This is a genomic window from Peptoanaerobacter stomatis, assembly GCF_000238115.1.
GTDB classification, from domain to species: domain Bacteria; phylum Bacillota; class Clostridia; order Peptostreptococcales; family Filifactoraceae; genus Peptoanaerobacter; species Peptoanaerobacter stomatis.
Map to the genome: position 1 here is coordinate 288053 of NZ_JH414546.1, position 49371 is coordinate 337423.

Sequence of the window (49371 nt, forward strand, 5' to 3'; positions counted from 1 at the left end):
AATATCATAAGTGCACTCTTTCCTTTCAAATACCCCATAAATGATGATATACTTATCTTAGGCGGTATGCTCACCAACATATGAATATGATCTGGCATCAAGTGCCCTTCTATAATCTCTACTCCTTTATAGCTGCATAGCTGCTTAATAATATCTCTAATATCTATTTTGTATTGATTATAGATTATTTTTCGTCTATACTTTGGTGTGAAGACGATATGATATTTGCACATCCATTTTGTATGTGCAAGTGAATATTCTTTCTTTGCCATAATTACCTTTCCTTTCTACAATATAGCCTGAACAACTCTATTGTACACGGAAAGGTAATTTTTGTATAACATCCGACGCGCACCCGCATAGCGGGTGGTTAATTGTTTCGCCCATTTACATTTTTCGGTTCAGAGAAAAACTCCAATGGGCGAAACAGGCTAAAGTCATTAATTTTATAAAAAATACCCTAAAATTATAAGTTTTAAGGTATTTTTTATCTTTTTAATTTATTTATTTTTCATATCTTTTTCAACATTTTTTTTGATAATCAAATACTTTCAATGTATTTAATCTCAAATCTTCTTTTTCTTGTGGTGATTTTTTGAAGTCATAATTATAAACTGCACTTTCCCAGCTACCATACATAGGATTAGGGAATATTATATATTTTTCTCCGAACTTATCTGCTATACCTTTAAGCTTTTCATCTCTTTGCTCTAATGTAAGCCCTTCAAATTCTTCAAAGTCAACTATATTGTCACCAAAAAGCATTATAAGGTTATATTCTTTTGCAACTTTTTGTCTTCTTGCCTCTTTGCTCTTATCATCTTTTGATTTAAGTAATACGTGTTTTTCATCTGCACAAGGCAAGCCCTTGTCTTCAAGGTTTTTTATTGTAGCTTTTAATTGATCAGTTTTTCTATCTGATATATAAAATACTTCAACACCTTTTGATTTTGCATAATTTAGAAACTCTTTTGCTCCAGCAACAGGATCTGCCTTTGCTTCATCTACCCATTCTTTCCAACCTTCCGGATACATCTTCATAGCATAAGCAAAATATGCCTGCTGAGGTGAATTATCCAATACTGTTTCATCAATATCAAGTGCTATCGCATAAGTTTTATCGCTCTTTTCTTTAATTTTTGCGTCAAGCACGGTTTTAGCCACATTATATCCTTGATGATATAATGCTTTTGCCTCTACTGATGATTGATACCACAAAGTCCCCATAAGATTTTCTCTGCTTAGAGTTTCGTTTGTTACTGTCGGTTTTTCGCTTGTTACAACAGTTTTTTCATTTTTTACTTCCGTTTTTGTATCAGCCATTGCGTACATAGGCATAACCATTGTAAACGCAAGTGCCATAGGTAAAATTTGTTTTTTAAAATTCATAAAAGAACCTCCTTAAAATGAAATTTTTAATAATGTTTTATGTATAAAAACTGTTTATACTTAATTTTAAAACTTTTTATGTAAAATTACAAGATTTTATATAAAATATATAATCGCAATTTATGACATATGTCCTTGATTTTATAAAAATTCATAAAAATATAATATTCATTAAAAAAAGATACCTATATAAAATAGATACCTTTTTATTTTATTAAAAATCATCAATTGTAATTAATATATAATGTAATTAGTCTAATATTTTTGATACAACGCCTGAACCTACTGTTCTTCCACCTTCTCTTATGGCAAATCTCATTCCTTCTTCCATAGCTACCGGTGTTATAAGCTCAACAGTTATTGTTACGTTATCTCCAGGCATTACCATTTCTACTCCTTCAGGTAATTGGATATCTCCTGTAACATCTGTTGTTCTGAAATAGAATTGAGGTCTGTAACCTTTGAAGAATGGAGTATGTCTACCACCTTCATCTTTTTTAAGAACGTATATTTCGCCTGAGAATTTCTTTTTTGGATGAATAGTACCCGGTTTTGCTAAAACTTGTCCTCTTTCTATTTCATCTCTGTTTACACCTCTTAAAAGTGCTCCTATGTTATCTCCTGCTTGAGCTTGGTCAAGTAGTTTTCTGAACATTTCTATTCCTGTTACTACTACTTTTCTTGATTCGTCTTGTAGACCTACTATTTCTACTTCGTCTTGTACTTTTAGTACTCCACGTTCTACTTTACCTGTTGCAACTGTTCCTCTACCTGTTATTGTAAATACGTCTTCTACAGGCATTAAGAATGGTTTATCTGTATCTCTTACAGGTTCTTCTATATATTCGTCTATTTTTTCAAATAGTTCTACTATTTTGTCTCCCCATTCGCTTGAAGGATCTTCTAAGGCTTTAAGAGCTGAACCTCTTACTATTGGAGTATCATCTCCAGGGAATTCATATTCATTTAGAAGTTCTCTTACTTCCATTTCAACCAATTCCAATAATTCTTCGTCATCTACCATATCGCATTTGTTCAAGAATACTACTATTTTAGGCACACCAACTTGTCTTGATAGAAGTATATGTTCTCTTGTTTGAGGCATAGGACCGTCTGCTGCAGAGCAAACAAGTATTGCACCGTCCATTTGTGCAGCTCCTGTTATCATGTTCTTTACATAGTCGGCGTGTCCCGGGCAGTCAACGTGAGCGTAGTGTCTGTTTGGAGTTTCATATTCAACGTGAGCTGTTGATATTGTGATTCCTCTTTCTCTTTCTTCAGGAGCTTTATCTATATTGTCAAATGCAACAGCTTCTCCTGTACCGTATCTTTCATGTAACGTTTTTGTTATTGCTGCTGTTAATGTAGTCTTACCATGGTCAACGTGACCTATTGTTCCAATATTAACGTGTGGTTTTGTTCTTTCAAATTTTGCTTTAGCCATTGTTATTCTCCTTTTTTAATTTTTATTTTTAATTTTTTATATTTTCAAAATTATTTTCCTTTTTCGGTTATCTTAGCTGCTATAGATGCCGGTACTTCTTCATAGTGGTCAAATATCATTGTATGTGTTGCTCTACCTTGTGTTGTGGAACGAAGATCGGTTGTATATCCGAACATTTCTGAAAGCGGAACATATGCAGATATTGCTTGAGCTCCACCTACTCTTGCCTCCATACCTTCTATTCTTCCTCTTCTTGAGTTAAGGTCACCCATAACATCACCCATATAATCTTCAGGTGTTATTACTTCTACCTTGAATACAGGCTCCAATATAACAGGGTCAGCTTTTCTCATACCGTCTTTAAATGCCATTGATGCTGCAACTTTAAATGCCATTTCAGATGAATCGACTTCGTGGTAAGAACCATCATAAAGCTCTACTTTTACGTCAACAACAGGATATCCTGCAACAACACCTGACTGCATAGCACCTTGTATACCTGCATCTACCGGTCCTATATATTCCTTTGGAATAGCTCCACCGACTATAGCATTTACAAATTCATACCCTTTACCAGGTTCTTGAGGTGTCATTCTTATCTTAACGTGACCGTATTGTCCTCTACCGCCTGATTGTTTAGCATATTTGTTTTCTATATCAACAGCTTTTCTGATTGTTTCTCTATAAGCAACTTGAGGTGCACCTACATTGGCCTCTACCTTAAATTCTCTCAGCAATCTGTCTACTATTATTTCAAGGTGCAACTCTCCCATACCTGAGATTATTGTTTGTCCTGTTTCTTCATCAGTTCTGACTCTGAATGTAGGATCTTCTTCAGAAAGTCTTGCAAGTGCTGTACCCATTTTCTCCTGAGCAGCCTTTGATTTAGGCTCTATCGCTACTGATATAACCGGCTCAGGGAATTCCATAGATTCAAGCACTATCGGTGCCGACGGATCACAAAGCGTATCTCCTGTTGTAGTATCTTTAAGACCTACAGCCGCAGCTATATCTCCTGCATAAACTTCTGTTATTTCTTTTCTTGTATTGGCGTGCATTTGCAGTATACGACCTATTCTTTCTTTTTTGTTCTTAGTTGAGTTCAAAACATAAGAACCTGAGTTCAATATTCCTGAATAAACTCTAAAGAAAGCCAATTTACCTACAAACGGATCCGCCATTATTTTAAATGCCAACGCTGAAAACGGCTCTTCATCAGATGAATGTCTTTCTGCTTCTTCTCCGTTTGGAAGAACTCCTTTTATAGCTTCTATATCTGTCGGAGCAGGCATATAGTCAACTACTGCATCCAAAAGTAATTGAACCCCCTTGTTTCTGTATGAAGTTCCACAGAAAACAGGATTTATAGTAGTGTTAATTACTGCTTTTCTAAGAGCTGCTTTTAACTCATCTATAGTTATTTCTTCACCTTCAAGGTATTTCATCATCAATTCTTCATCAGTTTCAGAAATTGATTCTATCATTTTTTCTCTATATTCTTCAGCTTTTTCTTTATATTCAGCCGGTATTTCAGTTATTTCTATATCTTTGCCTTGATCATCTTTGTATATGATAGCTTTCATTTCAAGAAGATCTATCATCCCTTTAAATGAATCTTCGGCTCCTATCGGTATTTGCATAGGCACAGCATTTGAACCAAGTCTGTCTTTCATCATTCCTACAACTCTATAAAAGTCCGCGCCTGTAATATCCATCTTGTTTACATATGCTATTCTTGGAACTTTATAGTTGTCCGCTTGACGCCATACATTTTCTGATTGAGGCTCAACTCCGCCTTTTGCACAAAATACTGCAACCGCTCCGTCAAGTACTCTAAGTGAACGCTCAACTTCAACAGTGAAGTCAACGTGTCCCGGAGTATCTATTATGTTTATTCTATTATCTTTCCAATGAGCTGTTGTAGCAGCAGAAGTAATTGTTATACCTCTTTCTTTTTCCTGCTCCATCCAGTCCATTTGAGACGCACCCTCATGAGTTTCTCCAAGCTTATGAGTTATACCTGTATAATAAAGTATTCTTTCGGTAGTTGTAGTTTTACCGGCATCTATATGAGCCATTATACCAATATTTCTGGTTCTTTCTAAAGGATATTCTCTACCCACTGATTCTCTCCTTCCAATCTCTACTTTAGAGTTAATTACCAACGATAATGTGCGAATGCTCTGTTTGCTTCTGCCATTTTATGAGTGTCTTCTCTCTTTTTAACAGATGCACCTGTATTGTTTGCTGCATCCATTATTTCTTTAGCAAGTTTTTCAGTCATTCCTTTTTCGCCTCTTAGTCTTGAATATCTTACAAGCCATCTAAGTCCAAGAGTTTCCCTTCTGTCAGCTCTTACTTCTATAGGTACTTGGTAGTTAGCTCCACCGACTCTTCTTGCTTTTACTTCAAGAACCGGCATTATATTGCTCATGGCTTTTTCAAAAACCTCTAAAGGATCTTGGTCGGTTCTTTCTTTTATTAAATCAAATGCTCCGTATACTATTCTTTGAGATGTACCTTTCTTTCCGTCAAGCATTACTTTGTTTATAAGTTTCGTTACAACTCTGCTTGAATAAATAGGATCAGGTAAGACTTCTCTTTTTGATATTTTCCCTTTTCTTGGCATTAACTTCCCTCCTTAATAATAATTAATTCATCGGTACTCGACACTGAAACTTATGCCGCTTGCCTTTTATATCTATTATTTATAAAAAGCGTGGACATCTGTTTGGTAAACACGGGGTGTCTACTTCTTAGCTTCTTTAGGTTTCTTTGTACCGTATTTTGATCTTGCCTGTCTTCTTTTTTCTACTCCTGCTGTATCAAGAGTACCTCTTATGATGTGGTATCTAACCCCCGGTAAGTCTTTCACTCTACCGCCTCTTATAAGCACAACGCTATGCTCTTGAAGATTGTGTCCTTCACCCGGAATATACGCTGAAACTTCCATAGAGTTTGTAAGTCTTACTCTGGCAACTTTTCTAAGCGCTGAGTTAGGTTTTTTCGGTGTAACTGTCTTTACAGATGTGCAAACTCCTCTTTTTTGTGGAGCTGATATATCTGTAGGTTTTTTTCTTAGTGAATTAAATCCTTTTTGTAGTGCCGGAGAAGTTGATTTCTTTTCAACTTTTTCTCTACCACTTCTTATTAATTGGCTAATAGTTGGCATTATAGCACCTCCTTTATTTTTAATGTTTGCCAACAGCTATGTCCATAGCTTGAATGTATATTTTACATACCTTACAATTATATCACTTCAAATTACAAGCGTCAATATATTTTTTATTTTCTGATACTTTATTTTACAACTTTTAAGATTAACACCTCTTAACTATCAAGTTTTGCAAACATTTTATCTATTTATATTTATCAATTTTTTAAGCTGTTTTCAAATTTTTGCAAATCTTCATTTTTCCCTATTAATAATATTGCTGTATTTTTTTCTAATATCTCATTTGGATTAGGAACTATATTAAGCTCATCATCTTTTTTTGTTGCAACTACATTTAGCAGATATCTCTTTCTGATTTCAAGTTGTGCCAAGGTTTTTCCAACCCAGATTTCAGGAATTCCTATCTCTACTATTGTATAATTAGGATCTAAATCTATCTTATCGAGTATATTTTCCGATACGAGATTATTAGCTATTTTAATACCCATTTCTTTTTCCGGCGTTATAACTTTATTTGCTCCTATCTTATAAAGTATCTTTTCTTGTATTTCACTTCCTGCTTTACATAATATATATCCGACTCCCAATTCTTTTACTGCGAGAGTTGTTATAACTGACGCTTCTATATCTGAACCTATTCCCACTATTACAACATCGCAATTAGCTACCCCTATTTCTCTAAGCACATTTTCTTCAAAACTGCTTACAGTAACAGCTTTTGTAACATAATCAGCTATACTTTGAGTAACTTCTTCGCTATAATCTATCGCAAGCACATCATATCCGAGTTTGTATAATGTCTTTGCAACAGACGAGCCGAATCTTCCACAGCCTATAACTGCAAAACTCTTCATAATCCATACTCCTTTCAAATATGACTATCCTACCGCTATATCTTCTTTCGGATATATATATTTTTTTTGCCCCAAATCTGTTATAAATGTATATAAAACTGTAAGCGAGCCTACTCTTCCCGAAAACATTATTATCATAAGCACTATTTTTGCAACAGCATTCAATTTTGTAGTTATGCCGAGAGTAAGACCTACAGTTCCATATGCCGATGTAACTTCATACAATATAGTCAAAAAATCAAACTGAGGATTTGTAAGCGATATTATCATCGTGCCTGTAAAAACCAGAAAAAATCCTATCACAAGTATTACAAGCGCCTTGTTCAATACATTATATGATATTCTTCTTCCAAATGCCTCTATATTTTCTCTTTCTTTTATAAGAGATATTACTGATATTAATATAATAGCAAATGTAGTGGTCTTTAAACCTCCTGCGGTTGATGCCGGAGAGCCTCCTATAAACATCAATATTATAGTCAAAAATTTGCTGCTGTCTCTCATAGCATTTATATCTATCGTGTTAAATCCTGCTGTTCGTGGACTTACTATTTGAAATAACGAAACCAGCACTTTCTCCCATAATTTCATTTCGCCTATTGTTTGAGGGTTATTCATCTCAATCAGAAAAAATATTATTGAAGGTATTAATATGAGCAATAATGTGGTTATTATAACGATTTTTGTATGTAATGCAAATTTGTCGAAGTTCTTTTTATCTTTTATATCCAAAATAGTCGAAAAACCCAAACCTCCAAATATTATAAGAAACATTATTGTAAAATTTACGATTATATTATTATAATAATTTGTAAGCGATGAAAAATTTCCCATAATATCAAACCCTGCATTACAAAATGCTGATATTGAATGAAATATTGAGTATGCAATTCCTTTTAGCATACCCATTTCAGGGATGAACACAAACGAAAGAAAAAACATCCCCATCAATTCTATAATAAAAGATATTATAACGATATTTTTGCTCAATCGTATAACTCCGGATATTTTTCCCGAATTAAGCGATTCTTGTATTACCAGTCTTTCAGAAAAAGAAATTTTTTTACCCATAAATTTGATTCCCATAGTAGCTATGGTCATAAATCCGAGTCCGCCTATCTGAATAAGTATTATTATTACAGTTTTACCGAACAATGACCAATATGTTCCTGTGTCTACTGCAATAAGTCCGGTTACACAAACTGCCGATATAGACGTGAACATTGCATTTAACAGACCGACAGATTCGTTATTTGCACTTGATATGGGCAAATTAAGTATAAGACCTCCTATTACCGCTATGAGCAAAAAGCCTCCTGCAAGTATTTGGCTTTGAGAAAGTTTTCTATATATCACGGACATCATACTTTTCTCCCCTAAAAAAACAATAAGGTTTCCGACATCTGTTTAAAATACCGAAAACCTTAAAAATTTATTTTCCTAATGCTTGTTTTGAAACTTTTACCAATGCTTCAAATCCGCTTGGATCTTTTATAGCCATTTCTGACAACATTTTTCTGTTTATATCTATGTTTGACAATTTAAGTCCATGCATAAAGTTAGAATAACTCAAACCGTATTGTCTTGTTCCGGCATTTATTCTTGCTATCCATAGCGCTCTAAAGTTTCTCTTCTTTTGTTTTCTTCCTATATATGAATAAGCAAGTGCTTTCATAACAAACTGATTAGCTGTTCTGAAAAGTTTCGATCTGGCTCCTCTGAATCCTTTAGCTAATTTTAGAATCTTTTTATGTTTTTTCTTAGCATTTACTGCTTTTTTTACTCTTGCCATTGTTAATCCTCCTTAGTTTTTATTTATATGGTAGTAATTGAGAAATTCTTGCTGTATCTCCACTTGACACAATGGCAGCTTTTCTGAAGTTTCTTTTTCTCTTTTGTGATTTTTTAGTTAATATATGTGATTTGAACGCTTTAAATCTTTTAAGTTTTCCAGTGCCGGTAACTTTTATTCTTTTTGCGGCACCTCTGTGAGTTTTCATCTTTGGCATTTTTCTTTTCCTCCAAATTATTTTTATTTTTTATATTAAATAATCAAATAGATTATATTATTTGAATATCTAATTTTTTAAGCAATACTTAATACAACCCAAAAATATAAATTTTAAATTAACATAGTTATTTTTTTACGGGATCTATCATTAAAACCATAGTGTTACCCTCAAGACGCGGTTTATTTTCTCCTGCTGTTCCATGGTCTTTTATAATTTCCATAAATTTCTCTATGACCTGAACTCCCATCTCCTTGTGCCCAAGCTCTCTACCTCTAAACCTTACAGCAACTTTCACCTTATCTCCGGCTGCCAAAAACTTCATCGCCATATTGGCTTTAGTTTCCAAATCATGTTTTTCTATTACAGGTCTTAATCTTACCTCTTTCATAGATATGACTTTTTGTTTTTCTTGGACTCTTTTTCTTTTTTGGCAATTTCATATTTATACTTACCATAGTCCATTATTTTGCACACAGGTGGATTTGAATTAGGTGATATTTTCACCAAATCAAGATTTTTGCTTGAAGCCAAATTCTGAGCGTCCTTCGCTGACATTATTCCGAGCTGTTCTCCCTCTTCACCGATAAGTCTTATTTCTTTATCACGAATTTGCTCATTTATTTGTTGCTCTTTAATAATCATACACCTCCATTTAGGGTAATTTTTACAATAAAAAAAACGGATAGAATACTATCCGCTCACACTGCTGATTTAATGATAAATCAATACTATGTAATAATGAATCGTCAAAACTACATTCATATCAAAACCTTATAAGCATTACCATAAGGTGAGAAACGGATATTTCTTCTTTTTAATACTCGTATTATTATATCACTTTTTTTCTTCTTGTCAAGTATATTTTATAAGACCACAACTTTATTTTTTCCTGTACGTTTTCCTTCATACATCTTTTCATCGGCATCGTTTATCATATCTGCAACACTTTTATAATTTTTTGAGCCTACACTTCCAAACGTCATAGTAACTCCGATATTATGCTCCTTGTATTTCATTTTCATATTCTCGATTTTTATTCTAACTCTATTTAATATCGACATAACTTTACTTGAATCTAATTGTCCCATATCGTCTCTTTCATTTCTTAAAAGTATTAAAAATTCCTCTCCGCCCCATCTTGCAACAACATCGTCATTACGAAATTCCTGTTTCAACACATTGGCTATAAGTATAAGTATTTTATCGCCTACATCATGTCCATATGTGTCATTTACATACTTAAAATCATCCAAATCAGCAAAAGCTATATAAAATACGTTACCCTCCTTGCCAATTAGCTTATTCATATCTTCAAGTATTATATTCATTTTATGTCTGTTAGTCAAACCTGTAAGCTCATCGGTTCCAACTATCTCTTTCATCTTTTTGACTTCGCTTTGCAAAAAGAAATTTTCAATTATATTTGACCAGCCGAGCACTTTTTCGGAAAAGAAGAGTACAGTGAATAATCCTACTCTATTCGCCAAAATTAAAAAAATATCCAAAAAACTCAGATTGCTTACATTTCCTTCCAATTCTACTACAAAGTATAATACAAGATATGTCAACGCCATAAATATTGCCATAAAATAAAATTTCTTTTTTTTGGAAAACGGAACTGTAAGTGCTATTACTACAACCACTATAAGCCAATTTTGAAAACCGTGTTCCCATCCCATAATGACTGTAGACATTATACAATATATTGTAACTTCAGCAAAACCTATTAATAATGTGGTTTCCTTGTATTTTTTCGTTTTTGTCAAAAGCACGACAAATAACAGCATACTGAAAATATTATAGTATCTCAATATAGGCTGTTTTGCAAATACAAAAGCAAATTCTGCGAAGATATGCAACACAAGTCCTATAAATATAATCCAATAATAGCTGATTTCTTTCTTCGGATATTGGGCATCTTTTCTATCCATACATCTCCTCCACACAAAAAGCTAAAATTTATAGATATAATTATACAACTATTCTCTTGCCTTGTCTATTGAAATATAATTTCCCCAAATCTGTATTTTTATGTACAAAGTATATAAAAATAATATTATTATATATGTTATAATTACAAAAAACAGACTTTTATGATCAAAATTTATATATGAATAATTTATCGATGTCAAAATTTCATTTGATTTGTAAAATAAATATATTATAAAATTAACTACGTTACAAAAAACATCTCTCACAAACGGTATTTTGACAAAAATTATTGATAACAACATAAACGGATAAGCCAATGATATAAGAGGAACGCTTATGATATTGGTGATTACACTTATCAGACTGACTATCCCAAAATTATAATACACATATGGAATTGTGAGTATCTGCGCTGATAAAGTTACACATACCATAGACAAAATCAATTTGCATAAATTATTTTTCACAATTTTTTCTAAATGTTCAAAGATAATTTTGTAGAACATAGATATCGAAAACACCGACATAAAGGATAGACAAAATCCGAAATCATATATGACATAAGGATTTAATATCATATAAAATGCAGACAACAAAAAACCTATAGAAAATATATCATACCGTTCTTCTAAAAATATGCTCGCTATAAATGTTATATAAAATATATAAGCCCTTACAGCCGGTGGATTTGCCCCTGTAAGTATCACATAAAAAAGCGTAAATAAAACTGATATTATATATCTTTGTTTTTTAGAAAGAAAAAATGTTATATTGAAAAATATTCCGGCAATAAGCACTATATGAAATCCCGATATGCTTATTATATGACTTATTCCGGCTCTCGAAAACAACATAATCTCATCTTTTGAAATAAACTCTCTGTCCGCAATTATGAGTGTTCTTATTATAGTCGAATAATCTTTATACAAAAAATCTATAATGCTTTTTAAATTTTGCCTTATCTCATCCATAATGCTTGCTACAGATATTTTATGCCCAATTTTTTCAATATAATCTATGTACATCCTATAATCATAGCCTTTACTTTTAAGATATAAGCCATAATCTCCCAGACTAAGCAAATCCTGTCTGTATCCGCCGGCACATATAAAATCTCCGACTCTATACTCATCTGCTATATAATTATTTACCATAACAAAATTTTGGGAGTATATATAATATTTTGCATTTCGAATTTCTATCTTATCAATAACTGCTCCTTTAAATTCTACATATTCTTTTCGATAATTTATGTTTTTTGAATTATTATATATTATAAAAGCCGATGTACATAGTATGATTATAAAAATAAAAAAAGAGAACCTTCTGATTTCAAAATTTTTAATCATAAGTCCTCCTTGTTAAATTATACTGTTATCTTCTAATAGTAAACTACATCAAAGTTTCTCTTCTCGTTAAAATAAACTTATATATTGTACAATTTTCTGAGTCATTATTTTTTTATTAAGTGTTGCACTTATATTATAAACCTAAAAAATAATATTGAAATATATTAATTTAAGCGTTTATATTAATCTCTTCTTCTCCCTGAGTTTGCTATTATAATCAGTCTGAGCACTGATAACAAAGATGCTGCAACTCCCGCCACATAAGTTAGCGCCGCGGCTTTTAATACCTTTTTGGAACCGTCTATTTCCTGAACTTTGAGTACATTACATTCTCTAAGCAAGTCAAATGCCCTGCTTGATGCGTCAAACTCAACAGGCAGTGTTATTATTTGAAATAAAAGCGTAAGAGAAAATAAACCTATACCTATAGGAACAAGAAAATTAAAACTCCCAAATATTATACCTGCTATAAATATCGGCATAGCTAAATTTTGACCTATATTTACAATTGGAACTATACCCGCCCTTAAAAGATAAGGTTTATAATCTTTCAAATCCTGCACGGCATGTCCACATTCGTGAGCTGCTACGCTCACCGCCGCAATAGATGTCGAATTCATAACAGACTGTGATAATGATATAGTTTTGTTTCTCGGATCATAATGATCTGTAAGCTCTCCTGCTATAGGAACAACCCTTATATTTGAAAGTCCGTTTGCATCTAATATAACTCTTGCAGTTTGAGCACCTGTCATACCTGATGCACTTCTTATCATGGAGTATCTCGAAAAAGTAGACTTTAATCTGCCACTTGCAAACATCGATATAAGTCCGCCTATAATTATAAGTATGAATGTCCAATCATATCCGAAACCGTAATAATATGGCATATCTTTTTCTCCTTTCTATATAATCGGATTTTTTAAACTTGTTTTTTCACAAATAAACCGAACAAGCCCTTTCTCATATTTATAAAAGCCGAAAAAATGACTTCTTTTAAAAATTTAAACCTATTTTTATGGCATTTATATTTTCTAATACTCTTTCTTACATCTCTCTCAAAATCAAGAGATATAAGCGACAGTCCCGTCATAAAAAATATAAATCCCGGCATTATAGGCAACATACCTCCAATTATTCCGAGAATTATAAAAAATATTCCTAAAGATTTTCTGAAAACTCCATTTCTTATATTTATTTTCATTAATCATTACCTACTTTCTGATAAAACAGAATTTTATATTATTATCCAATTTAATCTTTAATGTGAACATATCTTGATTTTATGCTGACACCTGACAAAATAACAGATATTTTTAATTTATAATCATCCAAAAACTGATTATTATTTTTTATAATATCCATTAATCAAATAAGGTTTAGTATTAAATAGTATTTTAATTATATTCAGTAATGCTTAAGTTAAAATTAAAAATATAATAAATTTTAGTTAATCTAATTTTATCCTCTGCCCAAATCGCTGGTACTTCCACTTATATTCACATCAGTTTTGCCATAAGTTATACCCTTTGACAAGTTTTTATGTTCATTTTTGTCGCTAATATTTGTACCAGCACTATACCACGCATCTCTTAGAGTTTCAAGCATCTTTACTATGCTTTCAGTCTCAGATGTATCTTTTTTTATAACGACATTGTTTATAACTCTATTTATATATAGATACAAGTCAATACTTGCGTTTTTGAACTCATTGTTGTCATCTCCGAGAGTAGATATGAGATTTGACAGTATATCTCTTATCTTATCTGATGAGGCAAAAATTTTTTCTTTGTCATCTTTACTTATATATTTTTCCAAATCCTGTATATTTTCAATTAGAGCTTGATATTGAAGTGCCACAAGTTCACAGGAATTGCCGGTAGCTATCTTAACAGCCAAATCATCCTTATATGACATTATTTCTCTCCTTAACATCGCAAAAAATTCGTTTAATACTAAAGAAAAAATAACAGATAATTATAAAATTCTTTAATAATGTACAAAAATAACTGTGATAAAATTAATTACAATATATTTTTTCTCCTATTATGCAAAGAGCATTTGTATTTTTTATCATTTCATTTGTCAAGTAAGACAAAATTTTTATAAAGCTTTGTTTAAGAAATATATAATATAATTTTAAGTGTAATTATAATTTTTTATTTTGCAAGCTGACACTGGTCTTTACCCCCACACTCGCCTGCTGGAACTTTTGCTTGGGTTTGCCTCACTGATCATTCTCTCGTAATTTACGGCAGGACTTACGTCTAAGATGCACTATGCTCACTATATCGTTTTTGTATAGCTTACGTGGATTCCTTTGCCTGCATCTGGCATGAACTTGCAACCACAGACCTTGCAAAATATGATATAAGTGTAACATAACATAACAAATATGTAAACAATTGTAATTGAATATTAATGTTTTCATAAAAATTTACTGATATAATGTAAACTAACATAATTTATATATAACTGAATTAATTTACAAAACTGTAAAATATACTCATCAATATAGATTTATTAAATAATTATTCCGTAAAAGTTATAAATTCAAAAAATATATGATATATAAAATTTTTTATAAGTTTTTTTGCATTACATAGATTTTCACATTTTTACAAGTAAAAATATAAAAATAACTGCAAGTAGGTGATAATTTGCTTCAAGATATTGTAAAATCTCCATTTATACAAATAAAGCATATACGAAAAGTATATCGAATGGGCAATGAAAAAGTAGTTGCATTAAACGATGTGTCGCTTGATATAAAAAGAGGAGAATTTGTTTGTTTTTTAGGTAAATCAGGCTCCGGCAAATCAACATTTTTAAATATGGTAGCCGGACTTGAAAAGCCCACTAAAGGAGAAATAATTATAGGCGGTATACATATAGAAAAATTGGATGAAGAACAAGTCACATTATTCAGGCAAAAAAATATAGGCTTCATCTTTCAGGCATATCAGCTCATACCCTCGCTTAATGCTATAGAAAACGTAGCACTCCCATTAGTGTTTAGAGGTATGTCGGCAAAGCAGTCACAAAAAGTAGCCAAAAAGTATCTTGATGACGTTGGACTTAAAGGCTATTATAACAGAAAACCGAGCCAAATGAGTGGAGGACAACAGCAAAGAGTTGGAATTGCAAGAGCTCTTGTAGGTAACTCCAAAATTATTTTTGCTGATGAACCTACAGGAAATTTGGACTCCAATACCACTTTGGACGTAATGAATATAATAGTTGACATAGCAAAAAAAAATAACCAGACAATCATACTCGTAACACACGATAATATGATAGCCGATTATGCAGACACTATAGTCGAATTAAAGGACGGAGATATAATAAATATATCAAGACCTGTACGAAAGCAATAAATACAGAATTCTAACACACTCTTCTACACAACCATATCGAATACTATAAAACTAATGAGCAATAAAACTGATTTAGAACCTGTAATTTTAGTTGCATCAATATGCAATGATATATGAATAATATTAGAAAATATAAAACAAAATTTTCAAGGAGGAAATGATTATGTATTGCTCAAAATATCAAAAAAAACGAAATGAACGGCAAAATTTTTGTTCAAATAATAAAACAGTTATTATATTTTTTGCAATTACAATACTTGCATCCTTTATCTTGCAGACAAAATCAGCATCAGCCGATAGTCCAAGTTTAGCAAAAAAGATTGAAAAAGCAAAAAAAAATATAGTTTGGATCGATAAAAAATACGATACATATCTTAATTTAGGCGAAACTATTGTCGGAGTTTTAAAAGATGAAAATATTAAACACGTCAGATTAGATTTTATGGATAATAACTTAAAAACTATAATAAACTATAAATATGCAGATAAAGAGTTTTTAATTTCAGATTTTATTGATGATTGGGGCTTTTTGCAAGACTCAGTGCCTGTACCGAAAGATAATAAATACGGATATATAGATAAAACCGGAAAAGAAATAGTAAAGCCGAAATACGATGACGCATATGAGTTTTCAGAAGATTTAGCGAGAGTACAAAAAGATGATAAATGGGGATTTATTGATAAAACAGGCAAGGAAATAATAAGCCTTAAATACGATTACGAATTGGATTTTTCCGAGGGCTTGGCAGCAGTACAAAAAGATAATAAATGGGGATTTGTTGATAAAACAGGCAAAGAAATAATAAAACCTATGTATGAACGTGCACCTAATTTTTGCGAAGGCTTAGCGAGAGTACAAAAAGGCTACAAGTGGGGCTTTATAGACAAAACAGGCAAAGAAATAGTAACACCTAAATATGATTATGCTTTCGACTTTTCAGAAGGCTTAGCTACAGTACAAAAAGGCGAAAAATGGGGATTTATTGATAAAACAGGTAAGGAAATAATAAAGCCTAAATATAAGATTACATCTTCTTTCTCTGAAGGCTTGGCAGCAATACAAAAAAATGAAAAATGGGGATTTATTGACAAAACCGGCAAAGAAGTGATAGACGCTAAATACGAAATTGTACACGACTTTTCAGAAGGCTTCACAGCTATATCAGTAAATAAAAAATACGGATTTATTGATAAAACAGGCAAAGAGATAATAAGCCCTAAATATTATTTTGCATATGAATTTTCAGATGGCTTGGCGAAAGTGCAAAAAGATGAAAAATGGGGATTTGTAAATAAAAACGGAAAAGAGATTGTACCGCCTAAATATGATTTTGTCTATAAATTTTCAAAAGGGTTGGCAAGAGTGATGAACGATTACAAATATGGCTTTATTGATGAGAACGGAAAAGAAATAATAAAGCCTATATATGATAAAGCCAGCGAGCTTAAAAATAATATGATTATATTGGAAAAAGGCACTAAGGTTGGAGTATTAATCATCAAATAATATATATTGAGATTGTATTCAAGAATATAAATAATATTGTAATTTAGTTAACCAAGAAAATAAAATACTTAATAAATAAAGAGGATAATAATGAAAATAAATAAAAAAATTGCTTGTTTTATATTATCAACTGCACTTATATTTACACCATTTTTAGTAAATATACACTCTTATGCAGAAACAACAAGCGTAGACAATGAAGAGGACAAAAGAGAGCAAGAAGAACGAGAAAGACAGGAAGAACAAAGAAGACAAAAGGAACGTGATTACTATGTAGCAGTAGAAATGTATTCAGATTTTCCAAAGCTCAAAAATGATACACAAAATACATTGACATTACAAATAAAAAATACAGGCGGTTCGCATTTAGAAAAATCAAAGATAAAAGTAAGTGCATTGCCCGGAGAAATATCACTTACAGGCGGTAGCAGTACAACTCAAGATATCGGCACTATATATGTAGGTAACCAAACTTCCATAAACTACGAAGTACAAGTAAGCAAAGATGCAAAAACAGGAACATATCCTATAACATTTGAGTTTACAGGTAACTACGGTACAAGTGTAGAAAATTATAAAGCATATAGCTATTCAAAAACTTTCTACTTAAATATAACAAAGACAGAAAAAGAAAAAGATAAATCACAATACAAACCGTTTTTAATACAAAATATCAAACATCCGGCAATAATAAACAAAGGTGATGTAGCTGACTTGACATTCAGCATCAAAAATCCGAACGACAAACCTATGAGTTCAATAAAAGTAAGTGTCAGTCCTGATGAAGGTATAGTCAATCAAACCCAAGGAGTGTTCGTAGAAAATAATTTTCCTGCAAATGGCGAAAAAACTTTCAATGTAAAATTATTCGCACAGGAAAAGGCAGAAAAGAAAAATTATTCTATAAAATTGACTGTAGAGCCCACAAATCCTACTGAGCAAACAGATTCAAAATCATCAGACAATTCAGACGAAACACCGAAAATATTGCCTACGTCTACACAATATACAGGTATATTTTATAATGCACCTGACAAAGATGAAGTTGACGGTGTCAAAAATCCGCAAATAATAATATCAAGTTATTCATACGGAGGCACATATGTAGAGCCGAATCAACAATTTCCTCTTACTATGAGCTTTGTAAATACAAGCTCACAAAAGGTGCTCAGAAATATAAAAATATCTCTCAGTGCAGAAGAAGGGACATTTATAGCTGTAAATTCATCAAACTCTTTTTATATTGACAGTATGTCTCCAAACTCATCCGTTACAAAAACTATAAATTTCGTTACAAAGCCTGATGCAACCACAAAAACTGTTGCTATGACAATAGATTACACTTACGAAGACACAAAAGGTACCGCCCTTACAGCAAAAGACAGCATCTCAATTCCTGTTATGCAAAAAACTCTCTTGAGCATAGATGACGTTTCTAAACCACAAGATGTAATGGAGGGTGAGCCTGTAAATATCAGCCTTAACTTTTATAACTTAGGTAAAACCAAAATATCAAATTTGAAAATGGTAGCAAGCGGAGATTTTACAGTACAAGGTGAAAATTCATACTTTGTAGGAAATTTAGAACCCGGAAAAAATGATTCATTTTCAATAAGTGCTATGCCAAACGATCCAAACAAAATATCAGGTGTTATAGACTTCACTTATGAAAAATTGGACGGTTCAATAGAAACTGCACAAAAAAAATTCAATTTCACTCTTAATCCTATATCTCCAATGCCTGATAATAACAATATGGATGATATACAGCCTCCTAAACATGATAACAAAATTATTTATATAGGTGTAGGTATAGCAGTCGTTATAATAATCGGCATAATTCTTAAAAAGAGACATAATAAGCGTAAAAAAAGTCAGGAGCTTGATTTAGATGAATAAAATACAGCTTTTAAAAATGGCTTTTACCAACTTATTTAGGAGAAAAGCCAGAAGTATATTGGCAATACTCGGTGTGCTGATAGGAACGGCATCAATCATAACTATGGTATCCATAGGTCTTGGAATAAGCAAAAATTTTACGGATACAATGAAAAAAAATGAAAGTCTTCACGTAATACAGATATTCGGTATAAGCAAAAGAAATCAGACTCCCGGAAGCCAGACTATGAAAATGGACGATAAAGCCATAAAATATCTAAAAAATATAAAAGGGGTTACATTTGCTACACCTGTAAAAACCCTCAATACAAGAGTTATAATAGGCGACTATGTTGCAGATATGAATATAACCGGAATTGACCCTGAATTTTTTGATAAAGCTCATATAGAATTTCAAAGCGGACATAATTTAAAAACAGGAGATAAATTCAAATTTATATTCGGTTCTATGACAGCTTTTAATTTTCAAAACTATAAAACAGGCAGATATATAGATTACTCTCCTGACGGAAAAACACCGATAAATTTTGTAGTACCGAAAATAGAACTTACAAATGATCCTGAATATAAAAAAGCGAAAGTTACCGGCAGAAGATATGGAATTACTCGAGAGCAAAGTGAAAATCCTCCTAAATACGAAGTGTTCAGAGCAGGAGGAGTCGGCGTTATAAGAGGAGAAGGAGAATATTCTTTTTCAGCATACACCACACTTGAAACTTTAAATTTAATAGAAAAATCCAATAAAAGAGCTGAAAATGCCGTAGGACAAAAAAACAGCAGATACGAAAGCAGAAATAATGACCAATACCAAAGCATAATGATATATATAGAAGACATAAATCTAATATCGGATATAACGAAAAAACTTAGAGAAGAAGGTTTTGAGTTCTATTCCATTATGGATGAGATAAAAGAGGCTCAAAAAACATATGCCATGATACAAGGTGCTCTTGGAGGAATAGGTGCCATATCACTACTTGTTGCCGCAATAGGTATAACAAACACCATGATAATGTCAATCTATGAGCGTACAAGAGAAATAGGCGTCATGAAAGTAATAGGTGCAAGTCTATATGATATAAAAAGATTGTTCTTGTGTGAAGCGGCATCTATAGGATTAATCGGCGGTATACTTGGAACTGTACTGAGTTTAATAATTTCATATGTACTTAATTTTCTATACTCCACATTTGGCGGAGGCGGTATCGGAATGATGGATATGTATTCTTACGGTTATATGGGAATGGGCACAGAACAATCATCCGTATATATATCTTACATCCCGCCATGGCTTGTTATGTTCGGAATATTATTTTCAACATTTATAGGAATCGTATCAGGATATATACCTGCTAAAAAAGCTATGTCACTATCAGCACTTGAAAGTTTAAGAAATGAATAAACATATTGTAATACTATTTTCTAATAAAATAATGGATATCTTGTATAATTATACTCCATTAATATAAATAATTTATTAGAGAAATTATTTATATTGATTTTCCATTATTCTATAAGATTTTAGTAAAAAAAGCAATCAACGAAAACAATTGATTGCTTTTTTTTACTATTTTATTTTCCGGCTACATAGTTAAATTTAAGAGGTTCATCAAATCCCCAAACTTTAACTTCTATTTCATATTCTTTTCCGTTTTCAAATATATTCGCTTTTTCCAAATCCTTAGCTGTTTCTTTTATCTTTCCGTTTTCGTCAAATACTTCTGTAGCTTTTATTCTAAGTCTTCCTTCTACAGTTACCGGTTCAACTTTTACAGGTTTGTATTTGCTGTCACTTTCTTTTGCTTTTTTATCTGTTATTGTTATGCTTTCTATATTTTTATATATGTTTGCAAGGTCGTTGTCGCTTACTGAAAGTTTATTGTCTTCAAATTTCAAAGTTTCTTTACTCTTTACAACAAAATACGGATAGTGCATATTTGTTCTTTCTTTATCTCTTTCACCGGAAACAAAATCAGGTGAACGATAAGCACCGCTTTCATCAACTATGTTTACATAGTAATGCCCCGGTTTTAAATCATTCGGTATTGTAAGAACAGTTCCGTCTTCACTCAATTTTACATCTTTTATTATATCTTCACTATTAAATACTCCCTGTGATACATTTAGAAGTTTTAATTTGAAATCTTTAGGAAGTGTATTTGTAAATTTAACAGTTGTTGTTCCTATCTCTATTATAGGTGTAATAGGTGTCAATGTTTGTTTATCTGTAAGGAACATTTTGCCTTTTCTACCTTCCATTGCGTTTATAACCGCCTGTTTTATCGCTATGCTGTCAGCTGTAGCTCCTGAAACTACGTCAGCCTCACCTTTTCTCATTTTCATAGCTTTTACTTGTTCTAATGTTTTTCCTGCAAACTTATCATATATATTTCCTGCTGTCATTCTGTTCCAATAACGCTCATGTTTCATCCAGTCTTTTTCCTGCGCTCCAGGCATAAGTCCTTTTATTTGTGTAGAATCATTGGCTACTTCCACGATTTTGTTATTTTTGTCAAGTACTACTTTTACTCTCATATCGTAAAATGGCGGACGTAAAAATAATTTTAAATCCGGATATTCCGCTTGATCCACATTTGAATATCCATATACAACTTTATAAGGCACATTTGTATTTGAACCTTTTGATATAGATGAATTCACTTCCAACTTGAATGTGTTTTCTTTATTTTTATAAGTTTTTTTAGTTTTTTCAAATTTATCTACATTATTAGGAAGTTTTATGCTGTCCACTTTGCTGTTTTTTTCTACCGATATGTCAGCATTTACAGTTTTTATGTCAAGTTCTTTGACTTTGGCGTCTATAACTGTTTGGTATTCACTGCCGAGTATATCTGACAATTCTAATGTTGCTATTTCTCCTGCACCTTTTGTTTGTATTTTTGCAGGTGTTTTTACAACCAATCTGTTCAATTTTGTTTTATCGTCTAAAACTACATTTATTCTTTTTCTAATTTGTTTGTCTATTATTACTTTTCCTGTTATTTTGCAATTGTTAAGAGAAACTTCTTCCGCTCCTCTTATTACAAGGTCTCCGTCTATTGTTATATTTTCAAGAACAACCGCTCCGTCTCTTAAAGTGTCTGATATTAAAGCATTTTTTGAAACTTTTGCATTTCTTATTTTTACTTTAGGTTTTTCATTTGTTCTTTCAGGATTTGTTATTTCCATACTTGGATATGTTTTTTCTTGTGCATCAAGTGATTTTTCTTCAGAATCTTTATTTGATTCCACTGTAAGCGGCGCCTGAACACTTTCAAGAGCATTTGAAACCGCCTTCATAAATCCGTTTGATGATATTGTTGCTCCTGCTAAAGCATCAACTTTTATAGATTGTGTTTTTACTATGTTATCTGCCAATATTTTTGCTTTTTCCGCATTAAAATAAATAGGTGTATCATTTTGACTTAAAAGTTCGACTGATTTTATAGCTCCACCTGATACTGTAACTTTCACTTTTATGTCTGATGAATATCCTCTTGCCGTACCTTCATATACTCCGTCTACATATTTGCTTTCTTCTTTTTTCTTGCTGTCATCAGTTTTATTTACTGTTGTTGTCTGCTCAGTCTTTGCACTGTCATTTTGTGCATAAGATGATGATATCGCCACTGCAGAAACAGCCATAACCATTGATAAGGCAAGAACTAATTGCATATTTCTCTTCATTTTTACTTCCTTTCCGATACCTTAAACAATTAATTTACAAATAATCTAAAATATACAAATTTTTATAACAAAATTTAACTAAGCAAAAATTCTTTGACGATATAATTTTATAAAAATATGTATCTATAACTTTTTAGCAAAAGAGATTATAACACAATAAATCATTATATGCAATTAATATTCAATTTTATATACTTTTTTTATTTAAAAGCAATATATATCAGAATAGTTTATATTTTTATATTTTTTTTATCAAATACATATAAACATATTTCTTATTTTTATGTTTTATAACGCAAAAGATTGTTTTCACAATATTTTATACTCATAGGAAATTTATGCTGAGTACTATTTAAAATACGGATAGTAACATTTAGGATTATGGTATAAGATTTTATTTAATTTGAAGCTTGGGCATTCTCAAATCTCTTCCTATAAATTTATATGTGTTGTAATAGCTGGATATTCTTGAAAATGTACGTTGCTCATATCTTTCTTGCAGTTCGTCTTGTGTCAGATTGCTCGATATTATCGTTTTTCTTCCATTTACCGCTCTTATATTTACTATGCTGAACATTTGGTTTCTGACAAAATCATTGGTCATCTCCGAGCCTAAATCATCTATGATGAGCAGGTCACAATTATACACAAGCGAATTAAAAACAGCTGCATCACTGTTTTGCGTCTTATCTGATGAAAATACATACCTTGCCAACTTTTCAAATAATTCACTACTGCTTTCATAAACTACATTTTTTCTTTTTTTAATCAATTTTTCCGCTATGCAAAGGCATAAATACGACTTACCTACTCCAACCTGTCCATAAAATAGCATTGATTTTTCATTTTTGTCATCAAAATTATCTATAAAAGATAAGGCTTTATTTCGCATTTTGCTCATAAACTCTCTTTGAGTAAACTTCCCTATTTTTTTAACATCGTCAAATATTTCTATGTCAAATTTATCAAAGTTACAGTCTTCAAACAGTTTTGACATATTCATATTTTCATAAACAAGTGAGTTATATCTGTTTATATAACATTGACATCTTGAAATTTTACCGTTATTCTCCAAAATGCCTGTATCTTTACATATATTGCACTCATAGTTCATTTTAATTGATGACATATCTATATTGTTTTCCATTATATATTGTTTTTTTTGCTTTTTCAGCTCATCTATATCCTTGTAAGTTTTGTTATTTACATTTTTTTCTTCTATCGAATCTTTCACGATGCTTAGGTATTTCATATTTATCTCGTCATCTATCTTTTCAAGATATGGATATTGTTCATAAAGCTTTCTTTTTCTTTTTTGTAAATTTATTTCATTTCTTCGTCTTTTATTTTGATATTCCAGTTCTATGGAAGATATTATTTCTTGATTTGTTCTCATTTCTATCTCCTGATGGTTTTATATAATTCTAAAAATTATCCAAATCGTTATTAGACAATATGGCGTCTTCCAAGTCTTTGCCTGTCAAAGTAGGCGTATTTACATATGTCTGTCTTTTTACAGTTTTTGTAATGTTTTTAGGTTCTGTTTTTCTCATATTTTCTTGTTGGTTTGCAAATATATTTTCTAAATCCTCCAAGCTTATGTTTCCAAAAGAAAGAATGGTTTCTTTTTGCAAGTCGCCTGTGTTTATATTTCCTGTTATAAAATCAAACAAGGTATCTATATCATTTGTTTTATTTTGCAGATTCATATGTTTTATTGCTGAGAATACTGTATCTAATGGGTAATTTTTGTATAAAAATGAGAGTTTTTTTTCTTCATCTTCAGTTATTTTTCTATCTGTATTTTGTAATTTTATTATTTCCGTTTTGAAATTTGTATAAGCCGTCTTATCTTTTTGTAATATTTTTCTCGTTCTTGTATAAAGCTCATACCATTTATTCAATATGGCATCCAAATATCTGAAATTCGGAGATTTTATTTTAAGTGTCTCATCTATAGCTTTTTCTATAACTTCTATGGAAAAACAGTATTCATCTATCCATTTATCCATTTTTTTCATCTCAGGTTTTGTAGGCAGTCTATATTCTCCGAAATATTTTAATATTTTTCTATATGTGGCATATCTTTCATTTATATTCGATAAGCTGTTGTCCAAGTCCTTAGAAGTATAGATTCCTTCTCTTATCCATAGCTTCAGTGTATTCAAGGCTTCGTTTACATTTACGCTTTTGTTGTTATAATATATGAATTTAAAAGCCTCTACCACTACTTCATAGGCTATGTCATTATTTTTAATGGTTGTATCTATCTTTTTTATATCGTATGCGTTTAAATGCACTTTTGTGATTTCTTCTATCTTGTCATACATCTGCCTTAGTTTTTCATTTTTACTGCTTATATATTCCATTTCATATGTAGTCTCTTGCTTTTTACTATATTTGTTAAGAGGTAATATCTCTATCGAATAGTTATCGCTTTGCGAATTTTCTACATAGTGTTTTCTTATTAAATTAAATTTTTCCAAATAGTCAAAGGCTGATATGACATCAAGATAGTCTATATTTAGATCTTTTGCTATATCTTCATTGTTTTTTACACCTATTTTATCTATATTGTTTGCCAAATAATATGTGTACATATACACCTTTAAATATTTGTCATCTAAATATGGCATAATCTGCTCAAAAAACACATTATGTATCAATGTATACGACTTTGCTTCATTTGTATTTGATAAAAAAAACATATTGATTCTCCTACTTTATATAATGCAACTCTTAATTTATCTGTATATTAATATCTGTTAAAAAGATTATATCTTTATCTATGTAGACAATGTTTTTATGATTTTCAATATAAAAATATTAAATCTTCCATACTTTAATTTATTATATCCAAAATATTTTTTATAATATTATATCATATTTTGAAATATTTTATCAAACCTACAAAATACTATCTCTCCATAGCTCTATTTATACTAATAACAAATTTAATAGTAGAGATAATTCGTTCTCTATGAATAACAACCTTTTACAATATCTTTAGTTAATAAACTTATGGTGTCACATAATCTATCCACTAAATAATTCAATGCTTTTATTGGTTTTTATACTATTTTATAATAAAATTATTGATAAATTGTATAATTATATAACATCAATATAAATAGTCTACCGGGAAAATTAATTATTATGTTTTTCCATTGCTATAAAATTTGGATATAGCTTTAGCATTAATTATTTAATAATCAAAAAAAGACAATAAAAAAAGAATACCTTAATTTATAAGATATTCTTTAAATTCGTTTTTATTATAGATATCTTGCAGCTGTAACATATCTTGGCGCATAATAGCTGTCATTTATATTAGATACAACTACTCCACTACCATATGAAGATGCGTGTATAAAATTACCATTTTCTATATATATTCCAACATGTGATATTCCACCATAAGTGTTGAAAAATACCAAATCACCTTTTTTCAAATTAGCTTTTGCAACTTTTACTCCGCCATATGCCTGGCTTGATGCAGTTCTCGGCAAGCTTATTCCCATTTGTCTGAACACATAACTTGTATATCCCGAACAGTCAAAAGCACTTGGTCCTAATGAACCGAATGAATATGGAGAACCTAATTTTGATTTCGCTATTACTATAAGTTTATCAGCATCTGCTGAAACTGATATTTCTTCTTCCACTTTTTCAGCTTGTCTTTCTTTTTCTACTTTTTCCTCTATTTTGGTTTGTTCTTCATTTAAGGCAAGCAATTTTTCCAATTCTGAAACTTCTATGTTTACAGGCTCAGCTACCTCTTTAGCAACTGTAGTTTTTGTCTCTACTTCATTATTAAATATTTCAGCTTCATCCGCATAAGAAAAATTCATACTTAATCCTGCAAATCCCAACGTAAATATAGCTGCAAGCAAAGTTTTCTTTATTATCAAAGTTATGTACCTCCAACTTGATTATTTTTTTAATTCTATGTGTTATTTTTAGTTACAATTTTATCTTTATCTGTAATCACTTTGTAAATTATAGATTATTTTTTTCAGTTTGTCAATAGTTTTTCAAAAAAATATTTCTTTTTGTTACAATTTTTCTGTAACATTATTTCTTAAATATGTTGATAAAACAAGATTTTTATGTTACATATAATTTATTATTTCAAATTTATTTACAATTTGTAACTTTTTGCAAACATTTGACATAATTTATAATTGATGATAAAATACATCAGTCTATCAGTGGATATATCTATATTTAAATTAGATAACAGTATCATATTCACAGATAAGTGTTTCTTGGCACCCACTAAAAAAATCAAGGAGGAAATTTTATGAAAACAAAAATTTTGACAAGACAGGCACTTATTGCATCGATTTACTTCGTAGTAACTTATCTTTTAAAGGACATATCTTACGGTCCCGTTCAATTCAGAGTTGCTGAAATATTGAACATATTGGCTTTTTACAATCCTATTTACATAATAGGTGTTACAGCAGGTTGTTTCATAGCCAATCTATACTCACAATTCGGCGTTTATGATTTAATTTTCGGTACTCTGCACACATTTATATCCCTCACTGCTATGAGCAAAATTAAAAATGTCTATGTAGCATCTCTGATGCCATCACTTTTTTCATTCATAGTAGGTATAGGAATAATGTTGGCAACAGGTACAACAGCAGGCTTTTTCATAACAACAGCTCAGATAATGCTAAGCGAATTTGTAGCTGTGAGCCTAATATCCGTACCACTTTTCAAAGTATTTGAAAAAAACTCTTATATAAGAGGAAATATACTATACATCCCATTTTCATAATTTATAAATAATCGCCAATTAATACTGACATTTCTCATATAATAGAATTTTAATCTAATTTAATTTTCTAATACTATAAGAAAATCATCTATATTTTAAAAAAGATATTGAAATCAATTAAAATATAGATGATTTTTTATGCAAAAAAAATACTTTAAGCCATGTAATAATACATAGTTTAAAGCATTTTAACTTTTATATTATTCTACTCTTGTACCGAATAGGAAATTTCTCACATCTATACTTGCTATACTTACTACATCACCCGGTTTCGGTGCGTGTATCATCATTCCGTCTCCTATATATATTCCTACGTGTCCAGGGAAGTGACATAAATCTCCCGGTCTTAATTGTGAACGTGATACTCTTCTTCCTACATTTACCTGCTCATACGTAGTCCTCGGTAAATATATCCCTCTTTGTGCATAAACATACTGAACAAATCCTGAACAGTCAAATCCTCTTGGTGTAGTTCCTCCCCAAACATACGGTACTCCCAAATAGTTATAAGCAATTTTTAATACAGGTGCAACCTTAGGTTTAGTTCCCACTTTTATAACTTTAGGTTTTGGTTCTTGCAACACTTTTTCGCTAAGCACATTAGAAGATATTACATTTCCGTTTATCTCCGTTACTCTGCTCTCCACTGATTTTACTCCGTCAGAGCCTGACGACTGAATAACGGACTCTCCCTCATACATGGAAGAATCACCTATCGTAGTAACTCCTCTTTTTATAGGTTTTTCAGATGTCGCTGTATAAGATACTTTTACATCAAACGTCGGTTTTTCAGATGTTGCATTTGATGATGTTATATATGACATAGCCTGACTGTAATTAAGTATTTTGTCTACAGGCACATTTTTTGATTCTATCAAAGATATATTGCTTACTATTTCAGCCTCTGCATCTTTTTTCCCTTCCAAATACGGAACTTTTACTCCTTCAAGTATACTGTCCATAGACTCTTTGGAATCTATAGCAAATGCTATTCCGTCATCAGTCTTGAGTATAAATGCCGGCTTTTTAATGCTCAGCATTGATGATACCATAATTTTAAGATCATCTGCATTTACAAGTTTATTTCCGTCAAGTTTTCCTTTTACAAACTTAACATCCATATCATATTTGATATCTTCGCCTTTTGTAACTCTTAAATCTTTATCAAGAGATGATAAAGTCTGCATTATATCATTAGGATTTTTAGTAAATCCTATATGCTCTCCGTTAACTAATATCTCATATCCTATTCCGGGTTGAAATATGGCAAGCGAAACTCCAACTGAAAGCATAAATGCTATTATAATCATGTATAAACTGTTTTGCTTAACTCTCTTTAAAAGTAATCTCGAAGTGGAATAATCAAATCTGTCATATGTTCTGGATCTTATAGTAGAAAAATCATTATCTCTTATCATTATTTAAATTTACCCTCCCGAAGTGCATAAAATATACACTTTATCTTAACCGTATAAACACTTCAATACCTTTTTATGTAAATCGCTCCTTTTTAATTACACACTGTATCTAATCTATGTTACCAAGTATAACTTAAAAAAAGCTTAAACCTAAAATTACGTCCTCAAAAAAATGTAATTAAAATTTAATAAGTTTTTATTCAAAAAGATTATAGCACAATATTTACAAAAAGGAAACAAAAATATTTATTTTTTACTTTCAGATATTTATTTCATTTAATCTGATGCTGTTACCTGAACTAAATATTTGTATATTAAAAAAATGCCGAATTGAATGTATTTGAATGTCTAAATACTACCAATGCCTGTTTCAAAAAATATAAAGACGTTTATACGAAATATATAAAAAATTTACAAATATAAAATAGTAAAAATATCTCATAATTTATACTTAAAAATACTTAATAAAAATATTTTTAATGATATAATCTATAGTTAATATTAACCCTAATCCTAAAAAAATCTATAACTTGAACGGTATCGGTTTATTTTTCATCTATTATATTTCCAATTTCAATGTTCAGTTATTCGAACACAGTTAACATATTAATAATTATAAAATATAAATTCAGATTTTATATGGATTGGCTTGAAATTATTTCGGAGGTTTCTCATGAAAAAACTGTTCAAATCAAAAAGCATAAAGACTGATATTACCTTTAGCTTTGTATTAATAATTTTGATTTCAAACATATTGTTGTTCGTTTTTAACAATCAAATATTGAGGAAATATTTTTCATTGCAGGTAAATGATTCTATTGAGGTTATTACTAAACAGGCGGCGGATATAATTGAAGAAGATATAAAATCTACCGAATCTCAAGTAGATGCTCTATCCAAAACTTGGGCGTTTACAAAGAATTTGGACAAAAATCAAATAGCAGATTTTTACGAAAACTCTGCGAAATCAATGGGATTTATCGAATTTGAATATATCGACACAAAAGGAAACGGACTTAATCTCAACAAAGAGGCCTCAAAATGGGACGCAAATCAAAGAGAATATTTTAAAAGAAGTTTAAACGGAGAAGTATATACAAGCGAAATTCTTACAGACCTTGTAACAAATCAAAAAATGATAGTTATATCATCCCCTTATTATGAAAACGGAAAAATAGAAGGAGTTTTCATAGGTATAAAAGATGCAAATTTTATAAGTAAGTTATGTAAAAACTTCAAATGGGGAGAATCAGGTATACTTTCAGTATATGACAAAAACGCAAAAATTGTAGGACATACAAGAGCAGAAATAGTGGAAAAAGAATTAAACCTTGTAGAAGAAGCTAAAAAAGACAGCTCATATAAAGAAGTGGCAGATTTTTGGCAAAATGAAGTTTTACAAAAACAGTCAGGTGTCGGAGAATATTTTTTTACCGGAAATGATAAGCTTGCAGGATTTTACAACCTTGACAACAGAGGATATGCTGTGCTTGTTTCTATAAACAAAAGCGAAGTGTTTGCTCCGCTTACCGCTTTAAGCAAATGGTTAAGCCTGGTTGCACTTGTAATAATCATAATCTGTGCTCTTATAGTTTATTTCTTAATAGCATCGAGTGTAGCAAGCGCATTTAACAATATTAAGAAAGATTTGGAAAAAATAGCCGATTATGATCTTATATCTAATCCGAGCGAGGACTATTCAAATAGAGCTGGCGAAGTCGGCGATATATACAGATCAAGTATAATGTTGAAAGAAAATTTAATAAACATAGTAAATAATATAAAAGCATCCACAGAATTGCTTGAAAACAGCTCCAACCTTTTACAGGAAAAATGTGATTCGGCAAATAGTATAGCCAATGACATATCAAACAGTATTGATGATATAGCAAGAGGAGCTACTTCTCAAGCCGAAGATACACAAACAGGTGTAATTCAACTTCAAAATATGACTGATTTGTTAAGCAAAAACAAAACTAATTTACAGCAGTTAAATTCCGCATCCGATAAAACAGAAACACTTAAAAACGAAGGCGTGGATACTATGAACGAACTTCTTGAATCTACTCAGAAAAATAAAGATATATCAAAAGATATCAAAGAAGCTATGGATAAGACAAAAAATAGTGTCGATGATATAAAATCAGCAGGAGAAATGATAAAATCAATAGCTGAACAAACAAATCTGCTTGCCTTAAATGCAGCAATCGAAGCAGCAAGAGCAGGAGAGGCAGGTAAAGGCTTTGCGGTTGTTGCAGAGGAAATTCGAAAATTGGCTGAAAATTCAAGCTCATTTACAGAACAGATAAATAATTCAGTTGCAGAATTGCTATCAAGAGCAGATTATGCTGTAGATAAAATCAATGAATCGTCTACAGTAGTAGAAGAACAATCTATGAATGTAAACGAAGTTGAAAAGAAATTTGATGGCATAGCTGAATCCATAAATTCACTTAGAGTTTCTTTAAAAGAGATAATCTCATCTAACGAAGAGATAGACAAAGCACAAGGAAGTCTATATACAATAATGGAAAATGCCTCAGCCTTATCAGAAGAAAATGCAGCATCTACTCAAGAAGTGGCAGCATCTACTCAAACACAAATGAGTTCTTTTGAAGAAATATCAAACGAAAGCACACAGTTAAAAAACCTTTCGGAAGAATTAAAAGATATAATAGATAAATTCAATATATAAAAACTTGATAATCCATTTTATATAAGTCTTTACACAAATAAAAAATATTACTATAATACACACTAATTCAAAGTGTATTATAACAATATCATTAAAAAATTATTTTTCAAAACGATAAATATAGAAATTTTATTTGTAATAGAGTTTAGTATTATAAACGTATAAATACTAAACTCTATTTTATATTATAGGATACAAAAAAACAGACAGTTATACAAATACGATATAACGGTCTGTTTTTTTATTTAGTTTTTTATTCTTTTTCTTTAGTATTTAATAACTTTCTCATAGATGCCGCACAAACGGCCATAGTTGATACATTATGAAGAAGCGCTGTAGTCGCAGGTGCCAATACGCCTGCAATTCCCAACATTATCAGCGATGTATTAAATCCTACTATAAAATTATAATTTGAATGTATTCTTTCAAATAAATTTTTTGACAATACTCTTAGAGTAATAAGATCATTAAGGTCACTTGAAAGCAATGTTATATCCGCAACTTCTCTTGCTATATCCGAAGAATCTTTCATTGCTACAGATACATTTGCGGCACTTAGAGCAGGAGAGTCGTTTATTCCGTCACCTACCATTACAACTTTTTTACCACTTTCTTTTATGCTTTCAATTATCTTATATTTTTCATCAGGCAATACTTGTGAATAGCAGCTATCTATGCCAAGTTTATTGCATACGGATTTTGCAACTATATCGCTGTCACCTGTTATCATAATAACATTTTCAAATCCGTTTTCTTTTAATCTTCTTATAACATCTACCGCCTCATCTCTTGGCGGATCGTCTATACAAAATATTCCTATTATTTTATCTCCAAGGGCAAGAAACAATGTGGAATATTCTTTACAATCATTCAACAATACTTCCAACTGCTCATCTGTCAATTTTATGTTTTCATCATCTTCTATAAAATGTCTACTTCCGATTAAGGCTCTTTGTCCGTCAAGCTTTGAAGATATACCGTGCGCTACTATATATTCCACTTCCGCATGTGTTTCCTCGTGAATTATATTTCTGTCAGCTGCCTCTTTTACTATTGCACGGGCAACAGAATGAGGAAAGTGTTCTTCCAAACAAGCTGCTATTTTCAAAACTTCCGACTCACTGTAATCATAAAAAGAAATTATTTTTGCAAGATGAGGAGACGCATTTGTAAGTGTACCCGTTTTATCAAAAACTATGGTATTTGCATTCGCATATTCTTCCAAAAATTTGCCGCCTTTTACTACAATATTATTTACAGACGCTTCTTTCATAGCGGATATTACCGTTATAGGTGTTGATAATTTTATCGCACATGAATAATCAACCATAAGCACTGCCATAGCTCTTGTAATATTTCCCGTTAAGGCATATACTCCTGCAAAAGATATTAAACTGAACGGCACTATACTGTCCGCCAATTTTTGTGCATTACTTTGAACGTTGGCTTTCAAATCTTGAGATTTATCTATCAAATCAATTATCTTACTTATTCTTGTCTCACTGTCTATTGCAGTAACTTTTATGTTTATATTGCCTTCTTCTATTACACTGCCTGCATATACGCTAAGTCCGTCATATTTTCTTACAGCAAGAGACTCTCCCGTCATACTCGATTCATTTATCATTGCTTCGCCTGAAACAACCACACCGTCTACAGGTATCATAAGACCTGTTCTTGCGATTACCACATCTCCGCATTTTACTTGCGACATAGGTTTTTTAACTTCATTTCCGTCTTCAACAACCCATACATAATCTACATTTATCTCCAAGGATTTTGCAAGTTGTAAACTTGCTGAACGCATAGTATAGTCTTCAAGCAACTGAGAAAAATTAAGCAAAAACATTATAGAATTTGCCGTGGCATAATCATTTACAGCTATTGACGCCGTGATTGATGTCGCATCGAGCAAATCAACATTTATATCTCCGTCGAGCAAAGATTTCACACCTTTGCTCACAAATTTAAGCGCTCTTAGTATTGTGACAAAATTCGAAAAAGGTGCCGGTATAAGTATAGGCATCAAAAATTTCCTTGCAATAAGAGATGCCGCTTTACTCTTGAAATTTCTGTTGAGTTTTTCTAACTCTTCATCTACAGGATAAGCCAATCTTGATATTTTTTCTTTATTCAAAGATGAAAGAATTTCAAGTAACTTTGATTTATACTTACAGTCATAATTTATAAGCACGGAGCCGTTACTTGTACTTATATTAACATCATCGACAAAGTCGAAAGTTTTGAGATAATCCGATACACCGTAAGAAGAATATCTGTCAAACGCATATTCACCGTATCTTACCCTCATTCTCCCGGCTTTATCATATACTGTGGTAAATTTCATACTGTTTTACCTGCTATTCTTCTTCAGTTATATTAGCTTCATCATAGCACATATCTTCTGCTTCTTCTTTTATGTTCTGCAAAGATGCCTTTAAACTTTTTTGCATTTTCATACCGTTTGCCATACCTTTTACAGCCAAATTGTGGAAAGTATCGCTTTTTAATAGAGAAGACACCAATAAACCGCCTGCAAAAGCCCAAAGTTTCTTATTTCTTAGTAAAAACATCATTATAATTACCTCCTAAGTAATTTCAAAAAAATTAATATAACAAAATTATTAATACTTAACTGATACAGATTTTATCCAAAATTTTTAAATATAATCTGCTTTGAAAAAAAATATAATAAATTTACTAAAATATATCAAAACAATATTTCATTAAAAAGCATATTCATTCAATACAAATAATTATTTTTTAATGAAATCAAAATTTAAGTTTTTGATAATCAATTAATAATAATATTATTATAGTCTTTTATAAAAAAATGTCAATACTTTTTTGGAAATTTTAATATTTTTAGATTAGAATGATTTTCTTCTTATTATTATTAATTGATAATAATATTTTTAGTTTTGCTGATTATATAATATTAATAATGTTAGTTAATTAAAAAATTCTATAAATTTATGATAAAATATGTTATAAATTATACTATATAGGTATTAATATAATATAAAAATTTTATAGGAGGTATTATATATGGACAAGTATATTAAAAATTTCCCTTTTGATACGGTTGTCAATTTAGCAGGTCAAGTAGAAGTAAGAGATGGAGAAATAGCAAGCAAGACTCTTGCTCAAAATAACAGCGTAAGCGTTACTCTATTTGCATTTGATAAGGGTGAAGAGATAAGCACGCACGAATCCGACGGGGATGCTATGGTTATCGCTCTCGAAGGTAAAGGTATGTGCATAGTTGACGGAAAAGAGCATATATTAAATGCAGGTGATTCGCTTATAATGCCTTCAAGAAAACCTCACTCCGTACATGCTGTAGAAGCATTTAAAATGATGCTGGTCGTTATATTTCCGAGTGAAAGATAAATATATTTTTATAAGATGATCATGTAATTTGCAATAACTATGCCTGTTTAAAATATTACATTTTATTTAGACAGGTATTTTTTGTATCGAAAAAAATTAATATATGCTCAAATCATTTCGATAATAGAATTTTCCAAACTTTTATAAATATTTTAAATAAATTCAAAAAAGTACTTGATATTATTTATTAATTGTGATATATTTAACTCACAACTAAATAATCCATATTCTTCAGGGAAGGTGAAATTCCTTACCGGCGGTAAAGTCCGCGAACCCTTTTGGGCCGAACTTGTGAAATTCAAGTACCGACAGTACAGTCTGGATGAAAGAAGAAATATTTTTCATTACCCTTGAAGTATTTTTAGGGTTTTTTTATTGCCAAATTTATATTTCAATGGAGGATTATTATTATGGAAAACCAGTCTTTATCAAGAAAAAATCTCAAAACTGCAACAATGGTCAAAGTTTCATTGCTTGGTGCAATATCGTTTGTATTTATGGCACTTGAATTTACAATACCGATTTTTCCGGCATTTCTTAAGTTTGATATAAGCGATATTCCATCACTTATTGCGGGATTTGCATTAGGTCCTATAGCCGGTATAATGGTTCAGTTTATAAAAAATATCATGAATGTTGCAATAATGGGAACTACAACAGGCGGTGTAGGAGAGTTGTCAAACTTCGTAATAGGCAGTTCATTTGTAGCTACCGCCGCACTTATTTACAAACACCACAAAGGTATTAAATCCGCTATAATAGCATGTATATGTGGTACTTTAGTTATGACAATACTCGGCGTATTTTCAAACTATTTTGTAATGTTGCCTTTATACTCTAAATTTATACCTATGGATAAAATAGTTCAAATGGGCTCTGTAGTAAACCCTGCAATAAAAGACACATTTACTCTTGTACTATACGGAATAGTGCCGTTTAATATATTCAAAGGTTTAAGCATATCCGCTCTTACAATGCTTATATATAAGAAAATATCAATTTTACTGAAGAGATAATTTTTATTTAAACCTATTTTTATTTATACTAAAAATCTGTTAAAAGGTCATATTGTTTTAAGAATAACCGTCATATACAAAAAGTTTTATAAAAGTTTTATATATGATATTACAGACTATTATCACCACTAAAAACCGCTCGTATCGAGCGGTTTAATTTTTTTATATGAAAAGTGTAAAAAAAAAGACACCTAATATTTTTTATAATATCAGATGTCTTTAAAATTTATTTTAAAAATTCTTTTGCTCTGTGGCAAGCTACAAAATGTTTTTCTTTTATTTCCTGCATAACAGGCTCTTGTTTTGAACATATATCTATCGCATATGCACATCTGTCTTTTAACCTGCAACAAGGCTTAGGATTAATAGGGCTTGGCACATCGCCTTCCAACACTATTCTTTGTCTTGCTTTTTGTATATCAGGATCAGGTATAGGTATTGCTGATAATAACGCACTTGTATATGGATGAATAGGGTTATCATAAAGCTCATTCGATTCAGCTATTTCTACCATTTTTCCAAGATACATAACACCTACTCTATCAGATATATATCTTACCATTGACAAGTCGTGCGCAATGAAAAGATAAGTAAGTCCAAGTTTATTTTGAAGTTCTTTCAATAAATTGACAACTTGAGCCTGTATAGATACGTCCAATGCGGATATTGGCTCATCACAAACTATAAACTTGGGATTTAATGCGAGTGCTCTTGCTATACCTACTCTTTGTCTCTGTCCGCCTGAAAACTCGTGAGGAAATCTTGATGCGTGTTCTTCTCCAAGTCCGACAAGTTTTAACAGCTCTACTACTTTTTCATGTCTTTCAGTGGCATTTTTACAAATTCCGTGCACATCAAGAGGTTCAGCGACTATATCTTCTACCGGCATTCTCGGATCTAATGACGCATACGGATCTTGAAATATCATCTGCATACTTTTTCTTGTAACAGTCATCTTATCTCTTGACAATTTACAGATATTTTCTCCATTGAATGATACCTCTCCTCCTGTAGGCTCATACAATCTAAGCAATGTTCTTCCACAAGTGGATTTACCACAACCTGATTCTCCCACAAGCCCGAATGTTTCTCCGTCATATATATCAAAACTCACGTCATCAACAGCTTTTAGAGTACCTGCCGATACTTTAAAATATTTTTTTAAATTTTTAACGCTTATAAGTTTTTCCATATCACACCTCTTTATTTGCAAGTTTGTGATTTAGAAAACATCTGCTGAAATGCTCATTGCCGTGATTTGAAAAAAACGGCATATTATTTTCACACACAATCATTGCTTCGCTACATCTATCAAAAAATCCGCATCCCATAGGAGGCTTATACAAATCCGGCGGTGTACCTTGTATTGAATAAAGAGGTTCATCTTTTTTCATATCCGGTCTCGGCACTGATGCCAACAGATTTTTTGTATACGGATGCTTAGGATTATAAAATATATCATTTGTCTTACCTTGCTCTACTATCTGACCTGCATACATAACAACAACATCATCCGCTTTGTCTGCAACTATACCGAGGTCATGCGTTATAAGTATGATGGACATACCCATCTTATCTTGAATATCTTTCATAAGGTCAAGTATCTGTGCCTGAACGGTAACATCAAGCGCTGTGGTAGGCTCATCAGCTATAAGAAGTGACGGATTGCAGGACATAGCAAGAGCAATCATAACTCTTTGTCTCATACCGCCTGAAAATTCGTGCGGATATTGATTTACTCTTTTATCTGCTTGAGGAACAGCAACAAGTTCAAGCATTTCAACAGCCTTTTTATGCGCCTCTTCACTGCTCATCTTCTTATGACGTCTTAGCCCTTCAACTATCTGCTTACCTATTTTCATCGTAGGATTAAGCGAAGTCATCGGATCTTGGAATATCATGGCTATTTTGTTTCCACGATACTCATTCATCTCTTTTTCAGATTTAGGTATTAAATTTTCACCTTCAAATAATATCTCTCCACCTTTATAAAGTACAGGCGGTTGTGGCAATAACTTCATTATAGAGCCTGCCGTTACGGATTTCCCACAACCTGACTCTCCTACTATAGCTAAAGTCTTGCCCTTTTCAACATTAAAACTTATCCCTCTGACCGCTTCAACTTCTCCAAAAAAAGTCTGGAAGGACACCTGTAAATTTTTTACTTCTAATAAATTTGACATAAAATCCTCCTACTTTCTAAGGCGCGGGTCAAGCGAATCTCTAAGACCGTCACCTAATACGTTAAACGAAAACATTATTAATGATATAAATATTGCCGGAATTATAATCTGATAATAATTGCCTATTGCCATACCTGTAAGACCATCATTTACAAGTGTTCCAAGAGATGCCTTAGGTGCTTGCAAACCAAGACCCAAAAATCCGAGTGTAGCCTCCGAAAATATAGCTCTCGGCACTGTCAATGTAACATCTACAAGTATAGGTCCCATTGAATTTGGTATTATATGCTTTCTGAGTATATACCATTTTGATGCACCTATTGATGTGGATGCAAGAGCATATTCACTTTGTTTTAATTGCAACACTTGTCCTCTTACAAGTATCGCAAGAGGTGTCCAACTTGTAAAGCTGAGCGCAAATATTATTACAAAAAAACTGCTTCCTCCAGAAGATGAAAATACGACAGACAATAGTATTACTATTAGAAGATATGGTATAGAATATATTATTTCGGCAATTCTCATCATAAGCATATCCGCTTTGCCGCCTGTTATACCTGCAAAACCTCCATATAATATACCTATTGTAAATGATATGAAAGCTGTCATAGCACCGATAAGCAGAGAATAGCCCGTACCGTACCATATTCTTGTGAATATATCTCTACCCAGTGAATCAGTACCGAACCAAAATGAAGAATTGGGCTTTATATTCATATTGGCATAATCCTGATCAAAATAAGTATAACCTGATATATATCGTCCTACTATAGCCATTATGGCAAGTACTATTATCATAAACAGTCCGAACATGGCAAGCTTATTCATTCTTAATCTTCTGAACACATCCGCCCAATATTTTATGGTAGGACGTGAAATTCTTTCGGCATTCATCTGAGTTCTGTCAATTTTTTGAAACATTTCTCTTGTAAAATTTTGTTCACTGTCATTCATATTTTTAGATACTTCTACCAAAATCATTCACCCCCATCCGCAAGTTTTATTCTCGGATCTATAATCATATATAAAACATCCACTATAAGTATCATAAACACCAATATAGAAGAATAAAATATTGTAGTTCCCATTATCAAAGGATAATCTCTGTTATTTATAGATGTTACGAAAAACATACCAAGTCCCGGAATACCGAATATCTTTTCTATTACAAAGCTACCTACAAGCAAGTTGGTAGCACTTGTTCCAAGTGAAGATATTATAGGCAAGATAGCATTTCTGACAGCATGTTTGAAGATTACCACTTTATTAGCTATACCCTTTGAACGTGCTGTTTTTATATAATCCTGATTCAATACCTCAAGCATTGTAGAACGCATAAGTCTCGCCATATATGCAAGCGTCATCAAAGACAGCGCAAGAGAAGGTAATATTGTATGTTTAAAAGAACCCCAACCGCCTATCGGAAAACCCTTAAAATAAGTAGCTGTTATTTGAATAAACAATGCCCCCAACACGAAACTCGGTACAGATACCCCAATTATAGCAATCACAGTTGCTACATAATCCGCCGCTTTATTTTGATTTATAGCTGCAAATGTCCCAAGAAGTGGACCTAATATCAGCGAAATACATAGCGCTTGAAGTCCCAATCTTGCAGATACAGGAAATCCTCTTTTTATCATCTGATTTACCGTTTCAACATCGGATTTCATAGAACGCCCAAAATCGAATTTAGCCACATTTTTAAGATATATTACATACTGCTCAGATAAAGGTTTATCCAAACCATATTGTTTTACAAGATTCTCATACACTACCTTAGGCATTTTACCGCCTTCCTTTGAAAAAGGATCTCCCGGTACTGCGTGCATGAGAAAAAATGTTATCGTTATTATGGCCCATATCGTCACAATAGCCATAGCAACACGCTTTAATATATATTTCCCCATTTTAAATAACCACCTAAAAGTTTAAACAAAAATGTTAAAAATACTATCAAATTATAAAAATACAAGTAAACTTAATACCCTTTCCTATAAATTCGTAATGAAAATTTATATATGTATTAATTTCTTACACTATCACTGCTTTTCATATTTTCATAATACTTTTAATCATTTTAACTATTTTTTTATCAATAATCCAATTAAAAATTTTTTGTTGTATTAAAGTAAAAGTAGGAGAAATACTCCTACTTTTACACAAAGAAAGTCTGTTTTATATTATAAAATCCTACTTGTTTAAAGTAATTTCAGCATAAGTTAAGTTAGGATAGTTTATAGCTGTCTTGTATATACCTGTAACATTAGGTTTTACAGCATACGGATGAGTATAGAAATAAATTGGAACTATTGCAGCATCTTCAAGTATCATTCTTTCAGCCGCTCTCATGTTATCCATTCTCAATTTTTGATCCGTACTTGCTTGAGCTTCTTTTATAAGTTTATCATATTCAGGGTTGCTGTAGCTAACATAGTTGTTAGGTGCACCTGTAAGCCATAAGTCCATAAATGTCATAGGATCAAGATAGTCTCCTATCCAACCTGATCTTGATATATCATATTCTTTGTTTGTTTCTCTATCTATTTTTACTTTGAATTCAGTATTTTCAAGATTTAAGTTAATACCAAGTTCTTTATTCCACATTTGTTGAATAGCTTCTGCTATTTTTTTGTGGTTTTCGCTTGTATTGTAAAGTATTGTCAAATTAACATCTTCAGGTTTCATATTTTCTTCAGCAAGACCTTCAGCCAAAAGTTTCTTAGCTTCTTCAACATCTGTCTTTACCATATCTTTATTAGCTTCACTGAATTCTTTACCTTCTTCATCATATAGCCCCAAAGGTACTATTGCAGTTGCAGGCACCTGTCCGCCTTTTGTTATGTTTTCAGTTATTACATTTCTATCCAATGCAAGAGATAAAGCTTTTCTAACTTTAACATTGTTTAAAGGTTTTATAGCCGGATTAAGATTGTAGTAGTATAAACCTACGTCTGCACCTACTACCAATTCAGGATTGTTTTCCTGTTTCATTTGAGCTGTAACTTCCAATGGAAGTTCAACTGTCATATTGTATTCACCTGCCACATATTTTTGATATACTGTACTTTGATCTTCAAGTATATCAAGATCTATACCGTCTATTTTAACATTTTCAGCGTCATAGAAGTTAGGATTTTTATCCAAAACTATCTTAGCATTATGTGTCCATTCTTTCAATATGAAAGGTCCGTTAGATACATATGTGCTTGGATCTTTTGCCCAATCAGGATTAGCTTCAACAACAGCTTTTTCAACAGGATATAATGTGTAAAACGCCATTAAACTGTCAAAATACGCTGTCGGTTGTTTTAAAGTCACTTCTAAAGTTTTATCGTCTAAAGCTTTTACTCCTACATCTTCTATCTTACCTTTGCCTTCGTTATACTCCTGTCCGCCTTTTACATAATACAATTGATATGCATAGTCTGATGCTATCGCCGGGTCAAGAACCCTCTTCCAAGCATATTCAAAGTCACTTGCTGTAAGCGGATTGCCATCTGACCATTTTAAACCGTCTTTAAGTGTAATTGTATACACCAAACCATCTTCTGACAAATCTATTTTATCTGCAAGTGCGTTTTCAACTTTACCTTCCGCTGTTACTTTTGTAAGACCTGCGAATAAGTGTTGTAGAGGGAATGATTCATGTGTTCCCTTTGCTTTTGCCGGATCAAGCGAACCCGGTTCAGACATATTACTTGTTACAATCCTGTTTACCTGCGGTGTTGCCACATCTGTCGCAGCAGGAGCATTATCGCCTGTCTTTGTATCGTCTTTCTTCTCTCCTGAACCGCCACATGCTGTCAGTAACATAGTCACTATCAATGACATACTGAGAAATTTCAATCCTTTGCCTTTCAAAATAAACACCTCCAAATTTTATTAAATACTTAATACTTTGCAAACTGAATTTCATATTATGCACAATGCAAAATGCAAACTCGATACGCAAAATCGTGTATATACGATTTTTAATATGCATATCTTATGTAAAAGTATTTTGTATAGTATCCCATTATATATTAATATTATAAAAAAAGCAATAAATAAAAGTGATTTTTTAAAAACTCTTTACATAGAATTCTCAATATAATCTCCATAATTGTCTTTATTTCACAAACATAAGTGTATTTAAATAATAATATTTTTTATTTTCTATTTGTTATATTTTTATTTATAATGTATAATCTAATTATCATATTTTTTCTTAAAATTTTTCAAAAATAATTGATTTCAGTAAGTAAAAATATTTAGAGCTTCCGTTTCATACCTAAAGCGTATACTAAAACTCAATAAAATAATAGAAAAACAGCGTTGTGAATTTAATGAATATAACACAGTTTATAGACTTTTTACTATAAATTATCTATTATTCTATTGTAAATCAGCGTTAAATATGGATAAAATTTTTTATTTAAGGAGATTTAATTTATGAATATAAGGATAGTAGCCGACAGTGCTTGCGACCTTCCAAAAAGTCTTGTAGAAGAAATGAACATAGATATAATGCCGGTTCCTATAACAGACGGCACAACAGATTATAAAGATGGAATAAACATAACACCGGAAGTTATATACAAAAATATGAAAGAAGGTGTAATCTATAAGACTTCTCAAATTCCCCTTGCAGACTATATTGAAAAATACACTTACTATGCCGAAAATAACATACCCATGCTAAGTGTAGTAATGTCATCCGGAATATCCTCATCATCAAAAACTTCTCAGATGGCAATAAATATTGTAAAAGAATTATATCCAAATGCACCTATATACTCCGTAGATTCCAAATGTTGCTCATTAGGACACGGTTTTGCCGCATATATGCTCGCAAAATCCGCAAATTCCGGACATAATATAGACACACTTTTGGAGTTGCTCCACTTTATACAAAACAATATGGTGTCTACAGCATCACTTGACGACTTAAAATATGTGGCACGAGGAGGCAGACTTCCAAATGTGGTAGCAATGATTGCAAACACACTCAACATCAAGCCTTTTCTCAATGCAGATGACGGCAGTTTGCATCTGTCCGATAGGGTAAGAGGCGTTAAGAAAATGTATAAAAAATATGTAGAAATAATAAAAGATAGAGTTGAAACAATAGACTTGAAAAATTCTCAAATATGGATAGAAAAATCGGATGACGAAGAAATGTTACTCACACTTAGAGATACAATCAAAGAAGATTTTGGGCTTACAAACGACAATTTCATCCTCGGCACAATAGGTCCTATAATAGGTGCGCATATAGGTCCCGGTTCAATGTGTATGTTTTTTTTGACAAATCCTATACCTGATATGTATTTTTAAGAAACTGTAATTAAATATACTATATTTATAAACTATTTGTAATCCAATCTTGATAAACTTATTGAAATAATTTATTATAATCAATTCTATGCTGTAATCTTGAAAACAGTATCAAGTATTAGAGTTGCAAAGATATTTCCAAAACTATAAAAGCGTTTAATTTATTAAATTTCTTTTATAGTTTTTTTTGCAGAATTTTATATAACTACATTCTCACTCATATTTTTTATTTTATTTAAAAATTAGGTGAAATTAATTAAACTCTATGGAAATATTTATTATAAAATATTATAATATTTTAGTTTTACAATAAAAGAAGAACACAACTTTCAAAAATGCTCTGTGCATTCGGATATAGAATACAAAAATCAGCCTTTGAATGTATATTGACAAAGGAAAAATGTGAACTTTTGCTAAAAAAAAATAGACAAATTTGTAAAAGAAGAAGACCTTATAAGAATATATAGACTCAATCAAAATGTAAAAATCACAATTTACGGTAAAAAATTAGAAAATGAAAACGAACCGTACTATTTCATCTAAAAACAAGCCGATATAGTAAATACAATTCTTTTAGACATATTTTTATAAAATTTTTCTTCAAAAATACAAAAATTAAAAACTCTCCCGAAAATATACTTTGAAAATATTACAATAACTGCAATAAAAATGTATAGGGTATACAAACACATCTCCTCGTTAGGGGACAAAAACAACAAAAAAACCGCTAACGATTAAGTTAACGGTTTTTTCTTGTACTAATATTTAATTTTTGAATATCATTTTTCTTATCAAGTCTATAGGTATTATTGTAAATGCCATAGCTATTACTACTATCCATTCTTGCGAGTTAAGTCCTGCCGTTCTTAATACACTTCCTCCGAAATATGTGAGTATAACCTGTACTATGGCTATAAATGCCATTATTTTGATAAAACTTTGATTTAAGTGTATGTTGTCAAACAAGTTCATCTTTGATGTTCTTGCATTAAATGCGTTAAACACATTGACAAATATAAACATTGTGAAAAATCCTGTCAAGAAATATATGTCTATATTTTCTCCGGTTCCGTCTCTGAACAGCGCTCTTATAGCAGGAGATTTTAGGAAAAATATTGACATTGCCGCTACATATAATCCTCCCACAGCTATTTCACTTTTCATATTGGAGCTTATTATATTTTCTCGTCTTGATTTCGGCTTTTCTTTCATATATCTTTCTAATGCCGGCTCTCCACCGAACGCCAGTGCTGCCAATGTATCCATAACAAGATTTACCCACAACATCTGTGTCATGGCAAGTGGTAATTCTACTCCTATAAACGGTCCTATAAATGCTATAAGAAGTGCCGCAACGTTGATTGTAAGCTGGAATACTATAAATTTTCTTATGCTGTGGAATATTGTTCTACCATATAGAATTGCCTTTGTGATTGAAAGGAAGTTGTCATCCAATATCACTATATCTCCAGCTTCTTTTGCAACTTCAGTACCGCTACCCATCGCAAAACCTACGTCTGCTTTTTTAAGCGCCGGACTGTCATTTACTCCGTCACCTGTCATACCTACGACCAAATCCATCTCCTGTGCTATTTTTACAAGCCTTGACTTATCAGTAGGTAACGCTCTTGCAATTACTCTTATATTAGGAAGTATTTTCTTGATTTCATCATCTGACATAACATTCAAATCATCTGATGTTATGGCTATGTCGCTGTCGTTTTTGATAAGTCCTGCATCTTTTGCTATCGCCTGTGCAGTTTCTTTTCTGTCGCCTGTTATCATTACTACTTGTATTCCTGCGTCCATAGCCTCTTTTATAGCATATACGGACTCTTGTCTTAAATCGTCCCTTATTCCGAATACTCCTACAAGCGTCATATCTTTTGAGTCAAAATTCATATCATCTATGGCTGAATTTGTAGTGGCAACTCCCAAAAGTCTTATGGATTTTGCAGATAACTCGTTCATCATCTCTATTAACTGCTCTTTTTTAGTAAACTCTACTATGTTGCCGTTTTCGTCATAACAGGTATTGCAATAATCTACTATTCTTTCTCCTGCACCTTTTATTAGTGTGATGTCCATATCTCCTTTTATTTGTGTGGCAGAGAATTTTTTGTCACTGCTGAACGGCATAGTATCTACAGTTTCAAAATTTTCAAATTTTTTGTCGGATTTTGCAACAAATCTTAATAATGCTTTTTCTGTTGAATTTCCTCCCAATACTTCTATATTATTGCCACTTTTCTTGATTATTGCATTGGTATTTTTTTTGAGTGATAAGTCTAAATACTCTGACAATTTTTTCGGTAATTCTTCAAATGATTTATATTCATTTTTATCTCCGTCTATAAATAAAACTGCCTCCAAAATACCCTTTGTTATTGTACCTGTCTTGTCTGAAAATAGCAAATTCAAACTTCCGGCTGTTTCTATACCTATAAGTTTTCTCACCAATATGTTGTCTTTAAGCATTTTTTTCATATTTAATGAAAGCACCATAGCTATCATCATCGGCAAGCCTTCAGGTACTGCAACGACTATTATTATTACTGCCAATATTATAGCTGTTACGATATCATTAGCCAAAGTGCCGAGATCTGTAAAATATGCACTTATAAGTGCCATATCAAAATTGTTATGGATAAATATTTTATTTATCATATATGACGCAAATATTAAGCCTGCAAATAAATATCCAGCTTTACTTATAAAATCGGCAAGATTTGACAATTTCAACTTTAAAGGAGACGGTCTGTCATCCGCTTTCATCTCTTGTGCAAGCGAACCGTATACAGTGTTATCTCCAACAGATGTTATAACTGCAACTCCTTCTCCTGAAAGTACGGTTGTACCTCTATATATATTGTATGGAGAGGACAAGTCTGTTGAATTGCTCAATGCAGTTTGCTCGTCTGTCGGCAATTTTTCAACTTCAATACTTTCTCCTGTAAGCGATGCCTGATCCGCTTTTATATCTCCGCTTATAAGATAACCGTCCGCCGGCACTTTATCTCCGGGTTGTAATAAAACATATTCTCCTTTTACTATATCGTCTATCAATATAGATGTTATTTCGTCATTTCTAAAAACTTTGCTGTTTATCTTAGAGGCTTCTTCTTGCAATTTTTGGAATGATTCTTCATTTGAATATTCGGACCATGTAGATATGAACGTCGCAAGTGCAACAGCAACCGCTATTCCAAGTGCCTCATACCAGTGTCCTTTACCCATAAAATAAAATACTACATTAAGCACAAGTGCAAATATAAGTATTCTTATTATAGGATCTTTCAAATTTTCCTTCAACTTGTCCATAAAGGATTCTGTTTCCACAGGTGTCAGAGCATTAGAACCATTTTCTTTCCTTGATTTTTCTATCTGCTCGTCATTTAAACCTTTAAAATCATATTTCATAATTTTTCCTCACATTTTTAAATATTGGTATAAATATTTTTAAATTATACCCCTATTACTTACATAAAACGCAATAATTTTTATTTTTTGATATAAATTTTTATCATAATACTATTATCTTATCAAATAGACATAAAACAAAATAAAACAGCTATTTTTAAGCAAATATATGCCTTGTAATAGCCGTTTTTATATAAACTGTGAATTTATTTAATTATACAAATATCCGTTTTTCAAAAATATCGGTATTAAATATATTTTCTAACCAAATCTGATAGAGAGGCATCTCTTGTTCCTTCGCCTATTGCTGCAAATTTCCACTCTCCGTTGTATCTGTATATTTCTCCGGCAATTAATGCTGTCTTTTCGTTGTAATTGTCGGATAAATTATATTTCAAAAACTCTTTTCCGTTTGACTTATCTACTATTCTGATAAAAGCATTTTGTATCATACCGAAATGTTGTTTTCTCTTTATACAGTCGTAAATATTGACAACGAACACAAGTTTTTTTATTCTTTGAGGTACTTCATTCAATTTTACTATTATCTGCTCATCATCGCCGTCTCCGTCACCTGTAAGATTGTCTCCTGTATGATTTATACCTTCACCCTTCAAGTTGCCGAAATATATAAGATCTTCTTTTCTTATGAATCTGTCCCCATCTTCAAGCATTATTACAGACGCATCGCAGTCTATTTGTGGTGCAGAACCACCAAACAAACCTCCGAATAAGCCTTTGTTCTCTCTTACAGGATCCCATCCCAACCCTACAACTATATTTGAAAAATTGGGATTATCTTTGGTTAAATCTACTTTTTGTCCTTTTTGCAAATTTATAGACATATTGACATACTCCTTAAAAAATTTATTGACAATAATTATAATTTGAATGTTATTTAATAAAATATGAGTATATTTTATCAATTTTCTGTTCAAAAATTATTTATAACATTGTATATAAAATATAAAAAAATATAATACTATACAAACAGTCAAATTTAAAGAGCAAGTCAACTATTTGTATAGTAATTTAATCAGATTATTTTGCAGGAATGAATTGTCTTATCCAGCCTGCAAAACCTTTAGGATTTCGAGTTTGAATAAGTATATTTCCAGGACCTCTAAACCTACAAACAAGCATCTCTCCTGAAGTAAAACTTGATATCCAGCCTGAAGCAGCTTTTTCTATTTTATATTCCATATGATCAGGCCATGCAACAAGGTGGTTGTTGTCTATTACTATTTCTTGTCCCGCTTCAAGGTTTATGCTATGTATTGAACCGTAAGAACTCAAGAACACTGTACCTTTTCCTGAAACATTAAGAATGAAAAAGCCTTCTCCGGAGAACAAGCCCTTTGAAAGATTTTGCATCTTAGTGTCAACTTCTATGCCTTGTGTTCCTGCCAAAAATCCGTCTTTTTGAACTCTTAATGAATAAGTTCCGTCAAGCTCAACATCTATTACGTCTCCAAGTAAAGACGGCGCCAACAAAACTTCTCCGTCTCCTCTTTTAGCAGTCAGTCTTTGGAAGAAAAATTTTTCTCCCGCCAACATTCTTGTAAAACCTTTTAATACTCCGCCTTCCATACTTCCTTCTACATCAACAGTTGAAGACATAGAAACCATAGCATCTGATTCAGCTTTTATCATCTCACCTTGATTAAGAATGGCTCTTATTAAAGGAAATGCACCCTTATATAATATTTCATATTTCATAGCTATACTCCTTTTCTATTCTATACTTCTAAACCGAAATTTTTGCAAAGTGCTGCAAGCCCGCCTTGAAAACCGCTACCTATCGCACTGAACTTCCATTCTCCCTGATATCTGTATAATTCTCCTACAACTACTGCAGTTTCTATAGAAAAATCTTCACCTAAATCGTATCTTATAAGCTCTTCGTTGTTTTCTTCATTGAATACTCTTATGAAAGAATTGGATACCTGACCGAAATTTTGTGCTCTTTGCTCAGCCTCATGGATAGTAACTGTAAATGCTATTTTCATTACATCTGCAGGAACTTTAGTAAGCTCTATTCTTATTTGTTCATCATCACCTTCACCTTCACCTGTTCTATTATCACCAAGGTGTTGTACAGCTCCGGAAGGATCAGCCAAATTGTTGTAAAATATAAAATCTGTCTCTCTTCTTACTTTTCCACTACTGTCTTGTAAAAATGCAGACGCATCAAGGTCAAAATCGCTTCCTCCATCATATTTGTTGGTGTCCCAACCGAGACCTACAACAACAGTTGACAATCCCGGATTGCCTTTTGTCAAATCCACTTTTTGACCTTTTGATAAACTTATAGCCATTTTAAATTCCCCCAATCTAATTTATGTATATAAAAAGTTTAAAAATATATTTTAAATTTTTAAACTCATTTTGAACATTTTTACTTATTTATAATATCATATATTTTTTAAAATTCCCTTAAATTTATATTACATATTATATCAAATATTTTATATAATTTAAATTGATACATATAAAAAAAACAAAAAAAACTT

General features: G+C 31.6%; 41 protein-coding genes, 1 pseudogene and 1 riboswitch. Of the genes and pseudogenes, 10 read left to right on the top strand and 32 right to left on the bottom strand.

Going from position 1 to position 49371, the window contains the following annotated elements; genetic code table 11:
* The 16 genes and pseudogenes from tnpA to HMPREF9629_RS01295 all read right to left on the bottom strand — a co-directional run.
* Nucleotides 1-272 (bottom strand): IS200/IS605 family transposase (gene tnpA, locus HMPREF9629_RS11365; RefSeq protein WP_009524486.1); only part of this gene is annotated, 272 nt, incomplete at its 3' end.
* 250 nt (nt 273-522) lie between these two features.
* The gene (locus HMPREF9629_RS01225; protein ID WP_009524487.1) at nt 523-1389 is read right to left on the bottom strand and encodes a 5'-nucleotidase, lipoprotein e(P4) family; all 867 of its coding nucleotides are present in this window, start codon (nt 1387-1389) and stop codon (nt 523-525) included.
* Nucleotides 1390-1639: 250 nt separating this feature from the next.
* A complete protein-coding gene (tuf, locus tag HMPREF9629_RS01230) occupies nt 1640-2833 on the bottom strand; it encodes an elongation factor Tu (RefSeq protein WP_009524488.1) in 1194 nt (397 codons plus the stop codon).
* Between the two features lie 50 nt (nt 2834-2883).
* Entirely contained in the window at nt 2884-4956 is a 2073-nt protein-coding gene (gene fusA, locus HMPREF9629_RS01235; protein ID WP_009524489.1) for an elongation factor G, read from the bottom strand.
* A 35-nt stretch (nt 4957-4991) separates the two neighbouring features.
* On the bottom strand, nt 4992-5462 hold the full coding sequence (gene rpsG / locus HMPREF9629_RS01240; RefSeq protein WP_009524490.1) for a 30S ribosomal protein S7: 471 nt from the start codon (nt 5460-5462) through the stop codon (nt 4992-4994).
* A 120-nt stretch (nt 5463-5582) separates the two neighbouring features.
* Nucleotides 5583-6005, bottom strand: coding sequence for a 30S ribosomal protein S12 (gene rpsL / locus HMPREF9629_RS01245; RefSeq protein ID WP_009524491.1), 423 nt, complete (start codon nt 6003-6005; stop codon nt 5583-5585).
* A gap of 200 nt (nt 6006-6205) precedes the next feature.
* Nucleotides 6206-6862 carry a potassium channel family protein gene (locus HMPREF9629_RS01250; protein WP_009524492.1) on the bottom strand — a complete coding sequence of 219 codons (657 nt, stop codon included), beginning with the start codon at nt 6860-6862 and terminating at the stop codon, nt 6206-6208.
* A 24-nt stretch (nt 6863-6886) separates the two neighbouring features.
* Nucleotides 6887-8227 (bottom strand): TrkH family potassium uptake protein, encoded by a 1341-nt coding sequence (locus HMPREF9629_RS01255; protein WP_009524493.1) that lies wholly within the window; start codon nt 8225-8227, stop codon nt 6887-6889.
* A gap of 67 nt (nt 8228-8294) precedes the next feature.
* Nucleotides 8295-8654, bottom strand: a complete 360-nt coding sequence (gene rplT / locus HMPREF9629_RS01260; protein ID WP_009524494.1) for a 50S ribosomal protein L20 — start codon at nt 8652-8654, stop codon at nt 8295-8297.
* 19 nt (nt 8655-8673) lie between these two features.
* Nucleotides 8674-8871, bottom strand: coding sequence for a 50S ribosomal protein L35 (gene rpmI / locus HMPREF9629_RS01265; protein WP_009524495.1), 198 nt, complete (start codon nt 8869-8871; stop codon nt 8674-8676).
* A gap of 127 nt (nt 8872-8998) precedes the next feature.
* Nucleotides 8999-9516 (bottom strand): annotated as a pseudogene (gene infC, locus HMPREF9629_RS01270) (translation initiation factor IF-3).
* Between the two features lie 221 nt (nt 9517-9737).
* On the bottom strand, nt 9738-10805 hold the full coding sequence (locus HMPREF9629_RS01275) for a GGDEF domain-containing protein (protein WP_009524498.1): 1068 nt from the start codon (nt 10803-10805) through the stop codon (nt 9738-9740).
* A gap of 48 nt (nt 10806-10853) precedes the next feature.
* Complete coding sequence (locus HMPREF9629_RS01280; protein ID WP_009524499.1) at nt 10854-12155, bottom strand: ComEC/Rec2 family competence protein; 1302 nt, start codon at nt 12153-12155, stop codon at nt 10854-10856.
* Between the two features lie 182 nt (nt 12156-12337).
* Nucleotides 12338-13045: a zinc metallopeptidase gene (locus HMPREF9629_RS01285; RefSeq protein WP_009524500.1), complete on the bottom strand. Its 708-nt coding sequence runs from the start codon at nt 13043-13045 to the stop codon at nt 12338-12340.
* Between the two features lie 32 nt (nt 13046-13077).
* Nucleotides 13078-13359, bottom strand: a complete 282-nt coding sequence (locus HMPREF9629_RS01290) for a hypothetical protein (RefSeq protein ID WP_009524501.1) — start codon at nt 13357-13359, stop codon at nt 13078-13080.
* 257 nt (nt 13360-13616) lie between these two features.
* A complete protein-coding gene (locus tag HMPREF9629_RS01295; protein WP_009524502.1) occupies nt 13617-14072 on the bottom strand; it encodes a flagellar export chaperone FliS in 456 nt (151 codons plus the stop codon).
* A gap of 743 nt (nt 14073-14815) precedes the next feature.
* On the opposite strand from HMPREF9629_RS01295, the gene HMPREF9629_RS01300 reads away from it, so the two are divergent.
* The 4 genes from HMPREF9629_RS01300 (at nt 14816) to HMPREF9629_RS01315 (ending at nt 20340) form a co-directional block, all read left to right on the top strand.
* Nucleotides 14816-15532 carry an ABC transporter ATP-binding protein gene (locus HMPREF9629_RS01300; RefSeq protein ID WP_009524503.1) on the top strand — a complete coding sequence of 239 codons (717 nt, stop codon included), beginning with the start codon at nt 14816-14818 and terminating at the stop codon, nt 15530-15532.
* Between the two features lie 163 nt (nt 15533-15695).
* The gene (locus tag HMPREF9629_RS01305) at nt 15696-17039 is read left to right on the top strand and encodes a WG repeat-containing protein (protein WP_009524504.1); all 1344 of its coding nucleotides are present in this window, start codon (nt 15696-15698) and stop codon (nt 17037-17039) included.
* A 90-nt stretch (nt 17040-17129) separates the two neighbouring features.
* Nucleotides 17130-18938 carry a COG1361 S-layer family protein gene (locus HMPREF9629_RS01310; protein ID WP_009524505.1) on the top strand — a complete coding sequence of 603 codons (1809 nt, stop codon included), beginning with the start codon at nt 17130-17132 and terminating at the stop codon, nt 18936-18938.
* On the top strand, nt 18931-20340 hold the full coding sequence (locus tag HMPREF9629_RS01315) for an ABC transporter permease (RefSeq protein ID WP_009524506.1): 1410 nt from the start codon (nt 18931-18933) through the stop codon (nt 20338-20340). Before HMPREF9629_RS01310 ends, HMPREF9629_RS01315 begins: the two co-directional genes overlap by 8 nt.
* Before the next feature lie 170 nt (nt 20341-20510).
* On the opposite strand, the gene HMPREF9629_RS01320 is transcribed toward HMPREF9629_RS01315, so the two are convergent.
* The 4 genes from HMPREF9629_RS01320 to HMPREF9629_RS01335 all read right to left on the bottom strand — a co-directional run bounded on the left by HMPREF9629_RS01320 (nt 20511) and on the right by HMPREF9629_RS01335 (nt 26536).
* Nucleotides 20511-22625 (bottom strand): FMN-binding protein, encoded by a 2115-nt coding sequence (locus tag HMPREF9629_RS01320; protein ID WP_009524507.1) that lies wholly within the window; start codon nt 22623-22625, stop codon nt 20511-20513.
* Between the two features lie 394 nt (nt 22626-23019).
* On the bottom strand, nt 23020-24021 hold the full coding sequence (locus HMPREF9629_RS01325) for an ATP-binding protein (RefSeq protein ID WP_009524508.1): 1002 nt from the start codon (nt 24019-24021) through the stop codon (nt 23020-23022).
* Between the two features lie 28 nt (nt 24022-24049).
* Nucleotides 24050-25333, bottom strand: coding sequence for a DnaD domain protein (locus HMPREF9629_RS01330; RefSeq protein ID WP_009524509.1), 1284 nt, complete (start codon nt 25331-25333; stop codon nt 24050-24052).
* Nucleotides 25334-25900: 567 nt separating this feature from the next.
* Nucleotides 25901-26536: a C40 family peptidase gene (locus tag HMPREF9629_RS01335; protein ID WP_009524510.1), complete on the bottom strand. Its 636-nt coding sequence runs from the start codon at nt 26534-26536 to the stop codon at nt 25901-25903.
* 392 nt (nt 26537-26928) lie between these two features.
* Between HMPREF9629_RS01335 and HMPREF9629_RS01340 the strand changes: the two genes are divergently transcribed.
* A complete protein-coding gene (locus HMPREF9629_RS01340; protein WP_009524511.1) occupies nt 26929-27414 on the top strand; it encodes a QueT transporter family protein in 486 nt (161 codons plus the stop codon).
* 200 nt (nt 27415-27614) lie between these two features.
* On the opposite strand, the gene HMPREF9629_RS01345 is transcribed toward HMPREF9629_RS01340, so the two are convergent.
* On the bottom strand, nt 27615-28832 hold the full coding sequence (locus tag HMPREF9629_RS01345; protein WP_009524512.1) for a C40 family peptidase: 1218 nt from the start codon (nt 28830-28832) through the stop codon (nt 27615-27617).
* Nucleotides 28833-29505: 673 nt separating this feature from the next.
* Between HMPREF9629_RS01345 and HMPREF9629_RS01350 the strand changes: the two genes are divergently transcribed.
* Nucleotides 29506-31527 carry a methyl-accepting chemotaxis protein gene (locus tag HMPREF9629_RS01350; protein WP_009524513.1) on the top strand — a complete coding sequence of 674 codons (2022 nt, stop codon included), beginning with the start codon at nt 29506-29508 and terminating at the stop codon, nt 31525-31527.
* Nucleotides 31528-31780: 253 nt separating this feature from the next.
* Here the strand turns inward: HMPREF9629_RS01350 and HMPREF9629_RS01355 are convergent, their stop codons facing one another.
* Both HMPREF9629_RS01355 and HMPREF9629_RS01360 read right to left on the bottom strand, forming a co-directional pair.
* Nucleotides 31781-33874, bottom strand: a complete 2094-nt coding sequence (locus HMPREF9629_RS01355) for a heavy metal translocating P-type ATPase (protein WP_009524514.1) — start codon at nt 33872-33874, stop codon at nt 31781-31783.
* Nucleotides 33875-33887: 13 nt separating this feature from the next.
* A complete protein-coding gene (locus tag HMPREF9629_RS01360) occupies nt 33888-34103 on the bottom strand; it encodes a hypothetical protein (RefSeq protein ID WP_009524515.1) in 216 nt (71 codons plus the stop codon).
* Between the two features lie 472 nt (nt 34104-34575).
* Between HMPREF9629_RS01360 and HMPREF9629_RS01365 the strand changes: the two genes are divergently transcribed.
* Both HMPREF9629_RS01365 and HMPREF9629_RS01370 read left to right on the top strand, forming a co-directional pair.
* Nucleotides 34576-34920: a cupin domain-containing protein gene (locus HMPREF9629_RS01365; protein WP_009524516.1), complete on the top strand. Its 345-nt coding sequence runs from the start codon at nt 34576-34578 to the stop codon at nt 34918-34920.
* Nucleotides 34921-35143: 223 nt separating this feature from the next.
* A riboswitch (FMN riboswitch) is annotated at nt 35144-35258 on the top strand.
* A 72-nt stretch (nt 35259-35330) separates the two neighbouring features.
* On the top strand, nt 35331-35936 hold the full coding sequence (locus HMPREF9629_RS01370) for an ECF transporter S component (RefSeq protein WP_009524517.1): 606 nt from the start codon (nt 35331-35333) through the stop codon (nt 35934-35936).
* Nucleotides 35937-36162: 226 nt separating this feature from the next.
* Here the strand turns inward: HMPREF9629_RS01370 and HMPREF9629_RS01375 are convergent, their stop codons facing one another.
* The 5 genes from HMPREF9629_RS01375 to HMPREF9629_RS01395 all read right to left on the bottom strand — a co-directional run bounded on the left by HMPREF9629_RS01375 (nt 36163) and on the right by HMPREF9629_RS01395 (nt 41983).
* A complete protein-coding gene (locus HMPREF9629_RS01375) occupies nt 36163-37128 on the bottom strand; it encodes an ABC transporter ATP-binding protein (RefSeq protein ID WP_009524518.1) in 966 nt (321 codons plus the stop codon).
* Nucleotide 37129: 1 nt separating this feature from the next.
* Nucleotides 37130-38119 (bottom strand): ABC transporter ATP-binding protein, encoded by a 990-nt coding sequence (locus HMPREF9629_RS01380; protein ID WP_009524519.1) that lies wholly within the window; start codon nt 38117-38119, stop codon nt 37130-37132.
* A 9-nt stretch (nt 38120-38128) separates the two neighbouring features.
* Nucleotides 38129-39100, bottom strand: a complete 972-nt coding sequence (locus tag HMPREF9629_RS01385; protein ID WP_009524520.1) for an ABC transporter permease — start codon at nt 39098-39100, stop codon at nt 38129-38131.
* Complete coding sequence (locus tag HMPREF9629_RS01390; protein WP_009524521.1) at nt 39097-40029, bottom strand: ABC transporter permease; 933 nt, start codon at nt 40027-40029, stop codon at nt 39097-39099. Before HMPREF9629_RS01390 ends, HMPREF9629_RS01385 begins: the two co-directional genes overlap by 4 nt.
* 283 nt (nt 40030-40312) lie before the next feature.
* Nucleotides 40313-41983 (bottom strand): peptide ABC transporter substrate-binding protein, encoded by a 1671-nt coding sequence (locus HMPREF9629_RS01395; RefSeq protein WP_009524522.1) that lies wholly within the window; start codon nt 41981-41983, stop codon nt 40313-40315.
* Nucleotides 41984-42553: 570 nt separating this feature from the next.
* Here HMPREF9629_RS01395 and HMPREF9629_RS01400 point away from each other — a divergent pair.
* Together HMPREF9629_RS01400 and HMPREF9629_RS12640 are read left to right on the top strand one after the other, a co-directional pair.
* Complete coding sequence (locus HMPREF9629_RS01400; RefSeq protein ID WP_009524523.1) at nt 42554-43438, top strand: DegV family protein; 885 nt, start codon at nt 42554-42556, stop codon at nt 43436-43438.
* Nucleotides 43439-43773: 335 nt separating this feature from the next.
* Nucleotides 43774-43905, top strand: a complete 132-nt coding sequence (locus HMPREF9629_RS12640; RefSeq protein ID WP_242821991.1) for a CRISPR-associated endonuclease Cas2 — start codon at nt 43774-43776, stop codon at nt 43903-43905.
* Nucleotides 43906-44203: 298 nt separating this feature from the next.
* Here HMPREF9629_RS12640 and HMPREF9629_RS01405 read toward each other — a convergent pair whose 3' ends face one another.
* From HMPREF9629_RS01405 to HMPREF9629_RS01420, 4 genes are all read right to left on the bottom strand, one after another.
* Nucleotides 44204-46858: a calcium-translocating P-type ATPase, PMCA-type gene (locus HMPREF9629_RS01405; RefSeq protein WP_009524524.1), complete on the bottom strand. Its 2655-nt coding sequence runs from the start codon at nt 46856-46858 to the stop codon at nt 44204-44206.
* Between the two features lie 248 nt (nt 46859-47106).
* Nucleotides 47107-47703 (bottom strand): TerD family protein, encoded by a 597-nt coding sequence (locus HMPREF9629_RS01410; protein WP_009524525.1) that lies wholly within the window; start codon nt 47701-47703, stop codon nt 47107-47109.
* A gap of 196 nt (nt 47704-47899) precedes the next feature.
* Entirely contained in the window at nt 47900-48577 is a 678-nt protein-coding gene (locus tag HMPREF9629_RS01415; protein ID WP_009524526.1) for a TIGR00266 family protein, read from the bottom strand.
* A 20-nt stretch (nt 48578-48597) separates the two neighbouring features.
* Nucleotides 48598-49176: a TerD family protein gene (locus HMPREF9629_RS01420; protein WP_009524527.1), complete on the bottom strand. Its 579-nt coding sequence runs from the start codon at nt 49174-49176 to the stop codon at nt 48598-48600.
* Between the last annotated feature and the right edge of the window lie 195 nt (nt 49177-49371).

What these genes read in the sequence shown, in the direction of transcription:
- rpsL (WP_009524491.1), bottom strand. Translation starts at nt 6,005, where the DNA reads ATGCCAACTATTAGCCAATTAATAAGAAGTGGTAGAGAAAAAGTTGAA.
- rpmI (WP_009524495.1), bottom strand. Translation starts at nt 8,871, where the DNA reads ATGCCAAAGATGAAAACTCACAGAGGTGCCGCAAAAAGAATAAAAGTT.
- HMPREF9629_RS01315 (WP_009524506.1), top strand. Translation starts at nt 18,931, where the DNA reads ATGAATAAAATACAGCTTTTAAAAATGGCTTTTACCAACTTATTTAGG.
- HMPREF9629_RS01365 (WP_009524516.1), top strand. Translation starts at nt 34,576, where the DNA reads ATGGACAAGTATATTAAAAATTTCCCTTTTGATACGGTTGTCAATTTA.
- HMPREF9629_RS01310 (WP_009524505.1), top strand. Translation starts at nt 17,130, where the DNA reads ATGAAAATAAATAAAAAAATTGCTTGTTTTATATTATCAACTGCACTT.
- HMPREF9629_RS01400 (WP_009524523.1), top strand. Translation starts at nt 42,554, where the DNA reads ATGAATATAAGGATAGTAGCCGACAGTGCTTGCGACCTTCCAAAAAGT.
- HMPREF9629_RS01380 (WP_009524519.1), bottom strand. Translation starts at nt 38,119, where the DNA reads ATGTCAAATTTATTAGAAGTAAAAAATTTACAGGTGTCCTTCCAGACT.
- HMPREF9629_RS01410 (WP_009524525.1), bottom strand. Translation starts at nt 47,703, where the DNA reads ATGTCTATAAATTTGCAAAAAGGACAAAAAGTAGATTTAACCAAAGAT.
- HMPREF9629_RS01420 (WP_009524527.1), bottom strand. Translation starts at nt 49,176, where the DNA reads ATGGCTATAAGTTTATCAAAAGGTCAAAAAGTGGATTTGACAAAAGGC.
- HMPREF9629_RS01280 (WP_009524499.1), bottom strand. Translation starts at nt 12,155, where the DNA reads ATGATTAAAAATTTTGAAATCAGAAGGTTCTCTTTTTTTATTTTTATA.
- HMPREF9629_RS01360 (WP_009524515.1), bottom strand. Translation starts at nt 34,103, where the DNA reads ATGATGTTTTTACTAAGAAATAAGAAACTTTGGGCTTTTGCAGGCGGT.
- HMPREF9629_RS01350 (WP_009524513.1), top strand. Translation starts at nt 29,506, where the DNA reads ATGAAAAAACTGTTCAAATCAAAAAGCATAAAGACTGATATTACCTTT.
- rplT (WP_009524494.1), bottom strand. Translation starts at nt 8,654, where the DNA reads ATGGCAAGAGTAAAAAAAGCAGTAAATGCTAAGAAAAAACATAAAAAG.
- HMPREF9629_RS01255 (WP_009524493.1), bottom strand. Translation starts at nt 8,227, where the DNA reads ATGATGTCCGTGATATATAGAAAACTTTCTCAAAGCCAAATACTTGCA.
- HMPREF9629_RS01295 (WP_009524502.1), bottom strand. Translation starts at nt 14,072, where the DNA reads ATGTCATATAAGGATGATTTGGCTGTTAAGATAGCTACCGGCAATTCC.
- HMPREF9629_RS01225 (WP_009524487.1), bottom strand. Translation starts at nt 1,389, where the DNA reads ATGAATTTTAAAAAACAAATTTTACCTATGGCACTTGCGTTTACAATG.
- HMPREF9629_RS01405 (WP_009524524.1), bottom strand. Translation starts at nt 46,858, where the DNA reads ATGAAATATGATTTTAAAGGTTTAAATGACGAGCAGATAGAAAAATCA.
- HMPREF9629_RS01385 (WP_009524520.1), bottom strand. Translation starts at nt 39,100, where the DNA reads ATGATTTTGGTAGAAGTATCTAAAAATATGAATGACAGTGAACAAAAT.
- HMPREF9629_RS01375 (WP_009524518.1), bottom strand. Translation starts at nt 37,128, where the DNA reads ATGGAAAAACTTATAAGCGTTAAAAATTTAAAAAAATATTTTAAAGTA.
- HMPREF9629_RS01370 (WP_009524517.1), top strand. Translation starts at nt 35,331, where the DNA reads ATGGAAAACCAGTCTTTATCAAGAAAAAATCTCAAAACTGCAACAATG.
- HMPREF9629_RS01320 (WP_009524507.1), bottom strand. Translation starts at nt 22,625, where the DNA reads ATGAAGAGAAATATGCAATTAGTTCTTGCCTTATCAATGGTTATGGCT.
- HMPREF9629_RS01275 (WP_009524498.1), bottom strand. Translation starts at nt 10,805, where the DNA reads ATGGATAGAAAAGATGCCCAATATCCGAAGAAAGAAATCAGCTATTAT.
- HMPREF9629_RS01340 (WP_009524511.1), top strand. Translation starts at nt 26,929, where the DNA reads ATGAAAACAAAAATTTTGACAAGACAGGCACTTATTGCATCGATTTAC.
- HMPREF9629_RS12640 (WP_242821991.1), top strand. Translation starts at nt 43,774, where the DNA reads ATGCTCTGTGCATTCGGATATAGAATACAAAAATCAGCCTTTGAATGT.
- HMPREF9629_RS01330 (WP_009524509.1), bottom strand. Translation starts at nt 25,333, where the DNA reads ATGTTTTTTTTATCAAATACAAATGAAGCAAAGTCGTATACATTGATA.
- HMPREF9629_RS01355 (WP_009524514.1), bottom strand. Translation starts at nt 33,874, where the DNA reads ATGAAATTTACCACAGTATATGATAAAGCCGGGAGAATGAGGGTAAGA.
- HMPREF9629_RS01305 (WP_009524504.1), top strand. Translation starts at nt 15,696, where the DNA reads ATGTATTGCTCAAAATATCAAAAAAAACGAAATGAACGGCAAAATTTT.
- HMPREF9629_RS01325 (WP_009524508.1), bottom strand. Translation starts at nt 24,021, where the DNA reads ATGAGAACAAATCAAGAAATAATATCTTCCATAGAACTGGAATATCAA.
- HMPREF9629_RS01390 (WP_009524521.1), bottom strand. Translation starts at nt 40,029, where the DNA reads ATGGGGAAATATATATTAAAGCGTGTTGCTATGGCTATTGTGACGATA.
- rpsG (WP_009524490.1), bottom strand. Translation starts at nt 5,462, where the DNA reads ATGCCAAGAAAAGGGAAAATATCAAAAAGAGAAGTCTTACCTGATCCT.
- HMPREF9629_RS01250 (WP_009524492.1), bottom strand. Translation starts at nt 6,862, where the DNA reads ATGAAGAGTTTTGCAGTTATAGGCTGTGGAAGATTCGGCTCGTCTGTT.
- HMPREF9629_RS01415 (WP_009524526.1), bottom strand. Translation starts at nt 48,577, where the DNA reads ATGAAATATGAAATATTATATAAGGGTGCATTTCCTTTAATAAGAGCC.
- HMPREF9629_RS01345 (WP_009524512.1), bottom strand. Translation starts at nt 28,832, where the DNA reads ATGATAAGAGATAATGATTTTTCTACTATAAGATCCAGAACATATGAC.
- HMPREF9629_RS01290 (WP_009524501.1), bottom strand. Translation starts at nt 13,359, where the DNA reads ATGAAAATAAATATAAGAAATGGAGTTTTCAGAAAATCTTTAGGAATA.
- tuf (WP_009524488.1), bottom strand. Translation starts at nt 2,833, where the DNA reads ATGGCTAAAGCAAAATTTGAAAGAACAAAACCACACGTTAATATTGGA.
- HMPREF9629_RS01285 (WP_009524500.1), bottom strand. Translation starts at nt 13,045, where the DNA reads ATGCCATATTATTACGGTTTCGGATATGATTGGACATTCATACTTATA.